The sequence below is a fragment of the Nonomuraea sp. NPDC049028 genome, from assembly GCF_043197735.1.
GTDB lineage: Bacteria > Actinomycetota > Actinomycetes > Streptosporangiales > Streptosporangiaceae > Nonomuraea.
The window spans coordinates 1-56,103 of record NZ_JBICTR010000024.1 but is presented as its reverse complement, the minus strand read 5'-3'; the positions used below and the strand labels follow the sequence as shown (position 1 = coordinate 56,103).

Genomic DNA, 56,103 nt, shown 5'->3' with positions numbered 1-56,103 from the left:
CCTCCCGGTAGAACTGCTCACGGAACTCCTCCTTGCGCAGCAGGTCGGCCTCTGACACCATGCCGATGACGTGGCCGTCGTCGTCGATGACCGGGACGGCGCTGATGCCGCCGGCGATCAGGGTCTCGGCGATGTCCTTGAACGGGGTTCTCGCGGTGACCGTGACGACCTTGTCGGTCATCACGTCGGCGACGGTCCTGCGCTTCACGGCTCAGCCTTCTCGTCGGCTGTTCTTGTACTTTCATCACAGCTCCGACTGTGGTGCGCCTGGTAGGGCCGTAAGTCCCGACGGCGATGGTCGTTGGTCAGTGCGGGCGGCGCGGCGGGCCGACATGCCGGCATGAGGACCGGGGTTCATCCCGGTGGGAACAGCGGTCTCAGATTGGCGGTGGGGGTCACCGCGACCGGGCACCAGGCTTCGAGCAGCGCGGTCTGGGTGACCGGTCCCAGCAGAAGGCAGGCGGGTGACTCGTTTCCCCGGTTGCCGAGCACGAGGAGCGTGGCGTCCTTGGCCGCGTCGATCAGCGCGCGCTGGGGCCGCTCGATCACGAAGTCCGCCGTGACCGGTACATCGGGGTGCCTGCGCGCCAGCTGGGACGTGACCTCATAGAAGCGGGCTTCCGCTCCCTGGCGCAGCGCGTGCGAATCCACGAAGGGAAGCGGCTCCTGCCACGACGATGATCGGCATTCTCTCCAGCAGCACAGGGCCGTCAGGGAGCCGCCGCGCAGCGCGGCCTCGTCCAGAGCGAGATCGAAGGCCGCCAGGCTCGCGGGTGAGCCGTCGATGCCGACAACGATCCGGACGTCCTGGCCGCTCGGTCGCGGGAGGGGCCGTACGACGACGACCGGCCTGACACTGTGCGCGGGCACCTGCACGGCGGCCGACCCCACCTGAAGGCCGTCGAACCCGCCCCGCCCGCGAGCCCCGAGCACGGTCATCTCCGCCTCGCGCGTGGCCTCCAGGAGCACGGCCGAGGGGGTACCTCTCCCCAGCAGCGGCTGGGCCTCCACCTCCGGAGCCAGGGCTCGGGCACGGTGGACGCCCTCGTCCACGACGGCGAGGGCGACTTGCTCGATCTGCGTCAGGACCTCCTGTGCGACAGGCCTGAGCACATAGGGCCAGTGCAAAGCATGACAGACCAGTACGGGTAGCCCACGCAGCCGCGCCTCTTCGACCGCCCAGCGCAGCGCCTCATGGCTCCCAGGCGAATCGTCGTAGCCGACCAGAATGGGCCGACCAGCGTATCGATCGCTCATCGCCGCCTCCTGGAAGTCCGTCCATGCCGCATGAGCTTCCCCGCCGCCGATGAGATGAGACCCATAGACGATGAAACTCTTGGCCCTGTCTCGCTCGCCTTGGACGAGGCGGTCGGTCGCACGGCGGTGACCTTGAATTCGGGGCGCGCCCCCAGACGCCGCCGACGGGAGGGGTGGAGGATCCGATCAAGCCGGACGGCGGCGTAGCCGAGGGTGGACAGCGTGGTGACGATCAGCAGGTCGCCCAGGGCCAGTGGTTCGGTGCTGAGCAGCTCGCGCAGCGGCGGCACGTACAGTCCGGCGAGCTGCAGGGCGAACGCGCCGGCGACGGCGAGTAGCGGATCGCGAAGCTGGGCGAGCACCCGCCGCCACAACGGAACGGGCGGCTTCTGCGGGAGCAGGTTGGCCCCATCCCGCTCCAGACGCACGGCCGCCTCCGCCGCCGACGGCCGTCGACGTAGCGCGGGTAGTCGGCCCGGATGTCGAACGGGGTGGAACGGCCGTGCAAGAAGGCATCGAACACGTGCTTCCACGCGGCCGCGTGCACGCGGGCGGTGTTCGGTGACCACACCGTCGGTGTCGAAGACGACGGCACGGAGCCCGGTCAGGTCGATGGTGGCCATGCCATCGACGCTACGCACCCGTCACCTGGGCAAACAGGGTCCTTCGGTCCTGTCCGGCGGACTTCCGGCCCTATGACAACGCTCCGCGAATGGGTCGGATGGAGAGGTGACGAAGGAGGACAGATCATGATCATCGTAGGTGTGGATGGCTCGATGACCGCGCGGGCCGCAGTGGAATGGGCGGTCAACGACGCTCTGCGGATGAGAGAGCCGCTGCGGATCGTGCACGCCGTGGACCGCTCGCCGTATCAGATCGGCAGGTTCCCCAACGCCGCGCTGCCCGACACGCTGCTGCGCGAGGGACATCGGATCCTGCGCGAAGCCCTGGCCCTGGCCCACGAGCGCCAGCCCGACGTCGAGGTCACGACGCGGGACATCGAGGGCGCGCCCGCCGAGGTGCTGCGCGAACAGGCCAAGGAGGCGACCGAGATCGTGCTCGGCAGCCGCGGTCTCGGCGGGTTCGCCGGCGCGCTGCTGGGTTCGGTCAACACGCATGTGGCGGGCCACGTGGACTGCCCCGTCGTGGTCGTACGCGGCGATCACCAGCCGGTTCATGGGGAGATCGTGGTCGGCGTGGACGACTCGCCCGCGTGCGAGCCCGCGCTGGCCTACGCCTTCCGGCAGGCCGAGCTGCGGGGGGCCGCACTGAGGGTGGTGCACGCCTGGCAGTTGCCGGTGCATGCGTACGCGCCCGGAGTGCCGTACGAAATGGACGAAATCCGCACCGCGCAGCACCAGATCGTCCGCGACCGGGTGGGAACCTTCAAGAAGGGCTACCCGCGGGTGACGGTCGTTGAGGACGTCCAGCCGGCGCAGCCGGTGGAAGCGCTCACCGACGCCTCCGCCGGAGCCGACCTGCTGGTGGTGGGCTCGCACGGTCACGGCACGGTGGGCGCGATGCTGCTCGGCTCGGTCAGCCGCGGCGTCCTGCACCACACCCGTTGCCCGGTAGCGGTGGTACGCGCGTAGGGGGTTCGAGGGGACCAAGGTCCTCAAGCTGTGGGTCGTACGGCACTGCCCCGGAAAGAGGGCACGCGGTGTGCTTTGGAGGTGACGAGAACGCGCTGAAAGGGGATCATCATGGCCACCACCGTCAACAGACCCGTCTTAGAGACCGGCCCTCCCACCGCACACCGCCCCGTCGACTACGTTTGGGCGATCACCCGAATCTCGATCGGGTGGATCTTCCTGTGGGCGTTCCTGGACAAGACCTTCGGCTGGGGCTTCGCCACTCCGGCCGGCAAGGCCTGGATCTCCGGTGGCAGCCCGACGACCGGCTTCCTCAAAGGCACCGGAGAGAACGCGCTCGGCGGGTTCTTCAGCTCGCTGGCCGGCCAGCCATGGGTGGACTGGCTGTTCATGCTCGGCCTGCTCGGCATCGGCGCCGCGCTCATCCTGGGCGCGGGCACCCGGATCGCCGCGGTCACCGGCACGCTCATGCTGGTCCTGATGTGGGCCGCCGAACTGCCGCTGGCCAACAACCCGTTCCTGGACGAGCACCTCATCTACTCCATCGTCCTGGTCGGCCTGGCCTTGGCCAACGCCGGCGCCACACTCGGGCTGGGCACCCTGCCCATCGTCCGGCGTACCGCATGGCTGAAGTAGCCGCCCACGGCCAAGCGCCCGCCTTCGGTAACGGAGGCGGGCGCTTGGCCGTCATCCACGATGGGCGGCTCGGTCCGCGCCACGATCCGGTGCTGCCGGTCAACACGCTGTCCGCCTCCGGCACGACTTGGGGCCGGCGGCCATGACGGCTCTGAGCGGGGTTGGCCTCACCAGTCGTGGATCGTGCCGTCCTGGAGTCGGTTGAGCGGCAGGTAGGACGGCTCGTACGGGTGCGCGGACGCGTTGTGGATCGACAGGCCGAGGTGGATGGCGGCGGCCATGCCGACGGGGGAGATGTCCTCGGGTCCGTGGATGGCGCTCTTGATCTGGTATTGGGCGGCGAAGTCGAACAGTTTCCTCAGCGGGGACACCGGAGACATTGGCCATGATCCGCTCGGCCGCCGACGTCGTCCGTCTCCGCCTAGGAGACCGGCGCCGTCCGTCTCCTCGCGCTCCCGGGTTGGGCCGCCCCGCCCTCGGCCTCGGGTTTCGGTCCCCGGCCGGAGACGAAACGCACCGCGAATATCGCGACCAGCAGGAGGGCGCAGGTCCAGGCGAACCAGTCGCCGAGCCAGGTGTACAGGGTCGGCACCGCATGATCCGGCAGGTCCGCGGTCACCGACACGAAGGACGTGCCGGTGGTGCGCGCCTCGGCCAGGAGGCGGCCGTGCGGGTCGCTCACGGTCAAGGCGCCCTGCCGGGCCGCCCGTGCCACCGCGAGGCCGTTCTCGATGCCGCGCGTGATCGCCATCCGGCTGTGCAGCCACGCGTCGTCGCCGAAGTCCCAGGCGGGTACGAACAGCGCGCTCGCCCCGTCGCGCCGATAGTCGCGGACCAGGTCGGGGAAGTCGAGATCGAAGCAGATCGCGATCGCCCATCGCCGGCCGGAGCCGGGCACGAACGCCTCCGCCTGACCGGCCGTGAAATCGCTCTCCAGGCCGGGGACGAGGTGGCGTTTGACGTACTCGACGGGCCGTCCGCCATCGGCGGGGAAGTCGATGGCCGCGTTGTACTCGCGCCCGTCCCTCGTGAGGATCAGCCCCGCGACGATGTCGATGTGGTGGCCGGCGGCGAGCCGGGACAGCGGTCCGGCCAGCGACGGCAGGTCCGCCTCATCCACCCGGAACGTCTTCTCGGGCAGGACGACGACGTCGGCCCCGCGCTCGGCCAGGGCCGGGATGCGGCTCACATAGCCGGCCAGCAGGTCGCGTCCCTCGGGATCGGTCACCGCCACCGGGTCGATCGACCGGTCGGTGGCCAGCAGCGCCACCTTGACCGCCACCCCGGCCTCGGCCGGTTGCAGCTGCCACCACCCGTAGCCCGCCACCAGGCCCGCGACCGTCGCGGCGGTCACGGCGACCCGCACCCGGCCGGCCGCGCCGGGCCGCAGCAGGGCGGCCGCCGCGGCCGCGACGCCCGTCAGCACGAACGTCACGCCCCAGGGTCCGGTGGCCGAGGCGATCTGGATGACGGGAAGGACGTCGGCCTGGGTATAGGCCAGGCTCCACCAGGCGCCGTTCGGTGTGATCAGCGACAGCGCGTACTCGATGACGACCCACGCGGCCGGGACGACGCCGACGGCCATCAGCGGGTGCCCGCGCAGCGTCAGGCCCCGGTAGGCGATCACCACCAGACCGAACAGCAGCGCCGAGCCGACGAGCAGGAGCACGGCCATCGTCGGCGGGATCTGCACCGTGTTCAGGAAATATCCCCACATGGGGGTCTGGCCGCCGAGCCATGCGAGGGACGCGGCGGCCAACGCCGTACGCGCCGAGCAGCGCGGCGCCAGGACAAGGACCGGGATCGGCGCGATCCACGTACACCAGGGCACCGGCCGCAAGCCGGTACCGAACAGGAACAGCGTGGCCGACAGCACCGCCGCGCCGATCAACCACCATCGTTGCGATCTCATCGAGCAGACTCCTCCGCCAGGGAAACTGCCTCGATACTCCGCATTGGCGCCCCGCGCCCACATCGGCGGCGAGAGTGAACTCCGCACTCCCTCTCAGGGACCGCTCAGGCGTCGCCGGCGACGACGAGTCCCGACTCGTAGGCGAACACGACCGCCTGCACCCGATCGCGCAGCCCCAGCTTCGTCAGGATCCTGCTGACATGGCTCTTGACGGTGTGCTCGCTGACGACCATCTCGCCGGCGATCTCCGCGTTGGACAGCCCCCGGGCCACCAGCCGCAGCGTCTCGGCCTCACGGCCGGTCAGCTCGGCGAGGCGGGCGGCCAGCCGGGGAGCCACCCCATGGCCCGGCCGGAGGATCAGATCCTCGATCAGGCGTTTGGTCACCGTGGGCGCCAGCAGTGATTCTCCCGCCGCCACCACGCGCACCGCCGCGGCCAGTTCGTCGCGACGGATGTCCTTCAGCAGGAAACCGCTGGCCCCCGCGCGTAGCGCGTCGTAGACGTACTCGTCCAGATCGAACATGGTCAGCACCAGCACCTTGGCGGACGTCGTCGCGCAGATCCGCTCGGTCGCCTCGATCCCGCCCATGCCGGGCATCCGGACGTCCATCAGCACGACGTCCGGGCGCAGCTCGGTGGCCGCCCGAACGGCCTGCGCGCCGTCGGCCGCCTCGCCGATGACGGTGATGTCGGCCTGGGCGTCGAGGATCATGGCGAAGCCGCCGCGGAACAGATCCTGATCGTCGGCCACGAGTACGCGGAGCATGGGCCTATCCAACCGGGAGCGAGGCCGCCACGACGAAGCCTTTCTCTCCCCGGCCGGCGCGCAGCGTCCCGCCGCAGGCGGCGGCCCGTTCGCGCATCCCGATCAGGCCATGCCCCTCGGCGCCGCCGTCCGCGCCCTTGCCGTCGTCGGCCACGTCGACCGCCAGAACGCCCGGCGTCCAGCGCAGTCGCACCTGCGCGGTGCGCGCGTCCGCGTGGCGCAGCACGTTCGTCAGCGCCTCCTGCACGATCCGGTACGCCGCGACGTCGACCTCGACGGGGATCGGCCGCGGCACGCCGTCGCTGGCCAAGGTCACCCGCAGCCCGGACCGGCCGGTCCGCTCGATGAGTTCCGGCAGGGCCGCGAGCCCCGGTTGCGGCTCCCGGTGATCGGTCTGGCCCGAACGCATCGTGCCGAGCAGGGTCCGCAGCTGGGCGATCGCGCCCCGGCCGGTGTCGGCGATCGTGTCGAAGGCGGCCTGCGCGCGTGCCGGATCGGCCTGGAGCATCAGCGGCCCGGCCTCGGCCTGGACGACGATGAGGCCGACCGAATGAGTGAGGATGTCATGCATGTCCCGGGCGATGCGCGCCCGCTCGTCAGCCGCGGCGATGGCTCGCTCCCGCTCCAGCCGCAGAGCCCGTTCGGCCAGCTCGGCGGCCCGGGCGCGGCGGGCGCGGGCGCTGGTGCCCAGCGCGTACGCGGCGACGAACGCCGTACCGACCACGCGATAGGAGTCCAGTCCTTCCTGCGGCAGGGCGAGCGAGACGTACACCCCCGCGCCGATGACCGGAACGGCCGCCAGCCGCAGCAGCGGCGGGCTGAGCGCGGCGATGGTGTAGGTGCCCACCAGCGGCCCGTACGGCAGCATCGGCTTCTCCCACATCACCAGCGCCGTCATCGCCAGCCCGACCACGCAGGTCACCACGAGCGGTGCCCCGCGCCGCCACAGCACGGGCACCGAGGCCAGCACGGCCAGCGCCACCACCCACCACGGCTGTGCGGAGGGGACGAGCGCGGGACCGACGGTGGCCGCCGACACGGCGACCGTGATCGCGACGTCGACCACTCGTGGCGGCACGTCCGTCAACCGGGTGCGCAGCCGCTCAGTAAGTCCGGGCATCTCGCCCAGTATCGGGATCCAGGCCGCCCGGCGCATCCCTCCCACGACGGATAGCGCCGTTCACTCTCAGGAGCGACCGGCTGTCGGGGTGTCTCCCTAAGATCACGCGTACCCCGTCTCCTTGGCAGGCGAACCGGCCGGGCTCAGCACGCCGGGCAGCCGGTGGGCGCCCCGGTGGGCCGCGCTGCCGCCCCTACTGGCGGTGTTCGTCCGGACACTGCCCGCCGAGACGTACGCGATCGGCAGGAAGGTGGGGGTCACCGTGTTCGGCGGAAGTCGCTCCGTGCTCGGAGAAAGTGGCCTCCATGGCGAAGCTGGGAAAACACGTCCACGGCCCGGAGAACGCCCACACGGTGCTGTTCGGCTTGGGATTCTGAAGCGGCTCGGCGGGACCCGATACTGACCGCGTCTCTCACGCGCTGCCGATGCGGAGCGCTTCTTTCAGGAACACGCGGTAGACGCTGGGCGTCCCCTCGGTGGTGATGACCTCGACGATGGAGCGGACGTCGCGGTCGTCGACGGCCGCGCGGATGAGCGCGTCCGCGAGGTCACGACGTGAGGTGAACCGGCCGACCATCTGCGGTGGGCCGACGGTGTATCCGGTGATCGCGCTGCCGTCGAACAGTCCCGACGGGCGGATGACGGTCCAGTCGAGATCGGTCTGGGCCACGATCTGTTCCATGCGGGCGGCGTCCTCGTACAACGGGCGCCCCATCTTGATGAGCGTCGGCACGATCACCTTGCGGTAGATGAGGGTCTCGCCGGGCGGGGGTTTCATCGGCACGCCGGTAGAGGTCACGCAGACCAGGCGCCGGATGCCGTGCGCGGTCATGGCCGCGATGATGTGCCTGGCGGACTCGGAGAACGTGGTGGTGGCCTCGGAGCCGTAGGGGACGCCGAGCGTCGAGAGCGCCGCGTCATGCCCGGCCACCACCCGGCGCACCGCCTCGGGGTCCAGGGCGTCCGCCTTCGCGACCTTCAGCGCGGGGGCGTCGAGGGGGAAGGTTTCCGGATGCCGGGTGACAGCGGTGACGGTGTGGCCCTCGGCGAGGGCTTGGGCGGTGGTGAGCCGTCCTGTCGGGCCGTTGGCCCCGAAGATCACGAGCTTCACGTACGTGGCCTCTCATGCGCTTTACGTGGATGGTGCCGATGGTTTGACGCCATCCATATTCATTATAAGTAGCGTAAAGCACGCCATCACCGTTCGGGACGTGGGGCGGGAGGTCGGACGTGCGGGACATCCAAATTCCCCGAAATCGGGGTGAAACTATCTGGCGGGTCCGGACAGGTACGGGGTGTCGGACCTATCGGATGAGAGAAGGCAGCGTGACCCACCAAGACCGCAAGCAGCGCTTCGAGGTGATCTACGTTGCCAACTATCCCGACATCCTTGCCTATGTTCGGCGGCGTACGGACTCCCACGAGGACGCCGCCGATGCACTCGCCGAGACGTTCGCCACGGCCTGGCGCCGCCTGGACGACATCCCCGAGGGGCGGGACGCGCGCCTGTGGCTGTTCGGCGTGGCCCGCCGCATGCTGGCCAACGGCCGTCGCGCCGAGTCGCGCCGCAGCGAGCTGGTGGAGCGGCTCGGTCACCAGCTCGCCGTGTGGGCGGAGCACACCGAGGACGGTGAGAGCCTGGCGGGCGTCCAGGAGGCGTTCGCGCGGTTGAGCCCCGACGACCGGGAGATCCTCGCGCTGGCCGGCTGGGAGGGCCTGGGCTCCGACGAGATCGCCACCGTCCTGGGCTGCTCGCGCGCCAACTCCCGGCTGCGGCTGCACCGGGCCCGCAAACGCCTGGCCAAGCACCTGGACACGGCCGGCGTCGACATGGCCCGCATCGGCTTGCGCGCCGTCGCGATGACGAAGGGGGTTATGTGATGCACGAGATCGACCGCCTGGTGGCCGGCATCGCGCCCGATCCCGGTCCCGGCACGACGCCGATCGCCAGGGAGCTGCTGGAGGAGATCACCTCCGTCCCTGTCCCCGAGCGGCGCCGCCGCCGCAGTTGGCTCGCCCTTCCCCGGCCGCGCAGGTGGGTGGCCGGGCCGGTCCTGGCCGCGCTGGCGGCTCTGCTGTCCTTCGGCGTCGCTCCGGCGCCCGCCTCCGCCGCGCTCGACATCGAGCTGGTGGACGACCACTACGTGATCACGGTGAAGGACCTGCTGGCCGAGCCCGAGGTGTACCAGCGCGAGCTCAAGGCCAGAGGCCTGGACATCACGCTCGACCTGGTGCCGACCTCCGCGAGCCTGACGGGCCAGATAATCGTGATCAACGACGTGGACCGGTTGGAATCCGGCGAACCGCTGCCCGGCGACGGCCCGATCACCACGATCGACGCTTTGGGGCCGTGCGAGCGGTTCGCCGGCTGCCCTGTCGGCCTGAAGGTGCCGGTCGACTTCGACAAGAAGGCCGAGATCAGTCTCGGCAGGCGGGCCCTGCCCGGCGAGAGGTATCGGATGCCGCCCGGCATCGCACTGCCCGGCGAGCCGCTGCACTGCGTGGACTACGTCAACAAGAGCGTCGCCGAGATCTCGGCCCTGCTGCGCGAGCGGGGCGTCACGCCGTCGTACATCCAGTACGGCAAGCGCGCGGCCGCCGCCGCCCCCGGTGGCTGGTACGTGCACGACGGCGTCATGAGCGCCGACGGCCAGGCCCTCCTGCTGGTCGGCGCCGACCCCAGCACCCAACCTGGCCCCATGCCGCGGTCCCGCTGCTGATCCCGGCTCGGTACTGAGAGCTTCCACCCGGGTCGCGCACGGCTGAGCGCGCGGCCCCCATCACCGCCATGCGTTGTCCTCGGCATGCGCGGACCCCCGTCATGCCACCACGATCGGATTTCGCGTGCTTACCGACACCCGTGTCGCGCTGCCCTCGCAGCGCCGCCTGGCCGCCCTCGCCGACCACCGCGTCTTCGCCGCGTTGCTGCTCCTGGCCGCCGCGTTGCGGGTGGTGACGATGCTCGGCTACCGGCCGGTCACGCTCTACTGGTACGACTCCTTCACCTACCTCGACACCGCCGTGCACCCGGCTCCGTCGGCGACGTTTCACCCGATCGGCTACCCGCTGCTGCTGCGGGCGCTGCTGCCGTTCCACAGTGTGGAGCTGGTCGCGGCCGTCCAGCACGCCATCGGCCTGAGCACCGGGATACTGCTGTACGCGGTGCTGCGCCGCAGGTCGGCGCCCGGCTGGGTGGCGGCGTCGGCGACGGTGCCACTGCTGTTCGACGCCTCCTTCCTGCGGCTGGAGCATGCCGTCCTTTCCGACACACAGTTCATCTTCCTTGTCGTGGCCGGACTGGCCGCGCTGATGTGGTCGCCGCGGTTGTCCGTGCGTGCCGCCGCCGGAGCGGGCCTGCTGTTCGCCACGGCCGCGCTGACCAGGACGATCGCGCTTCCGCTGCTGCTGCTCATCGTGCTCGTGCTGGCCGCGCGGCGCGTGGGATGGCGGCCACTGGCCGTGCTGGTCCTGGCCGGTTCCCTACCTCTGGCCGGCTACGCCGCCTGGTACGCCCAGCACCACGGCCGTTTCGCCATCAGCGGCGCCGACGGCGTCGCCCTGTGGGCCCGTACGATGACCTTCGCCGACTGCGCCCGCATCCAGCCGCCCTCCGATGTGGCCCGCCTGTGCCCCAACGGGACGAAGGTGGACGCGGCCTCCGAGTACGTGTGGGCCCCCGGGGCCTCGCTCAACTTGCTGCCCGGCGACCGGTTCACGCACAACGACCTCGCCCGCTCGTTCGCGATCGACGCGATCCTCGCCCAGCCGCTGGACTACCTGGTCGACGTCGTACGCGACACCGCCATCGCCTTCTCCTGGACCCCGATCCCGCACCCCGACCGCACCACCCCGGCGTTCGGCTTCAGCAGCGGGCACTGGGAACTGCCCGACCAGCCGCTGATCGACAAGGTCAAACGGGAGTACGACCCGAACATTCGCGGCCTGTCGTCGGTGTCGCCGTACGCGGACTTCCTCATCGCCTACCAGTACGCCGCCTACCTGCGCGGCCCGTTCCTGGGCCTGATCCTCCTGCTCGGCGCGGTCGCCGCGGTGCGGCGGCCCCGCGTGGCGCTGCTGCCGTGGGCCGTGGCGATGGGCCTGCTGATCGGCCCGGTCGCGGTCCTGGACTTCGATCACCGGTACGTGCTGCCCGTCATACCCGTCGCCTGCCTGGCCGCCGCCTTGGCTTTCCACCGTCGCCCCTGGCCCGCGCGACACACTCGGAGCTGAGGTCAGGTCAACACGGCAGGGGGTGGCATGGGTTTTCCGTCGGATGCCCGTCATGCCCCGAGTACGTCTTCTGATTTTTTCCGCGGTGGGTGTCGGATGGCGTCGAGCCCGTTCGTAGCCAAGATGAGAGACCGGCGACGGGCCGGTACTCGCCGAGATGAGAAGGCAAGGAGCGTGCACACCATGGACCAGGAGAACGTGAGCGCCACACTGACCGTCGCCGCGCCCGCCGCGAGGGTGTTCGCGGTGCTGGCGGACCCGGCGGCCCATGCCGCGATCGATGGCACCGGCTGGGTTCAGGAGCCTGCCGACCGGGCGCCGCTGACCGAGGTGGGGCAGGTTTTCCGGATGGCCATGTATCACGCGAAGCATCCAGACGGTGACTACCGGGTGGCCAACAAGGTCGCGGTGCTCGACCCGCCGCGCGCCATCGGCTGGCTGACGGGGACGGAGGAGGAGGACGGTCGCCTGGAGCTCGGCGGCTGGATCTGGCGTTACGACCTTACGCCGCTCGGTCCGTCCGAGGCCGAGGTCACGCTCACCTACGACTGGTCGGCGGTGCCGCGGTTCAGGCGGGAGTACATCCAGTTCCCGCCCTTCGGCCCCGAGCATCTCATCAACTCGCTGCGCCACCTGGCCGAGCTCGCCGCACCGGCGTCACCCGACCGGACCACGTGACCCGCTCCACACACCCGATCCCGCGTTCGAGGAGAGCACCATGACCGCTACCTACACCTTCGACGTCTTTATGAGCCTCGACGGCTTCGGCGCCGCCGGCGGCAACTGGGGCGGCTACTGGGGCAAGCAAGGCCCCGAGTTGCTGGAGCACCGCCTCGCCCTGCACAGCGAGGAACAGCGGATGGTCTTCGGGGCCAACACGTATCGGGCGTTCGCGCGGATGCTGGCCTCGAGCACCGAGGACTCCGACGTACGTGACCCATGGGTCACCCGGATGAGGAACCTGCCCGCAACCGTGGTGTCGACCACACTGAGAGGACCCCTCGACTGGCCGGACGCGACCGTCGTGAGCGGCGACGCCGTGGACGTCGTCGCCCGGCTCAAGGAGGAGTCCGAGGTGCCGTTGCGCTCACACGGCAGCCTGTCGATGAACCGGGCGCTGATGGCCGCCGGTCTGGTCGACCGCGTCCAGGTGACGCTCTTCCCGGTGATCACCGGCCAGACCGGAGCGGACCCGATCTTCCAGAATGCGGCCGACTTCGACCTCGAGCTGATCGAGAGCCGGACGCTCGACGGCCGTACCCAAGAGCTCATCTACCGGCCCACCCTCCATATCTGCGTCCGCCCATGTCGTAGCGGGGCGTGACGAACATCGGAACGAAAAGTCCCGTCAGCAGATCTGAGCCGATCGGCTTACCGTGATTTTCCTTCGAAGGCGTCTCGCAAGAGCGTTTCCGCAGGTGCCGGACTGTAGGCGTGGCTGTAACTGAACGCGCCGGTCACGCTGCGGTGGGGTTCGCCGCGAGGAAGGTGCTTTCTATAGCTCCGGAATGGCGGGCTCTTTCCGCTGAGGTTCTGGGCTGGCGGCCCCGGCCGATCGAGGAGACGATCCTGGACACCGCGGCCGGCTTGGCCGGCCTGGGCCTGTCCGCAACACAACGCGAATGGCCGACGCTTAGCCGACCCCATCTCGCCGCATCGCGATCAACGTCCTGCCGGATTCTGGTCGAGATCGGCCAGGAACCTCTCGGCGCGGCGGGCGAAGAGGTGGGCCCCGCGTTCGCCGGATCGGGCGCGGGCTTCGTCGGCGGCGGCTCGCACGACGTCGACGGGTTCGCCGCGGGCGTGCAGCAGGCGGGCGCGCAGCAACAGGAGAAGTCCTTCGGCATAGCGTTGGCCGTGGGCCTGGACGGCCTGGTCGGCCCGGTCGAGGGCGGTCGCGGCCTTGTCGGGCATCTCGGCTGCCAGCCACATCTCGGCGATCAGTCCGTACCAGTAGGCGAGGCCCCATCTCGGCGGGTCGAGCAGGGTCGCGGCCAGGAGATGTTCGGCCTTGGCCGCGGTGCCGGCAGGGTCGTCGCCGGTGAGGGCACGGGCCCAGTACCAGTCCAGCCATATGTAGGCTTCCTGCGCGACGCCGGGACGGTCGGCGCTGGCCGCGACCCATCGCTCGGTCGCGTGCATCGTCCAGGTCGTGTCACCGGCCATCGTGGCGGCCATGGTTTGGTAGCGGGTCCAGCCCGACATCTCAAAGGGGTCTCCCTCGGCCTGGTACACCGTGCCGAGCAGGGACCGCCCCGTCTCGACATCCCCATGCAACGTGGTGATCACGGCCAGATAACCGACCCACTCATCCTGGATCCGCCAACGTCCGAGGTCGTCGCGGCGTCGAGCCGGGACGCCCCCGACCCGGCTGGCAAGGTGGTACATGCTTTCCTGAGCCGGCGCCGGGTGCGGGTCGGCCGAGTTCGCGAGCAGCGAGGCAATGCCGTCCGCAGTGGTACGGCCTACCCAGCTGAAACACTGATACGCCGCGCCGATGTCGCCGATGTCCCATTGGTACAGGCCCCAGGCCTGTCGGCCGTACGCCTGGATGATCGGGTCCGCGGACGCCTGGCCTTGCTCATGCAGCCGGCGAGCCCACACCCCACGGTCTTTCTCGGTGGAGACGTAGGCCCCGGTCATCCGAACGAAGAGAAACTCGGCCTCGGCCGTCTCGCGGCCGAGTCTGCGGGCAAGATATGCGCCCCGTTCCAGCAGATCGAACGTCGAGCCGCCCATTCCCGGGGGCTCGACGGCCAGGAGGTTGAGCAGCGACAGGACGGACAGTTCCAGCTCCAGCAGCCCTGCCGTCCGGGCGATCTGGACGGCCGATTCCAGGTTCCGATAGGCGGCCGCGAACGCGAGCTTGGTCGCCGCGCGGCGACCGGCGCGCGCCAGTGCCTCCGCGGTGCGAACCGGGTCGGCCAGGGGGCCGGCACCCCGCAGGTGGTAGGCGAGGCGTTCGGCGACGGACTCGTCGTCCGCATGGATGTGTTCGAGGGCGTCGGCGACGCGCAGATGCAGCTGGACGGCCTGCCGCCGCGCAATGGTCTCGGTGACCGACTCGCGGACCAGGTCGTGCGCGAAGCGCCACGAGAACGGGTCTTCCGGCTTGGTCTCCAGGAGACCGAGTGCTTGCAGCGGTTCGAGGCGTTCGAGGCAGTCCGCGACATCGACGCCGATCGCGCGGGCGAGCAGGTCGAGGTCCACGTCGCGGCCGATGACCGCGGCGATGCGCAGCAGGCCGTGAGCGCTGTCGTCGAGACCGGACATCCGATCGCGGACGACGTCTCGCACGGTGGCCGGCACCCCGGCCCGTACTGACGCGCCGCCGTCGCCGAGCGAGCCGCCGTCGCTGAGCAGCCGGGACAGCTCCTGGACGAAGAACGGATTGCCGGCGGTGCGGGCATGGATGCCGCGGGCGACTTCGGCACCGGGATCGTGGCCGGTCTCGCGGCGGATGAGCTCGGTCACGTCGGTCAAGCCGAGCGGGCCGAGCCGGATCCTGCGGTGGCCGGGCAGCCGGCTGGCCGCGGCCAGGACCCGCGACAGATCAGAGCCGGGTGTGGGTGCGCGATCGCGTAGCGCACCGATGATCACCGTGCCGGCGGGTAGCCGGGCGGTCAGGTGGCCGAACAGCTGGAGCGAGGCGGCGTCGGCCCATTGGAGGTCATCGACGATCAGCAGCGTGGGCTGTTGCGCCGAGGCCTGCCCAACGGCGGTGACAACCTGCTCGAACAGGCGAAACTGGGCACCGCTGTTGGGAATGGCCGGCGCGGCGGCGTAGTCGTCTCGCGATTCCAGGAGACTGCCGAGCTCACTGGCGAGCCACTTCTCCCGCAGCGGCGCGGGCAGGCTGTCGAGAATCGGGCGGAGCGTCTGTTCCCAGGGCCACATCGACGGTGTTCCGTCGCCTTCCAGGCATGAACCCCAGACGACCAGCGCGCCACGACGGCTCGCTTCGGTGGCGATCTCTCGTACCAGGCGGGTCTTGCCTACGCCCGGCTCGCCTTCGACGATACGGAGCGCTGGGCGGCCGGTGAACGCCATCTCGACGGATTGCCGCAGTAGGGCGAGTTCCTCGGCCCGGCCGACCAGCCCGGCTGTCGTTCGCGCCGACGCGCCGTCATCCCCGCCGTCCGTACGCGCCACGAGCGGCGACGCCGAGGGCTGCGACAGCACTCGCAGGTGTGCGGCTCGCAGCTCCGGGCCAGGATCGATACCGAGCTCGTCGGCAAGGCGGGCGCGGACCTCGCGGAACACCGACAGTGCCTCCGCCTGGCGTCCCGCCGCCCCGAGGATGGAGATGAGGCCGGCCTGTACGGGTTCGTGGAACGGCGCCATCGATGCGGCCAGCTGCAACGCCGGCAGCACCCCCGCCGGTCGGCCCAGCGACACCGCCAGTTCGGCCGCTTCGGTGCACGCGGCGTGAAACTCGTCGTCGAGGGCGGCGAAGGTCGGCAGCGCGGTCGATCGGTGCGTGAACCCGTCGCCCGCACGGCCCCGCCAGAGGCCAAGCGCTTCGACATAGCGATCGAGCGCCGTTTCCAGGCGTTGCCGTGCCAGGGCCGCCTTGGCGGTCTCGACGAGTTCCCGGAAGGTGTGGAGGTCCAGGGTGCCGGGGGCGGCGGTGAACTGGTAGGAGCCGCCGCGGTGGTGCAGGTATGAGCCGGATTTACGGGCGGGGGTCGCGGGTTCGAGCAGCCGCCGCAATGCGCCGACGTGTTTGTGGATGATGTTGAGCGCGCTGCTGGGGACCTCGTGGTCCCAGACCAGGTCGATCAGCTCGCTCGTGCTGACCGGCCTGCCTACCCGGGCCAGAAGCAGGGCCAGCAGATAAGCCTGTTGCCGGGGGCCGGCATCCAGTTCGACACCATCGCGCCACACCCGCAACGGGCCCAGGACCTGAAGGCGTAAGAGAGCGCCGCCGGCCGGCTGATCGTCGACGCCTGGCCGGACGGGATGAACGGGCAGAGCCACCTCGGCTCCCGGGTGAGTCGAGAGATTGCCAACTAGCAAACCGTCCAAATCATACCGCAGCAGTGCGAAACCTACCGGAGCCCGAGAAGGTCAGGGCGGTCACCGACAATCGACGTGTTCTTGCTCGGCGGCCGCGGCGTAGGCGGCGTCGAGGCGCTCGAACCCTGTCACCAGCGCGGGGTCGACGTCGGGTGGCGGCACCATCTCGGTCACCGCCGCAACCGCCTCGGCGAGCTGACGGGAGGGCCCGTGGCGGCGCAGGGTGCTCGCCGTGGCCTGCATGCCGTAGCGGGCCAGATCCACCATCCTCCGGTGCGGCACCTCAGGTGGCAGCGGCATGGCCCCCAGTCCCACCCCGAGGATCTCCGCCGCGCGCTCCAGCGCCTTCTCCAGGTTCTTGCCCGATGTCGCAGCCGGACTCTTGCGCCAGCGCTCCAGGTCTGAGGCGCGCCTGCCGACGGGCACCTCCAGCAGCATCTGCGGGATCACCCGCTGGCGCGGCGACGGAATCCCGTACAGGGTGTTGTAGAGCCGGTCGGTGGCCTCATCGCGTACCCGGGCGACCAGCCGGCCCGGCGTGGTCACGCCGGGCAGCAGGACCTTGTTGGTGCGCAGCCAGGTCACCATCGGACCAGCGTCTTGCGGATCTCGACGGGCAGCGGGTCGCCCTTCCAGGTGGTCTCCTGGGCGTCGGCGTAGGTCTCCGCCACGAAGGTGCCTTGGGGGAGGAACGACAGCGGGACCTGGAGGGTCCGGTCGTTCTCGTCGGTGATCGCGCCGAGGTGCCAGGTGCCGCCGCCGCGACGGGCCGTCACGGTGTAGTCCCCGATGACGCTGTCCAGGACACGGGTCTCGTCCCACGTGGCAGGCATGTTCTTGAGGAAGGCGAATTCGGGGTGGGCGGCGTAGTTCTCGGGGGTGTCGGCGAGCATCTGCATCGGGCTGAAGAACGTCGGGTACAGCGCGAGCTGCGCGGCCGAGGTGGTCTGGACGCGGGTGCCGAGCCGGGCCGGATCCCAGGTGACGTTCAGGACGCCGGGCGTGTAGTCGGCGGGTCCTCCGATGAATCGGGTGAAGGGGAGGATCGTGGCCTGCGCCGGCGGGTTGCCGTTGACGCCCATGTAGTTCTGCTGCTCCATGCCCGCGACGCCCTCGCCCGTCATCATGTTCGGGTAGGTGCGCGCCAGGCCGGTGGGTTTGATCGCCTCATGCGCGTCGATCGTGATGCGGTGCCGGGCCGCCGCGTCGATCACCCGCTGGTAGTGGCGGACGGCCTCCTGGTCGTAGTGGCTGCGGTTGACGCCGCCGAGCAGGAATTTCGTGGCGTAGCCCGTCTTGACCGCGTGGATGCCGAGTTCCTCGTACCGGGAGAAGATCTTCTCCAGATTCTGGTCGTAGTAGTCGATATCGCCGCGGGTCTCGTTGTGGGCGATGTACCCGATGCCGTTGTCGGCGGCGTACCGGAGCACCTCGGGCAGGTCGAAGTCGGCCTGCGGGGTCAGGAAGTCCTGGCCCGACCAGGAGCCGCCGGAGTTGGCGTTCCAGCCCTCGGCCAGCACGAACTTCGCGCCCGCCTGCTTGGCCAGGTCGATGTACTGCTTGACCCGTGCGGTGGTCGCGCCGTGCTTGGGCCCGGCGGTCCAGGTGGTCTGCCTGCGCTGGAGCTCCCACCAGACGCCCACGTACGTCGCGGGCTTGATCCAGGAGGTGTCGCCGCAGATCGCGCACGCGTCGTTGAGGTTCTCGATCAGATGGGACTCGCCCAGGTCGCCGGGCCGCTCACCCACGGTCAGGGTGCGCCAGGGCGTGGCGAACTCGCCGTTCAGCCTGGCCTTGGCCCCGTCGGGCAGGGCGATCAGGTCGCTGGAGAACACGCCGGGCCGGCCGGGCACCGCCTTCAGCGTCATGCTGGGGTAGTCGGTCAGGTCGGCCTCGTGCACCACCACGTACGAGTCGGCGGCGGGCGCGGCGGTGATGGGGGTCTGGGCGGTGGAGACGCCAGACAGGGGGAGGTCGCGGTAGTGCTGCTCGTCGGCGGACCAGGTCTTGCCCGCGGCGATCGACCAGCTCCGCGCGGCGGGGTCGAGGGCGAACTCGGTCTGCTCGGCGGTGACGGTGTAGGCGTCCAGACCGCTCTGGCCGGGGAAGTGGTAGCGGAAGCCGACCCCGTCGTCGAAGACCCGGAACACCAGATCGAGCCTGAACCCCGTGCCGGCCTGGACCGCGTGGACAGTGAGCTCGCTCGCGTGGTTCCTGACCTTGCTCGATGTCCCCCAGAGCGGCTTCCACGTCTCGTTGATCGTGCGCCGTTCGACGGACGCGATGCTCATGCCCCGCGTGAGGCTGGGGCGTCCGGCGAGATCCAGGCCGAGCCCTGACGCGCCGACGAGAGTCTTGCCGTGGCTGTTCACGCTGTACATGAGCCGCCCGTCCACGGTGGCGACCGCGACCCGCAGATCGCCGTCCGGCGACGACACCACCTGAGCATCCGCCTCGCCGACCTCGGCCAGGGCGCCGGGCGCGGGCTCCGCGGCCTGGGCGACCTCGGCCAGGGCGCCGGGCGTGAGCTCCGCGGCCTGGGCGGGGACCGCCGCGGTGCCTCCAAAGAGGACGACGGCCGCCGTCATCGCGAGGAGCGTTCTCCGCGCCGCGTCCGCTCGCCTCATGCACACCTCATTTGCTGGGAAGGCACTTAGCTGGGCCGGACGACTCGCGGAGCACCAGCTCGGTAGGCAGGCGGATCGCCTCGCCCTCGCGTTGTGATCGTGCGGCGAGCCGCTCGATCAGGAGCTCTACCGCGAGCCGACCGGCATGCGAGCCGGGCCCGGCCAGGGTGGTCAACGAGGGATGGACGAAGTCGGCGGCGAAGATGTCGTCGAACCCGATCACGCTGATGTCGGCCGGGACTCGGACCCCGCGCTGGGCGAGACGTCGGATGATTCCGATCGCCAGGAGGTCGTTGTGAGCCACGACCGCCGTCACACCGGTGCGCAGTGCTCCGTCGGCGGCGGCTCCGCCGTTGGCGACGTTGGGGGCGTACGGACCGATCCGGTGTGCCGTCAGACCGTGCGCTTCGGCCCCGGCGCTCAGCGCGGCCCAGCGCGCCGCACCTATCCAGGAGCTGGGCGGCCCGGCGCAGTAGGTGATGCCCTGATGCCCGAGCGAGGCCAGGTGTTCCAGGATCTGCTGACAGCCGGCGCCGGTGTCGAACGTCACGCTGGTCAACCCGGGCAGCTCCCGGTTGAACAGCACGATCCGGTGCATTTTGGCGAGGTCGCGCAGGACCTCGTCGTCGAGTCGGCTGGAGGCCAGCACGAACCCGTCCACGCTGGCCGCCAGGCCGCGAATCTGGTTCTCCTCGATGCGCCGGGATTCCTCGGCGTTGACGATCACCAGCGTGACGTCGGACGCCTTCGCGCGCTGCTCCGCGCCTCGGATGAGCTCGAAGAAGTGGGGATTGGTGATGTCGGAGAGCACCATGGCGACGGTGCGGTGGCGGACACCCGCCAGAGCGCGGTTCTGCGGTCTGTGCTGGTAGCCGAGCTGCGCGGCGGTAGCGATGATCCGCTGTCGCGTCGCCTCGTTGACCCGGCCGGGTTTGTTGAACGCCCGGGACACCGTCGACGCGGCCACGCCGGCGGCTCGCGCGACGTCAAAGATCGTGGGCTCCACGGACGCATCTAGTCACGAGAATGAAATTCTGGCAACACCTTGCAGAAATTGTCGTGGGGTACCTACGTTCCGATCATGCCGGCCACATCGTGCCGTGTCGGGCGAGAGGAGCGAGGGATGTCGCAGCCCGGACAGAGACTGCAGCACATCGCGGGTCGGGCCAGGCGATGGTCCGTGGCTGTGACGATCGGCGCTCTGCTGGCCGCGTCGCTGACGTGGGTGGGGGTGACGCCGGCGCAGGCGTCATCGACCGATTTCACCATCTTCGATGGGCGTACGACCGCTCCGATCCTGATCGACCCGTCCTATGGCGGCGAGCACGCCGATCGGGACTACACGCAGGTGCGCCGCGCGGTCCAAGACCTGCGCCAGGATGTCGCCATGGTGACCGGGGCGATCGATCCCGGTGAGGTGCAGAGCCTGTTCGTCGACGACACGCCCGCCAGGGAAGCGCGGCTGGCGAAGGCCGACCAGCGCAAGCTCCCGGCCCTGCTGACCAAGGCCGCGGGCCAGAAGACCGCGATCATCGTCGGCCAGCTCGGTCAGAGCCGGCTGATCGACGCGATCGTCGCAGCCGGCAAGTTCGACGAGGCCGCCGGGATCAAGGGCAAGTGGGAGGCGTACGCGACCAAGACCATCAAGAACCCGCTCCCCGGGGTCGGCAACGCACTGGTGATCGCGGGCAGCGACGCCCGCGGGACGATCTACGGGATCTACTCGATCTCCGAGGAGATCGGCGTCTCGCCGTGGTACTGGTACAGCGACATGCCGGTCAAGCGGCGCGACGACATCGAGGTCAAAGGCAAGGTCCGGGTCGACGACGGGCCGGACGTCAAGTACCGCGGAATCTTCATCAACGACGAAGAACGCACCGTCGCGTGGGCGAAGAAGAAGTTCCCCACCGGCAACGGCACACCTGATGTCAACTACTACCGGCACGTCTATGAGCTGATGCTGCGGCTCAAGCTGAACACCTTATGGCCGGCGATGCACCTGGCCTCCAGGGCGTTCAACGCGGTCACCGACACCGGGACGTACGACAACGGGACACCCATCAACGCTCGCGAGGCGTCGGCGTACGGCGTGGTCGCCTCCTCCTCTCACGCGGAGCTGATGCTGCGCAACAACGAGGGGGAGTGGCGGCAGTGGTACGACCGCAACAAGGACGCGCTCGACATCAAGGGCGCGGACGCCGTGGCGGCCTACGACTATTCGATCAACAAGCCCGCGATCCTGGAGTACTGGCGCCAGCGGGTGGTCGCCAACTCCGGCTTCGAGAACATCCTCGCCCTGGGCATCCGCGGTGTGCACGACAGCGATCCGGTGTTCACGCCCGGCAACCCGTACGGGTTCAAGGACAAGATCGAGATGCTGGCCGACGTCATCAGCGAGCAGCGCAAGCTGATCGCGGCGGTCTACGGCAGCGCCGACGCCGTGCCGCAGGTGTTCATCCCCTACAAGGAGATGAACGATCTCTACAACGCCGGGCTGAAGAACTACATCCCCGGCGACGTGACCCTGATGTGGGCCGAGGACAACCAGGGCTATCTGCGCCAGGTGCCCACCCGTACCGAAGCCGCCCGGTCCGGCGGGAACGGCGTCTACTACCACATCTCCTACTGGGGCGAGCCGAAGAGCTACCTGTGGCTTAACTCCACGCCGATGTCCTTGATGGTGCAGCAGCTGCACCGGGCGTGGAACTCCGGCGCGGGGCGCTACTGGATCCTCAACGTCGGAGACATCAAGCCCGGCGAGATCAAGCTCGACCTGTTCGCCAAGCTCGCGTGGGACGTCAAGGGCTATGACGACACGAACATCGGGAGCAAGTTCCTCACCGAGCAGGGGCGGGAAGACTTCCGGCTGAAGGGCGACGACGCCGCCGCGGTCGCCGGCGCGCTGGAAAGGTTCGACGCGCTCGAGAGCACCAAGCGCGCCGAGTTCTGGGGGGAGATCAACTCCTCCAACGCGAGCTCGGGAAGGATCCACAACGGTCAGGTCTTCCCGTTCAGCGCCACCTCGGACGGGGATGAGCTCCAGCGCTACATCAACGAGTCCAACAAACTGGTGGCGATTCTCGAAGGTGTTTCCGCGAAGCTCGACCCGCGCTATCGCTCGGCGTTCTATCAGCAAGTGCTCCACCGGGTCCGGTCCTACCGGAACATGGCGGAGCAGATCGGCTACTACTGGAAGAACCAGCTCGCCGCCGCCCAGGGCCGCTACGCCAGCGCGGGAAGCTATGAGCTGCTCTCGAAGCAGGCCCGTGAGCGCATCTTCACCGACGAGGACTACTGGAACACGATCAGCGGCGGCAAGTGGGACCACGCCATCGGCCACAGCCATCCCGAAGGCTTCCCGAACGAGGGCACGGTCATGCTGACCAACGACCGGTATGCCCGGGTGGCCACACCGGCCGACGCGGTGGGCGCCGCCGCCGAGGGGAGCAAGGACCCTGGCCGTGGCACGCTGACGTTCAACTCGGCCGCGCCCGACGACAAGCGGTTCTTCGACGTGTTCTCCCGCGACGACGTGGCCAGACCGCAGGAGTGGGTCGCCGAGGCGGACGCTCGGTGGATCACCCTTTCGCAGCGTTCGGGCACGACCGCGACAGAGCAACGGGTCACGGTGACGGTCGCCAAGAACCACCCGGCCGCGACGGGGACGATCCGGGTCTTCAACGCCGTCAACAGAGCCAAGGTCGGCGACCCGGTCGCGACGTTCACGGTCGACGCGGCGCGGGCGGCCGTGGACCTGCGCCGTGCCGAGCGCGGGCACCTTGAGGCCAACGGATACGTGGCCTTCGAGGCCGAGCACTTCGCCGAGAACGCGCCCGGCGCCGACGGGAGCCGGTGGGCCCCCCTGGAGGGCGTGGGTCAGCGCGGGGCGTCGATGGGCGGCTTCCCGGAGATCGCGCCCCGGGTCGACTCCGGCTTCGAGACGACCGCCCGCCTGAGATACCGGATCTACTTCACCTCCACCGGGAAGTTCACCGGGACCTTCTACCGCATTCCCACCCTGAACGAAGGCACAGAGGACGACGGCACGCCGCGAACCGCGCGTACGGCGATCGGGCTCGACGACCAGGCGCCCGGCCTGCTGCGCGGCAACTCTGTCGCCGGTACGAGCACCAGCCCCTGGGGCTTCAACATCATGCGTCAAATCGAACCCCTGAACTTCACCATCGACGTGACCACACCGGGCTGGCACGACCTCGTGGTCTACCGCTCGGACGCGGCGATCCTCTTCGACCGGATCATCATCGAGACCCGCGCCGGCGCGGCCGGTGACGGCCTGGTCGGCCCGCCCGAGAGCCCGAACAACATCGCCGCACCCCAGAAGGCCACCGTGGCGCCTCTTCCTGACGCGATGCCGAAGCTCCGGCGGCTGCCCGCGATCCAGGCGTCGGTGGGCGAGACGAGCACGATCACGGGTGTACGGGATGTGGCGGCCGCGGAGTCCGACAACGAGACCGCTGCGTCGGTCGCGGTGAAGGACGGTCAGGTACGGGTCACCGGACACCGCGCCGGGAAGGCCGAGCTGTCCATCACCGCCGCCGGTGGTGAGGCCTGGGTGGCGCCTGTCACGGTGAGCAGAGCCGCGGGCGGGCCGGTCGGCGCCTATCTGGAGCGGAACGGTTCGGTCGTCTTCGACGCGGCCGACGCCCTGGAGAAGAGCGCTGCCGCCAATGCGGGCGACAGCAACAACGGCACGCACGGCTGGGCGCTGGCCCGTAACGGTCTCCAGGTCGTCCCGCCGGCCGACGCCAGTGCGAAGGCGCAGTGGCTGGCGACCTCGGCGGCCCAGGCCGAAGCGTTGTTCAAGGCCGGCCCGACACAGAAGGTCAACGGGAGCTCCGCGGCGGGAGCACCACCGCGGCTCGACTTCACCGTCGATATCCAGACCGGTGGCACGTACTACCTGTTCGTCAACACGAGCAACCCGAACGCCGACGCCGACTCCTACCACGTGCTCGTCGACGGGCAATGGAGATACCAGTCGAACAAGTCCGGGCCGGAGACCGGGTTCGAGACGTGGTACGGCAGCACGAGCGTCGCCGCGGCCGCGCTGGCGCTCGGGCCGGGTGAGCACACGATCTTGCTGGCGCCTCGTGAGGCCGGGCTGGTGCTCAACCAGATCGTCTTGACCACGGACGACACACCCGGCCTGACCGGCTTCCAGACCCCCAGCGGCCGGAAAGCGAGCGCTTCATGACGCCCTAGCGGTGGTGTGACGGCGCCCAGGGCGACCTTGGCCAGTGCTTCGCCCGCGCGTGCCGTGAACGCAGAGGATCTTCTCGCGCAGCAGGCCGGCGTCGCGCAGGGCGATGACCGGCTGCTCGTGACGATCAGTCGGGCCGACGTGGCCGCTTTCATGCACCAGGCCGCGCACACCGGCGAGTGGATCCACCGCAGCCCCGTGATCACCGACTGAGGCCGGCTCGGAGAAGGACATGGTCGACAAACGCAGGCTCGGCAGAACTGAACTCGAGGTAACCCCCATCGGGCTGGGCTGCGCCCAGATGGCCGTGACCGGCATGACCTCCCTATCCCGGCCTGGCCTCGCGAGTGGACCTCCAACCTCGCTGACCCTGGCGGGCGCGACCGCCAGGGTCAGGCCCGGCCGAGGACGCAGAACTCGTTGCCTTCCGGGTCGGCCAGGACCTTCCATGGGACGTCGCCCTGGCCGACATCGGCGGGCGTCGCGCCGAGGGTCCGCAGCCGGGCCACCTCCGCCGCTTGCTCGTCAATGGGGTCGGGCAGCAGGTCGATATGGATGCGGCTCCACACGGTCGGCACGCCGGGCCTGCGGAGGAACTCAAGATAGGGGCCGACACCCTTGGCGGAGCGGAGCCGCGCATGATCGTCGGTGACCTCGTGCACGGTCCAGTCCGTCGCCTCGCCCCAGAACCGGGCCACGGCCCGCGGATCGGCGCACTCGACCACCATCGCGGCGATCGGCCCGGTGTCCCGGTAGATCTCCCGAGGCTCCAGCACGCAGAACACGTTGCCTTCCGGGTCGGCCAGAACCGTCCACGGGACGTCGCCCTGGCCGACGTCGGCGGGTGTCGCGCCGAGCTCCTTCAGGCGCGCGACCAGCTCCGCCTGATGGGCGGCGGAGGTGGTGGCGAGGTCGAGGTGCACGCGGTACTTCACCGTTTCGGGGTCCGGGACGGTGACGAGATCGATGTAGAAGGCGTCGGGGTCCGGCCAGGAGAAGCCCTCGGGTTCGAGGTTGGTCACGCCGGGTCCCTCGCTGGAAAGACCCCAGCCGAGCGCGTCCGCCCAGAACCGGCCGAGCGCCGAGTCATCCCGAGCCTTGAAATTCACCTGAACAAGTCGCAACGCCATGCCGCCGATCCTAAGCCCAACCTACAAACGAGGATGAACCACGCACCTTCGGCTCAACCGGCGGTAACGGGCAGGTCGGGGACTGCGCCGAGCGGCCGATGGCTTTGGGCGGGTGCGGAGGCGGTGAGGGCGTAGCGGCACATCGCGGGCGCGCTTTGGTCAGGAACTGGGCAGCGAATGGCCTGGGAAGTGATCAGGCGAAGAGCCGAGACTCGGCGGGCTGGTTCTACGACGGCGGACACCGTGCTGTCGCCGTGCCGCTGAGGAAAGGCTGAGTGATCTTGACCGAACGCGTACGCGTGGCCGTGCTGGCGGGTGGGCCGTCCGCCGAGCACGAGGTGTCGCTGCAGTCGGCGCAGGCTGTGCTCGATGCTCTGCCGAGGGATCTGTACGAGCCCGTCGCCGTCATCATCGACCGGCAGGGCAGGTGGCCGGTGGAGCTGCGACGCGATCTGGCGGACGTGGTCTTCCCCGTGCTGCACGGGCCGTTCGGCGAGGACGGCGTCGTCCAGGGGCACCTGGAGACCCTGGGCATCCCGTACGTGGGCTGCGGCGTCATGGCCTCCGCCGTGGCCATGAACAAGGTCGCGATGCGGCGCGTGTTCCTGGCGGAGGACATTCCCATCACCCCGCATGTGTGGTTCACCGAGCACGAATGGCGCACCGCCACCGACTACTGGGGTCTGGTGAAGTCGCTCGACTGGCCGATGTACGTCAAACCGGCCAGCTTGGGCTCCTCCATCGGCATCTCACGTGTCACCTCCATGGAGGAGCTGCGCGCGGGCGTGGAGCTGGCGCTGACCTACGACCGGGTGGTCATCGTCGAGCAGGGCGTGACCGCGCGCGAGGTCATCTGCGGCGTGCTCGGCGGCTATGACACGCCGGATGCTTCGGTGTGCGGTGAGCTCATCGTGCCCGGCGACTGGCTCGACTATGAGGCCAAATACCTCAGCCAGGCCGAGATCGCCACCATTCCCGCCGTGCTGCCGGAGCGGGTGGCCGAGGAGGCGCGCGAGCTGTCCCTGCGCGCCTTCCGGGCGATCGGTGGCTACGGCCTGTCCCGGGTCGACTTCCTCTATGAGGAGGACACGGGACGCCTGTACGTACTGGAGATCAACACCATGCCCGGCTTCACCTCCCGTTCCGTGTACGCCCGGTCCTGGGCCGCGAGCGGTGTCCCGTACCCTGACCTGCTGCGCCGCCTGATCGACCTCGCGTTCGCCAGGAGCGGCTCATGATCCCCATGACGCTGAACGAGATCGCGCAGGTCGTCGGCGCGAGCCCGCATGACGTGCCCGACCCGCGGGCGCTGGTCACGGCGCCCGCGGCGGTCGACTCCCGCGAGGTGGTGCCCGGCGGCCTGTTCGCCGCGACGGCCGGCGCCCGCGTCGACGGTCACGACTACGCGGCCGGTGCCATCGCGGCCGGCGCCGTCGCCGTGCTGGCCGCACGGCCCGTCGGCGTGCCCGCCCTGGTGGTCGAGGACGTCCAGCTCGCGATCGGCCTGCTGGCCAGGCACCTGCTCGAACGCGTCAGCCCGATCGTGATCGGCCTGACCGGCTCGGTGGGCAAGACCACGACCAAGGACCTGCTGGCCCAGGTGCTCGAACGGCGCGCCGCGACGGTCGCCACCGACAGGTCGTTCAACAACGAGCTCGGGCTGCCGCTCACCGTGCTGCGTGCCGACGCCACCACCCGATACCTGGTGCTGGAGATGGGCGCGGGCCGGAAGGGCGACCTGACGTACCTGACCGGGCTCGCGCCTCCGCAGGTCGGGCTGGTGCTCAATGTCGGCACCGCGCATCTGGAGCGTATGGGAGCCGGGCTGGCCGACGTGGCCGAGGCCAAGGGCGAGCTGGTCGAGGCGCTTCCGGCGGACGGGTTCGCGCTGCTCAACGCCGACGACCCGTACGTCATGGGCATGGCCGGCCGCACCAAGGCGCAGATCCTGTTGTACGGCAGGTCGGCGCGGGCGCGGGTGCGAGCCGAAGGCGTACGGATGGCCGACCGGGCGCGAACCGCGTTCGAGTTGGTGACGCCCGCCGGCCGTGCCCCGGTCGAGCTCGACCTCATAGGCGAGCACCAGGTGAGCAACGCCCTGGGCGCCGCCGCCGTCGCCACCGCACTCGGCCTGGGCGTCGCCGAGATCGCCGATGGGCTGACCGCCGCACGGCGGCGCTCCGGGGGCCGGCTGGAGATCATCGAACGACCTGACGGCATCACCATCGTCAACGACGCCTACAACGCCAACCCCGAGTCCATGCGGGCCGGGCTACGGGCGGTCAAGGCCCTGGCCGGCACCCGTCGTACCGTCGCCATACTCGGCGCGATGGGCCAGCAGGCCGACGCCTCCCGCGCCCGCCACGCGGAGATGGGCCGGCTCGTCGCCGACCTCCGCTTCGACGTGCTGATCACGGTCGGAGCCGGGGATCCGCTCGCGATGGCGTGGGCAGCGGAGACCTCGAACCAGGGCGTGGCCGTCCACACCGTCGAGGACGTGGCCGAGGCCATCAAGCTGGCCACCTCGCTCCTCGAACCGGGAGACGTGGTGCTCGTCAAGGCCTCCAGCGAGATCGGCCTCAGCGCCTGCGCCCGTGCGCTGGCCCAGTGACTGTTCAGATGAAACGGAGTTCCATGCGCACTATCGGGCTTATCGGCGGGTTGAGCTGGGAATCGACGGTGATCTACTACCAGATCATCAACCAGCGGGTACGCGAGCGACTCGGCGGCAGCCATTCCGCCGACAGCCTCATCTGGTCGGTCGACTACACGCGGGTCGAGGACCTCATCTTCGCCGACCGCTGGGACGAGGTGAGTACGCTGCTGACCGGGGCGGGCGGGAAACTGGCGGATCTGGGCGCCGAGGTCCTGCTCATCTGCAGCAACACCTTCAGCCGGGTGAGCGACGACGTGGAGCGGGCAGTGAGCGTTCCGGTGCTGCACATCGCCGACACCGTGGGCACCGAGATCCGCGCCAGGGGGATGCGCAAGGTCGGCCTGCTGGGCACGCGATTCACCATGGAGGAGCCCTTCTACCGGGATCGGCTGGCCGCCCATGGCTTCGACGTGGTCGTCCCGCGGCGTGAGCAGCGGGAACTGGTCCATCACGTGATATTCGACGAACTGGTGCGCGGGGTGCTCCGGGAATCGTCCAGGGACGCCTACGCCCGGATCATCGATGATCTCGCGGCCGACGGCGCTGAAGGCGTCGTCCTCGGCTGCACGGAGATCGAGTTGCTGATCAGCGAGAAGGACAGCGCCATCCCGGTGCTGCCGAGCGCTCGGCTGCACGCGGAGGCGGCGGCGGGCTTCGCTCTTGCCGACTCTTAGGCGGATCGGTACGCCGGTGCCCCGTACAGCTCCCGGTGCCACAGGTCGGCGCGGAGGCGTTCGATGCCGGCCGCCAGATGGCGGCGGTAGGTGCTGAACGGCAGACCGAGCCGTTCCGCGGCCAGCTCCCGGGTGGGCGTGCCGCGCAGGAACGTGACCGACAGCGCCTGATGGAACTTGACCGAGCGCGGATCCGCACGCAGGTCGTCGATCGCCTGGCGCAGCAGGTCACCCAGCGCCGCGGCCGGATCCCGCCCGGCCCGCTCGGCGATCAGCCTGGTGCGCGTCAGTGGGGAAGCGGCCAGCGCGTCCGGCCGCGACAACTGACGTAACGCCTCGCGGACCGCCTCGGCGAACTCCGCCCGCGACAGCACCGCCAGCTCCGCCGTCGCGGCATCCGGGCCGTCGGCGGGCCCCGCGACGAGCAGCCGGTTCATCCGCTCCAGCCACGCCCGCGCCGGCACCGCGCGCCAGTCATGGACGAACAGGGTGTACGCGCCATCCCCCAGCCGCGGCCGCTCGGCGATGTCACGCATCCCGAAATGCCGCAACCGCTCCGCCCACGCTTGGTCCGGATGCCGTGCCGCGATGTACGACCAGGCCATCCGCTCGGCCCGCAGACAATCGCCGATCACTCGCCACCGGATCACCTCCATCAGGGACGAGTTTCCGCGATACGTCGGCAGCGTCCACAGCCGGCCGACCGCCACATGTTCACCGGCGCGCAACGGCGTGGTGGCACGGGCGTGCGCCCACGCCATGGCCACGACGGGATCGGCCGTCAGCTCCTCCTCATCGAGTTGCGCCAGCCGCAACCACGCGGAGAAGGCCACGGGCTCGCCGGTTTCGGTCCGCCGATACAGCCGGAACGCCTCCGGCTGACGTTCCGCCCAGAAGGCGGCGCAGCGCGCGGCCGCCGCGCCCTCCGCCGCCGTCGCCACCCGGAGCAACGTGCCGACGTCCTCCTGGCGCAGCACCTCTTCCTGAAACTCGCCCTCGTCGTGGCGGCCGTGGAAATCGGCCGGCGCCCCGTTGCCGCGATGCGGGTAGAGCAGTGCCGCCACCGCGCCGGGCACGTCCGCGTCGCTCGCCGTACGCACCTTGTCCGCCAGATGCGCATGAACGCGCTCGCGCATCACCGCGTACCCCTCCGGATCCCGCCATCGCAGGTCCGCCTCCACCACCTCCCGCACCACGTCATGCGGAAACAACCCGAGACCGCTCGACTCCACGAACGGCAACCGCCGCAACCACCGGAACAACGTCCCGGCGTCCTGCGGCAGGGCCGCCCGCAGCAGGTCCTCCGTGGTCGTGTACGCGTGCGCGCAGATCTCCAGAGCATGCCGATGGGCCGCCGAAGGCACCTCGCCCACCAGCTGATCCAGCAACGTGGCCACCACGTCCTGACTCGGCGTCCACCGCCGGCCGGCCCCGCCGTCCTTCACCGCCACGGCCGCCCCCAGCAGCAGCGCCAGCGGATGACCACCGGCGAAGGCCGACAGCGGCGCACGCGACTCGGCCGGCACCCCGCAGGAGTCCATCAGGGCCTGCGCGTCTCCGGCCCGCAGGTCGCGCAGCGGCAGCACCTCCAGCGCGCCCGCCCATCCCGGGTCCGCCTGCCAGCGCAGATCCGGCGGGTAGCGCCCCGCGATCACCATCAGCGCCCCCACGGGCATCCGCGGCAGGAACCGCTCACGCAGCCATCCCTCCAAGCCCTGAACGCATTCGAAGGAGTCGACCAGCAACACCGCCCCCGCATCACGGAAGACCGGTTCCGCCTCAGCCTCGAACGCCCCCACCGACGGCTCCGACATGCGCCCGTCCACCATGGACACCGGCCGCCCCGTCACCGCGGCCTCGTGAGCGAACCGCCGCAACAAGGCCGACTTCCCGATGCCACCGGGACCGTGCACGAACAGCACGCTGCAACCGCCGCCGTACAACGCCGCCTGGAAAACCGCGAGCTCTTCCTCCCGCCCTGCGAACGCCCTCTCACGCGCCGCTCGCAGGTGCCATCCCAGCAATCCAGATCCGTCGTCCATGACGAACCACGATCGGTGCCGAATGTGCGCGAGTTGTCCGCCGCATGTCACCGTTTCTCGACGGCGCGACCGTAGGCGCGACCGTGACACGGCCGAGGCCACCTGATCGCGGCGACCGCGCGGGCTACGGCAGCATGCCCACCAGCGCGGCCAGCTCGGGGTCGCCTTCGTACCGCTGCCGGTGCAGGTCGGCGATCTTCGCTCCCATCTGCGGGTCGTCGTCGGTGATGTCGTACGAGTCATACTTCTCGACCAGCGGCATACCGAGCTGGTCGGTGCGCGCGTGCGCCGGATGCGTCAGGTACTCCCAGTAGCCGTCGAGGTCCTCGATGACGAACACTCCACCCCAGTCGAAATCGCCTCCGTAGTCCCGGCCGACGACGAACGACTTCACCGCCGAGATGACCCGGCCCTGGTCGCGCATGCTCTCCAGGGCCTGCTCAATCTGCTCCGTCTTCTCGCCGTGCCGGCGACCGGCATCACGGCCTACTTCGTGCCGCCGTATCTGGTCGGCGGCACGACCGTTCCGGGTCTCGACGTGAGCATCCCGGGGTACTACGTGAGTCTCGTGTTCCACGCGGTGCCCGCCGGCACGGCACTTCTCGTCGGGCCGTGGCAGTTCGTGCCGCGGTTGCGGGGCGTATCGGACGATCCGCCGCCGCGAGGTGCAGTTGCACCGCATCTGGATGGTCCGCAACTACGCGTTCACGTTCGCCGCCGTGACTCTGCGGCTCTACCAGCTGGCCGGGCTGCAGCTGATGGGCGTCATGCCGTCGCTGGAGTACCGCGATGTCTACGCGTCGAGCGCGTGGCGATCCGGCGGGCGAGGAAGACCATCGCCCTCGCGGACGCGTTGTCGACCCACTGCGCGTCATCGATCAGGGCCGCTCCCGGGCCGCCGCTGTCACCAGTCCGAGGGCCGCCAGACCGATGAGGAACGGGTCGGGTGTGCCCTCGGCCAGCCCGAAGGCCACCCGCAGAGCGTCGCGATGCCGGTCCGGCAGCTCGTCGAGGTGCTTCAGCATCGGCACGCACAGCTGGTGCAGCGCGGAGTACGGCAGTTCCTGCTCGAACTCCGACCCGGACGTCCGGACCACCCGGAACCCGGGCGCCGCGTTGCGGGCGTACTCCAGCAGAGCACTCTTGCCGATGCCCGCCTCGCCTTCCAGCACCAGCGCGCGGCCCTGTCCCGTGCGCGCGGCGCCGGTCAGCTCGTCGACGCGTTGCTTTAAGCCGTGCCGGCCAACGAGCGGATCGGTGGTGAGCGCAGGAGCCGGCATAACGGGAGCGGTAGAGGATCGCGGACCTGGCCGGGTCAGGTTTCGTAGGCGCTCGTCAGGCGTGACCGCGACGCCTCCAGGTGGGCGGTCATGGCGCTCGCCGCCGCCTCCGGATCGTTGCGGCAGATGGCGTCGAACACCGCACGGTGCTCATCGGCGGCGTGAGTGGCGATCCCGTGGCGGAAGTAGAGGCGGTAACCATGGGTGTGCGCGCGGAACCTGCGCAGCGTGTCGGCGATGAGCGGGCTGCGACTGGCCTCGGCGATCGCGTTGTGAAACAGGGCGTCCAGTTCCGCGAAGCCGCGATACGCCTCGTAGGTGTCGCCGACCAGCGGTGACATCATCTGCTCCAGCGACCCCCGCATGGCGCTCACCTCGGCGGCCGTGGCGTACCGTGCGGCACGCGCGGCGGCGGACGGTTCGAGGAGCAGGCGAACGTCGTACAAGTCGTCAAGGGCGGCCCGGTCGAGCAGGGGAGCCACCAGATAGCCCGTGTTCGGCCGGCGGACGACGAGCCCCTCCGACTCGCAACGCGCGAGCGCTTCGCGGACCGGCGTCTGCGACACGTCGAGTTCGCGGGCGAGCCCGTCGATCGACAGCTTCGCCCCAGGCTCCAGATCGTGATCCATGAGCCGGGCCTTCAGCGCCTGGAAGACCGATTCACGGACGCTGACCTTGGCCGGCTCGTCGGAACCCGAGCCGCCGGACGCGCCCGTCACCGGCGTCGAGTCGCTCATCTCCCCTCCAAATGAACTTCCCTATTCGTGGTTGACACATGCCCGAAACGCCCTGCATCCTCATGCAAATCGTATCGTATCCGATCTGGGCAAGCCTGCCCAACGCAGAAGGATGAGCTCGTGACCATTCCCGACTGGTTCGGCGAGGCGGGTTTCGGCCTGTTCGTGCACTGGGACCATGCGAGTCAGCAAGGCGTGGAGATCGGCTGGCCCCTGGTCGGCCACTCGATCCTGCCGGGCCGGACAGAACCCGAAACCGACATGACCATCACGCAGTACCAGTCGAGCGCGGCCACGTTCGACCCGCGGCGCTGGGATCCGCGCGGCGTCGCGCGGCTGGCCCGCGACGCGGGTGCCCGCTACGTGGTCTTCACCGTCCGCCATCACGCCGGGTACTCGATGTACCACACGAGGCAGTCGGAGTTCTCCATCGCGGCCTCGCCGTACGGGCGTGACATCACCCGGGAGTTCTTCGACGCGTTGCGCGCCGAGGGCCTGCGGGTCGGCGTCTACTACTCGCTGCTCGACTGGAACCATCCCGACTACCCGGCGTTCACCGACGCCGATCGTCCCTACCCGCACGACCGTTACCGGCGGCCCGCACCGGAGCAGTGGGCGCGATACCTCGGCTATGTCAAGGGACAGCTCACCGAACTGCTCACCGAGTACGGGCCGATCGACCTGCTGTGGTTCGACGGGGAGTGGGAACGCACCGCGGAGGAGTGGCACGCCGCCGAGCTCCGCGAGCTGATCAAATCCCTGCAGCCGGACGTGATCATCAATGACCGGCTGCCGGGCCAGGGCGACTACGCGACACCCGAGCAGGGCATGCCGCGCCGGCCACCGGGCGGACCGTGGGAGCTGTGCCTCACCATGAGCGAGAGCTGGGCCTACCGGCCCGACGACCTCGACTACAAGAGCCCGCGACTGCTCGCCTCCTACCTGAGCGAGGTCGTCTCCCGGGGCGGCAATCTCCTGCTCAACATCGGGCCGCGGGGTGACGGGTCGCTGGTGCCGACCGAGGTCGCCACGCTCAAGCAGCTCGGCGGCTGGCTCGCCGGCCACGGCGAGAGCATCGTCGGGGCCGCGCCCGCGCCGCAACGCCTCGACTTCCACGGCCCGGCCACGCAACGCGACAACACCCTCTACCTCCACCTGCTGCTGCGGCCACAGGACGTGCTCGTCGTCAGGAACGTTCCCATCGGCTCGGTCGTCGGCGTTCGCCTGCTCGGCACCGAGCAACCGCTCGAGTACAGCCTCAACGAGGAGGTGCACAAGGCGAACGGCGCGGACGACGAGCCGCTCGGCGAACTGTTCATCACCGTGCCACCACCCACCGGCGCGCTCATCGACGTCATCGCCATAGAGCTGTCGGCTCCCTGGAAGGACGGCTCCCATGCCACTGTCTAGAACTCGCAAGGTAGCCAGGCCCGTCCTCGCGGGCGTCCTGCTCGCGGCCGCCGTCGTCGCGTGCGGCACCGGCACCGGACCAGGCGGCGGCGACGGCAAGTCGCTCCGGATCCAGATCCCCACCGGACCGCTGGCCAGCGCCATGCAGCAGGTCGGCAAGGACTTCGAGAAGGCCAACCCGGGCACGGTGGTCACCTTCGAGGGCGTCGACTCCGGCAGCTCCCGCGGCCCCAACGTGGCACTGCTCAGCTCGACCGGCACCCCGGACATCGGCTACCTCCAGCGCAGCACGGGCGTCTGGTCGGCGCTGTTGAAGAACAAGCAGCTGACCCCGCTGGACGACGTCTGGAAGGCCGCGGGCCTGGCGGACAAGTACTCCAAGAGCCAGGCCGACTACTACACGACCGACGGGCACCACTACGGCGTCCTCTACGAGCAACTGCTGATCAACCCCGTCTACTACAACAAGGCGGCCTTCGCGAAGGCCGGCCTATCCGACCCGCCCGACCATCAGGTGGCCTCCGTCGCCGACTTCGAGTCCATGGTGGGCAAGGTCAAGGCCGCCGGTTACGAGGGGTTCGGGGTGGGCGGTTCGAGCCCGTACGACCTGGGGCACACGCTGGACGCGCTGCTGCCCACCGCGGTGCCGGCCGAGGACTACGACGCCATGCTCACCAACTTCAAGCCCGGATCACCCACGGACGTCAAGTACACCGACCCCGGCTTCGTGAAGGTGCTCCAGACGATCCAGGACTGGCAGAAGAAGGGCATCTACCAGAACGGGATGCTCGGCATGGACACCGACCAGGCGCAAGGGCTGTTCACCAGCGGAAAACTCGCGATGCTGCAGGGCGGCAACTACACCTACTCGAGTCTGAAGGAGGCCAAGCCGTCGTTCGAGATGGGCTGGTTCCTGCTGCCCCCGCTCACCCCGGGCCGCAAGACGCCCTTCGACGCCTTCAACGGTGACACCCTGGTGGTCCCGGCCAAGGCGGCGAACCCGGATCTGGCCAAGAAGTTCCTTCAGTTCTTCATGACCGACAAGTACCAGGTCAGCGTCATCGCGGCCACCGGTTCGCTCCCGGTGTTCACCTCGATTCCCGCGTCGAGCCTGTCGAACCTCGGCGACCTGGTGCAGCAGCAGTTCGAGCTGTCGCGGTCCGTCGGATTGGTCAACATCTGGGATTCCACCGTTCCGTCCACCCTCGGGCAGGCGTTCTCCGTGCCGGTGCTGCAGAAGCTCGTGGCCGGCAAGCTGACCCCGCAACAGGCGGCCCAGCAGTATCAGTCGGCGCTGGAGGACCTGCAGTCCGGCAAGGTGTCGGGAGCGTCGGACTGATGATCGCCGACAAAGTCGTCCTGGCGACGACCGCCACGGCGCGGCCGCCTCGCCGGAGGGCACGGATCTTCCCGATCGCGATGATGATCCCGGCCTTGGTACTGCTGCTCGTGCTCGTCGCCTACCCGATCACCGGATCCGTGCGCATCAGCCTCGGTTCCTGGGACGGCATCGGCGCGGTCGCCTACCACGGCCTGGACAACTACCGGCGGCTGCTGCGCGATTCGCTGGTCCGGGAGTCCATCGGGACCAGCCTGCAGTTCTTCGTCGGGACCGTGGTGTTCACGGTGACCCTCGGCTGCCTCCTGGCCAACGCGATCAGCCGGAAGGTCCCCGGCGCCCGGATCTTCAAGGTCGTCTGGTTCCTGCCGGTGATCATCCCGGTCAGCATCGCGGGCATAATCTGGTCGAACGCCTTCCAGCCCACGACCGGCGTGGTGAACTCACTGCTCGGCCTGATCGGGCTCGGAGACGGTCACGCCTGGCTGGCGTCGTCCTCGACGGCACTGTACGCGGCGATCTTCGTCGCGGTGTGGACGCAGACCGGGTACGCGATGCTGATCCTGCTGGGCGCGATGGAGGCCATCCCCGAGGAGGTGCACGAGGCGGCCACGCTCGACGGCGTCGGAGCGGCCGGCCGGCTGTTCCGGATCACCCTGCCGAACATCGTGCCGATGCTGGGCACGATCACGACGCTGACCTCGGTGTTCTCGTTCAACGCCTTCGGCATCATCTACGCGATGACCCGAGGCGGCCCGGGTAACTCCACGAGCATCCTGCCGGTGCTGGTCTACAAGCAGTCCTTCGTCGACCAGGACTACGGCTACGGCTCGGCCACCGCGGTCATCACGACGCTCATCGTCGCCGCCATCGGGATCATGGTCATGCGGATCTTCCGCCAGCAGACCCTGGACGCGCGATGACCGCGCCGCGGACCCCGAGCCGGACGCGGCCGGCCGTACGGCGTCGATCGGTGTGGCGACACGGCCCGCTCTGGTACGTCGGCTACACGCTCCTGCTGCTCTGGACGGCGATCACGGTCGTGCCGTTCGTCTCGATGCTGCTGCTGTCGCTGCACCCGACCAGCGACATCTACGCCCACCCGCTGGGGCTGGGCGGCCAGTGGGTGCTGTCGAACTACGCCGACGCCTGGCGGGGCGTGGTCGGTGGCGCGCCGCTGTCGACGTACATCATCAACAGCGTGCTGGTGGCACTGTGCAGCCTGGCCATCGGCGTGACCTGCGGCAGCCTGGCCGGCTACGGCCTGGCCCGCGCGACCAGGGGTCTGTCGAACGCGGTCAGCCGCGTCATGGTCCTCGCCCTGAGCGTCCCGCTGGTCGTCGCGCTGATCCCGACGTTCGAGCTGCTGGGCAGGTATCGGCTGCTCAACAGCGTGGCGGGCATCTCGCTGGTCTACGCGGCGTTCATGACGCCCACCATCGCCCTCATCATGCGGTCGGTGTTCGCCGCCGTGCCGCGGGAACTGCTCGAAGCGGCCAAGATCGACGGTTACGGAGAGCTGGCCGCGCTGCTCCGCGTGGTCCTGCCCATCAGCAAGGGCGGTTTCGTCTCCGTCACGCTGCTCGGGCTCATCTTCGTGTGGAGCGAGGTCCAGTTCGGCGTCGTCCTGCTGACCCGCCCGCAGGACCGCACGCTGTCGGTCGGTCTGCTCTCCTTCCAAGGCCAGTTCGTCAGCGACCAGGGGGCCTTCTTCGCCGGCCTCGTCATCGCGACTTTCCCGATCGTCATCCTCTTCCTGATCTTCCAGCGCTACGTCACGAGCGGCATCACCCTGGGTGCGCTCAAGTGAAGAAAGCACATGACATGCCCCGAATCGAACGAATCGACGTCCAGCTGGTCGACCTGCAACCGGCGGCCGTCCGCGTCGACGCGATGCAGTCCTTCGTCAAGCAGGAGACGGTGCTGGTCACCGTGCACACCTCCGACGGGCTGTCCGGCACCGGGTACTCCTACACGATCGGGACCGGCGGGCGGGCCGTGACGTCACTCATCACCGAGCACCTGGTCCCGGCGCTTCTGGGCCGGGACGCCCGGCCGGTCGAGGCGCTGTGGCGGCACATGCTCGACCAGACCCGCGCGACCACCGTCGGAGCCATCACCTCACTGGCGTTCGCCGCCGTCGACACCGCGCTCTGGGACCTGCGCGGCCGCCGTACCGGTGAGTCGCTGTGGCGGATGGCAGGAGGCGCGCACGAGCGGCTGCCCGTCTACGACACCGAGGGCGGCTGGCTGCACCTGCCCGTCGAGGAACTGGTGGACGGCGCGAAGCGGGCGGCCACAGCCGGGCTGCGCGGGGTGAAGATCAAGGTGGGCAGGCCGTCGCTCGCCGAAGACGCCGACCGCCTCGCGGCCGTCCGCGAGGCGGTGGGACCGGGCTTCGAGGTCATGGTCGACGCCAACCAGGCGTTCACCTCCGCGGAGGCGATCCGGCGCGCCCGGACCTACGAGCCGCTCGGCATCGCCTGGTTCGAGGAGCCGCTGCCGGCCGACGACCTGCACGGACACCGGAGACTGGCGGCCTCCACCTCGGTGCCGGTGGCGGTCGGCGAATCCCTCTACTCCGTCCAGCGGTTCGGCGACTACCTGGCCGCGGGCGCGGTCGGCATCGTGCAGGTCGACGTGGCCCGCATCGGCGGGATCACCCCATGGCTGAAGGTCGCCCACGCCGCCGAGGCGTTCAACGTCGCGGTGAGCCCGCACTTCCTCATGGAACTGCACGTCAGCCTGGCCGCCGCGGTGCCGAACGGGATGTACGTCGAGTACATCCCGCAGTTGCGGGCGATCACCCGGGGCTCTCCGGTGATCGAGGACGGCCAGATGACACCGCCCGACGTCCCCGGCATCGGGATCGACTGGGATCCCGATGCCCTCGACGACCATCGTGTCGCCTGAGCCCCGTCAGCGAGCTCGCCGACGACATAGGCTGGCGATCGATGCCGGAAACCCGCCAGCCTTTCCCGCCTTTCCCGCCGCCCTCGACGTCACCGGTGACGTCACCGCCCAGTGGTGGGGGCTGGCTGCCGCACGGCTACCACCTCGGCACCCACTCTCATACCGAGGGCCAGCTGGTGTACGCGGCCGCCGGCGCCCTGGCCACCACGACGGCGCGCGGGACCTGGGTCGCCCCGGCCAACCGGGCGACCTGGACGCCGCCCGGCTTCGATCACTCCCATCGCTTCTACGGCAGGACCGACATCCGGCTCGTCACCATCCCGGCCGGCCTGTGCGACGCGCTCGTGGCACACCCCAGCGTGTTCGCGGTAAGCCCCCTGCCGCGAGAGGCCCTCCTGGCGCTGACCGAACGGCGGGCGCCGCGCCCCGGCGCCTACGAACGGCTGCGCGCGGTGGTGATCGACGAGCTCGCCGAGACCCCGGAGCAGTCCCTGCACCTGCCCGAACCGCGCGACGACCGGCTGCGTGCCGTCACCGATCTCCTGCACGCCGATCCCGGCCGCACCGCGACCCTGACCGAGCTGGGCCGGACCGTGGGAGCGAGCGAGCCCACCTTGAGCCGCCTGTTCCATACCGAGCTGGGCATGAGCTTCCACCGCTGGCGCACCATCCTGCGTATCCACCACGCCTTGGTCCATCTCACCGACGGCCGGTCTGTCACCGAGACCGCGACGGAGTGCGGGTGGTCCAACCCCTCGAGCTTCATCGAGGCGTTCACCGAGGTCGTCGGCCAGACCCCGGGCCGCTACCAAGCAGATCTGCGCGGCGGCGCGAAGTAACCACGCTGGCCCCGCGTGCACTAAATTGGCGGGTTTCCGGTATTCGGTGGCCATTTATCGGTGGTCGGCGACCACTGTCGGGTCCCAGAGTGGTGGTCGGCACGCCGCACTCTTCACGGAGGTCCGGAAATACATGGTGGAAACAGGCGAGGACACCGCCGTAGTCATCGTAGGGGCCGGGGTCGCCGGACTTACGCTCGGCAATTTCCTGCTGCGCAACGGCATCGGCTGCGTCGTTCTGGAGAAGCACAGCCGTGAATACGTCGAGCGGCGGCAACGAGCGGGGACCATCGACAGCCGCGGGGTTCGAATGTTCCGTGAATGGGGGCTCGACGAGGTGCTGGAGGGTGACCCCATCTCGCAGGCTGAGGGCGGCTTCTGGATCGACGGTGAAGAACTGCCGATCGAGTTCGAGGAGAACGACGACAACGCCAGTCTCTTCTGCCCTCAGCAGGTACTCGTACGGAACCTCACGGATGTTTTCCGCCGCGACGGCGGAGACCTCCGCTTCGAGGCCGCCGACGTTCGCCTGGAAGACGTCGGCGGCGAGCGTCCCCTTGTGCGTTATCGAGACGCCGCCGGTTCGACGAAGGTCGTCAGCTGCGACTTCGTCGCCGGCTGCGACGGCGACCGTGGCGTCAGCAGGGCGGCCATTCCCGCCGGCGCCCTCACTCGCCACTCCCATGAGTACGGGTATGCCTGGCTGAGCGTCCTGGCCGAGGTACCGGCACATCCCCATATCTGGAACTATCAAGCATTCGCCACATGGATTACCGAGACCATGCACAACGCCGGTGACGCCTCCTACGAGGGAGAGTTCCGCAAGCAGATCGCCCGAGCGGAACTGGAACGCCAGTTCACCTCTCCCTCTGCGAACCGCCTCTTCGGCGAACTCGCCGCCGGAGAGAATTAGGCGATGGCCGTGATCGCGGCTTCGAAGGTGGGTGCCCTTCACACCGACGCGGTGAGGAATTGCGTCTGGATCTGGACAGACCGGCCGGCCATGGGGAGTTCGAAGTGGTGGACCGCCGTCACCTCGTCGCCGTCCTCGTAACGGCGTTCGAGAAGGTCTCGTGCTTGGAGCCCGCGCAGGACACTCCAGACGTTGCCGAAAAACGCAATATGCGTGACAAAAAATGACATTCGCTCTTTTAGGCAACAATAAGCATTTCTCGGAGGCAGATGCCCAGTAATGATGAGCCGTGATGTCCCCCCAACATCGATTCGACAGGAGCGCCGATGAGAAGACTGCTGACCGCCATCGTCGTCGCGGCGGCCGCCGTCATGTGTCTTTCTCCCTCTCCGGCAGAAGGATCGGCGCGGATGCTCGGCCCCAGCTCGAACGTCTGCGCGAACGCCCCCATCCCCACCGGCTCGATGCCGACGGCCTACTTCGACTGGTACCAGTGTGGCCAGCCCGGCACCATCTACTACAACGCGAAAACCCTCCAGGTCATCAGCGACACCGCCGCCGGTGGCACGGTGACCACCTGCATCACGCCTCCGCCCCCGGCCGGGTTCTATGCCACGGCGCTGTCCTACTCCTTCAACTGCGAAATCAGCAAGACTCCCAACGGCGTCCTCAATAACCAGCAGACCCTCACCAACATCAACGGTCTGCCCTCCGGCCGCACCCTCATCATCTGCGGCGTCCAATCGGCGCCGCCCGGCTGGACCGTCGTCGCCGTCGTACAGACCTACCTGTGCGTGTACCCCCGAGGCGGCGGGATCGGCGACAACGCCGTATCGATCCGCAAGCTCTGAGCCCCCACGCGGTCACCGAGCCTGACACCCCAGCCCAGGAGGTGTCAGGCTCGGACCATCCAGCAGTTCAATGCCAGCGCCTACCTCCACTCGTGGAACTGTGCGTGCTGCTCGCGTCGCGCTCGAGAGATGCGCCGAGGCTCTCTACAGCAGTCTCAACGCGCTGCGGACATCGCTGAGGAGGGTCGTCATCGCCCGCTCGGCGGCGTCCGGGTCTCCGGCGCAGATGGCTTCCATGACGGCCTCGTGATAGCCGATGGTCTCGGGGACGGGGTAGTCGGAGCGGCCGTGAGTCGGTGACTCCCTGAGGACTTCCGCGATCGGATCGGCGAGGGCGGTGTACATCCCGTTGCCGGAGGCGCCGAGGATGATCCGGTGGAACTCGATGTCCGCGGCGAGGTAGCGCATCGGCCGGTGCGTCGTGCCGTAGCGGCGCATGTCCTGCGCGGCGGCACGGAGTGCGGCGCGCTCGTCGGCGGAGGCCCGCAGGGTGGCCAGGTGCGCCGCGATCGGCTCGATGCCAAGGCGCAGCTCCGTGAGAGAGCGAAGCTGGGCGGCGCGGTGCTTGCTGTCCAGGCGCCAGCGGATCACCCGGGTGTCGTAGACGTTCCACTGCTGCTCAGGCGAGATGCAGATGCCGGTGCGGCGCTGTGAGGTGACCATGCGCAGCGATTCCAGGATGCGCATGCACTCACGCGCCACCCCTCTGGAGACGGAGTATCGCTGTTGCAGGCTCTCCAGGGTGAGGACGGATCCGGCGGGCAGTTCTCCGCTGACGATGTCCGAACCCAGTGCGTCGAGAACCGCCGAATGGAGAGTCGCAGCCGACATACGATCACCCTACTCGTCACCGGGACGGCCATTCGCCGTCCCGCCTTGGGGCCGGGTCGTTCGGACGACGTCGCGCCAGGGACGCGTGCCGGGCGGAGCGGTACGGTCACTGGTCAGTTCTCCGCTTCGAGGGTCCTGCGGCGCTGACGGACCAAGGGCAGCGCCGTACTGATGAGGACAAGTATCGTCAGGGCGAGCAGTACGACGGCCGTCGGCGAGGAGGCGAAGATGCCGAAGCCGCCGTCGGAGAGCACCAGCGACCGGCGGAAGTTGGTCTCGAAGATCGGGCCCAGGATGAAGGCCAGCACGATCGGCGCGGGCGGGACGCCGATGCTCCGCAGGAGATAGCCGGCCAGGCCGGCGGCCACCATGACGGCGACGTCGAAGGTGTTGCCGTTGATGGTGTACGCGCCGACGATGAGGATCGCCACGGTGAGCGTGGACATCACGGCGGGCGGGATCTTCGCGATCCGTACGAAGACCGGCAGCAGCGGGATGTTCATGACGAGCAGGATCAGGTTGCCGACCACCATGGAACCCACCACGCCCCAGAAGATGTCCGGGTGGCCGAACCGCTCCGGCGTGCGGGAGATCTTGCGTTCCACGCCGTACGAGACCAGCGACGCCAGCACCCCGCCGCCGCCGGGCACCAGCCCGAGCCCGGTGCCGATCAGCGAGCCCCGGCCGATGGCCCCGGTGTTCTCCTTGAGGTCGCGGCCCGTGGGGAGCACCCGGCCGACGGCGTTGGTCGTGGACACGCCGCGCCGGTTCTCGACGATGTTGACGAGGATCTCGGTCAGCCCGAACAGGCCCATGATCACGGCCACGATGTCGATGCCGCCCATGAGGTCGGGCACGCCGAACGCCCACCGGCTCGCGCCCGACATCGGGTCCTGCCCGATGGAGGCCAGCAGCAGGCCGATGCCCACCGCCAACCAGCGACTTGACCATGGTTCCCGCGGAGGTGTAGGCGACCAGGATCAGGCCCAGGAGCGCCAGGACGGTGTATTCGGGCGAGCCGAAGTTCAGCGCGAAGTCGGCCAGTGCCGAGGCGAACAGCACCAGGCAACAGGTGGCGACCAGCCCGCCGACGAAGGAGCCGATGGCCGCAAGCCCCAGCGCGCGACCCGCGTGGCCCTGCCGGGCCATTTCGTGCCCGTCGACGGTGCTGACGACCGAGGCCGCCTCGCCGGGGATGCGCAGCAGCACCGAGGTGATGGTGCCGCCGTACATGGCGCCGTAGTAGACGCCGGCCAGCATGATCACCGCCCGAGCAGGACGAACAGCAGGTTCTGCGGGGCGAGGGCCACCTGCAGCCCGTCGGTCAGATTCTGGAGGATGTCCATGACTACCGGATCCCGGTCAGGGTGCCCAGCGGGGTGGGCACGTGGAGCAGTTCGATGAAGACGACGACGATTCCCGTCGTGATCGCGGCCGCTCCGATCAGGCTGCGGACAGGGGCGGTCCTGGTGATCACGATGAACCAGTAGAGGCAGGTCAGCGCCGTGGTGACGGTGAGCCCGAGCAGGGTGAGCATCGGCGGCGCCAGCGCCAGCAGGGGAAGGGCCGCCGCGACGGCGAGCCCGTCGGCGGGCCGCCAGCGCGTCCAATCGCGGCGTTCGCACCGTGGGTGATCCCATGCACGACAGGTCGCCATAGCCGTGGTCGTCTCCGACGAAGATCACCACGTTCGGCCGGTCAGGTCCCGGGCTCACAGCCATCGATCCGTACTCCCCATCCCTCGCGATTAGTCGGGAAAGGTAGCATCTTCTTTGAAAGGTACAATCTTTGGCGCTCGAAGGGTGGAGGCCAGGGCCTTGTCCAAGTGGTTGTCGCGGACGGTGCCGAGGAACAGATGCTGCTCCTGGGTGACCAGCGCGACGACTGAACCGATCGGAGCAGCTCGACGACCGGCGGCGTGCGAAAACCCGGACCAGGATCAGGCTCGCCGCCACGACCCCAGGCATCCTTTTCGCCGAGCTGGATGTCCAGCTCGGCGTTTCAGGTCTCCGGCTTCGCATCCCTGAGACGGACGAACCCGACAGTGCGCTGACTGTCGAGTGGACAAGCTTTCCAGCGTGCAATCCGGGCAGCCAACCTCGTCGCGAGCTAGGTAATCGCACCAGGGCCGTTCAGGATGTCCCGCGATTCGGTCTCGGCCCAGCTGAAGATGCCGATCGACATGGTGCTGCGCTCCTGGGCGGCGCGGAGCGCGTAGACCTCGGCGCGGGCGGTGTGGACGGCCTTGTCCTCCGGGGCGGCGTCGCCGGCGAGCTGGGCGAGGTGGCAGGCCAGCCGGTGCTCGCCGGCGCGGGACAGTTCCAGTGCGCGGTCGGCGAGGACCTGGGCGCCGCCGGCGAGCGCGGCGAGTTCGGTGGCGAGGGCGGCGTCGGTGGCGGGCTTGAGGTGAGCGGGGTTGCCGTCGTACCAGCCGGCGAACTGGCGCCATACGTTGCGGACGATGAATTCCGGCTCGTCGTAGAGCGGCTGGAGGTAATGCAGCGCGGCCAGATCGTCCGGCACCCGCACCCGGTGCAGGGTCTCGACCAGTGTCGCGCCGTCGTTGAGGCAAGCGAGCGTCTGGTCGACGAGGGTCTCCAGGTAGCGGGCGGTGTTCTCCAGGGCCTCGCGTACGTGATCGGCGCCAACGATAGGGATGCCGTGGCTGCCGAGCATCAGCTCGGCGTCGAGCGAGGCCATCCAGCGCAGGGCGGCGGCCCAGTCGACGGGGTAGCGCTGCACCTTCTGCGGGTTGCCGGCGTTCGGGGCGACGCCGAGGAACAGGTCGCCGGGGAAGAGGATCCGCTGCCGGGGGAGCCAGCCGACCACGTGGTCGTCTGTCTCGCCCCGGTGGTGGGTGAGTTCGAGGCGGAGGCCACCGGCCTCGACCACATAGGTGTCGGAGAAGGTGACGTCCGGTTCCCGGTATTCGGCCGGCCAGACGAGGTCTGGGATGCGGAACTGGCGGCGGTTGATGATCGTGTTGTAGCCCTGCGTGTCGGCGTAGCGCCGGAAGCGCGCGAGTACGTTGTCATGCGCGATCACCTGCGGGCGAGGCACGCCGCGGGCATCGGCGGCGGCGTCGAAGGGGCCGAGTCCGCCGACGTGGTCGACGTGACCGTGGGAGTAGACGGCGTGGGTGACCGGCCCGGAGTCCCACGCGGTCACCCGCTCGTGCAGCTTGTCGGCGAGCAGCTTGACGCCGGTGTCGAAGAGTACGACTCCGTGCTCGTGCCGGAGGGCGAAGGCGTGCCCGAAGCCGGGCACCATCAGCACCCCGTCGGCGACCTCCTCGGCGGCACTCAAGGTGGATGCCACTATGGAGGTCGGCTCGCGCCGGCCCCACATCTCATCGGCCAGCTTGAGAATCGAGGAGGTCATGACGGGTCCTTTCTACAGCGGCTTTCGGGCGTGACAGTCACCACTTGATGATCGCGGTGCGGCGCCAGCGGCGTACAGGCCCGGCGTCCGACCACGACGGTTAAGGCGGTCATCGCCAGCAGCGACGGCCTGCTGAACAGCGCGCTGACCAGCGTGAGCCCGGCGAGTGAGTTCGCCGCGTAGAGGTAGCCGAGCGGCACGAGGTGGCTCACCCACAGCACGAACCTGCCCACGGTCAGGCGGACGTGGCGGCGCCGGACGGCCGGATCGCCGGCCGTCCGGGACGGCTCTATCCCGGCCTTGCGGCAGACGGCTTCGGTATGACGACGGCCCGGAGTCGCCGCGGTGCCTGCGGATCGCGCCCGCCCTTCCCGAGCCCGATCGCGCCCGCCCTTCCCGAGCCCGGATCGCGCCGGACCCGGCGTGCTGGTGAGCCACAGCGACGACGCCGCCCACGTCACACCGCCGTTCATCGACCCGGGCCTGTGCGCCGGGCTCCGCGCCGCGCACTATCTCGCCTGGAAGCTGGCCGCACGGCCGTCCCCGACGCCCTGCCATCGGCCTGGCTGACCGTCGATCCGGAGGGCGGCGAGGGCGAACGGTTCCTCGCACGCTGGCTGCGGAACGCCGGCGTCGCCTGGGTCAGCGTCGACCCCGACCGCGTGATCAAGGCCGCGGGACCGTCCGGGGCACTGCGGTGAGTAACGGGCTCGCCCCGGCTACAAGGCGGAACTACTCGACGCGGCGATCGCCGAGGCGCTCGAGACCCACGCCGCATGGCTGGAGAGGCTGTTCGCCGACGTCGACGACCCCGCTGAGGTCTTCGCGACGTCGATGCGACTCACCGGCCGGCTCGTCCGCACCGCCCCCGGCTGGCGCAGGTGATGATGCCGCGGGCTGCCTGATCGCCGCGATGCACCCCTGCGCCACCGACCCGAAGGCCTCGGTCGACGACGTCGCCGACCAGACCGTGCTCAACGTCCTGCGGATGTTCGGCATGGACGAATCGGAGGCCCGCCGCATCGTGGCACTGCGGCTCCCGGCCGACGAGCCTCCGTCCGGGTCGATCTGAGCGTGACCGGGCCAGCCGGGCCGCCACACCGGATTCGCCCCGCAGCCGCACGGGCCCGTCTGGAGCCGTGATCACGTGGCTGGAAAAGGATTGGACGGGATGATGCTCGGGCTTGTAGCTTGCAGTCGACCGTGACACCGCCCCAGGAGGTGAGACCCATGAACGCTGTATCGATGTGGGTGCTCCCCCTTCCGGTCACGGCCGGCGATTGATGTAGGTGTCGCCGGGAGCGCCTCGACAACAAGGCACTCCCGAAAGGCAACACCTATGCACTCTCCGCAGTTCCCCGCCGAGCCGTCGTCGAACGATACGGTCGAGCGCGACATCCCCGGCCTCCGGTCGCCGGCCTCCGATCGCGCGCCCATGTTCGACGTGATCATTGCCGGGTGCGGCCCAACTGGCGCGATGCTGGCCGCCGAACTGCGCCTGCACGATGTGCGGGTACTCGTTCTGGAGAAGGAAACCGAGCCCAAGTCGTTCGTCCGCATAGTCGGTCTGCATATTCGCAGTCTCGAGCTGATGGCAATGCGCGGACTGCTGGATCGCATGCTCGAACACGGAAGACAGCGTCCGGCCGCCGGCTTCTTCGCCGCCATCCCCAAACCCGCGCCCAAGGGCCTGGATTCCGCGTACGCCTATCTGCTGGGTATCCCGCAGCCGGTCATAGAGCGTCTGCTTGAAGAACACGCGATCGAACTGGGTGCGCAGGTTCGGCGCGGTTGCGCGGTGGCCGATCTCGAGCAGGAGGACGAGGGGGTGACCGTCGAGCTGGCGGACGGCGAACGCCTGCGTTCGCGCTATCTCATCGGCTGTGACGGCGGGCGCAGTACGGTGCGCAAACTGCTCGGCGTCGGCTTCCCCGGCGAGCCCTCACGGACCGAGACGCTGATGGGCGAGATGGAAGTAGGCGTGCCGCAGGAGGAGATCACCGCCAAGGTGGCGCAACTCCAAGACACCCATAAGCCATTCTGGCTCAGGCCCTTCGGCCAGGGCGTCTACAGCGTCGTCGTCCCCGCCGCGGGAGTCAGCGACCGCGCGGAACCGCCCACCCTCGACGATTTCCAACAACAGCTGCGCGCCATCGCCGGAACCGATTTCGGCGTGCACTCCCCGCGCTGGCTGTCCCGCTTCGGGGATGCCACCCGGCTGGCCGAACGGTATCGGGTCGGACGGGTGCTCCTGGCCGGCGATGCGGCACACATCCATCCACCCACCGGCGGACAAGGCCTCAACCTGGGCGTCCAGGACGCAGTCAACCTCGGCTGGAAACTGGCCGCCCAGATCCGCGGCTGGGCACCGGAAACACTGCTGGACACCTACCAGACCGAACGTCATCCGGTCGCCGAGGACGTGCTGGACAACACCCGCGCCCAGATGGAACTGCATTCCACCGAACCGGGCCCGCAGGCCGTGCGCAGGCTGCTCACCGAACTCATGGACTTCGACGAGGTGAACCGCCATCTGATCGAGAAGATCACCGCGATCGGCATCCGCTACGACTTCGGCGCGGGCCCCGACCTGCTCGGCCGCCGCCTGCGCGACATCGACGTGAAACAGGGCCACCTGTACGGTCTGCTGCACCGCGGCCGCGGCCTGCTGCTGGACCGCACCGAACGCCTGACCGTCGGCGGCTGGTCGGACCGGGTCGACTACCTCGCGGATCCCACTGCGGCACTGGATGTCCCGTGCGTCCTGCTACGCCCCGACGGCCACGTCGCCTGGATCGGCGACGATCAGCAGGACCTGGACGACCACCTCTCCCGCTGGTTCGGCAAGCCCGCCGACTGATTCCGCCTGAGCAACCGAAAAGGGCCCCGTAGGGAGGATCGGAACGGCCAGTAGCGACTGACCATCGGGCAGCATCAGCCGTGGTGCTCTGACGCCAGGGTCGGCCTGCGAGGAGGGTTGGCCTCCGAGTGACGACCGGAAGACGCCGGACTGGCCGCGCTGCTCGAGCGGGGCTGGCGGACGCGGTTCGTAGCCACCCGGGTCGTCGCGGCAGCCTGCCCCCGCTCTTGTTCCACTTGTCCCAAAAATCTACTTTGTAAAGGCGCCGGAGCGACGCAAAAACCCAAACACATAATCGAATAAATACCCAACTTAAATCGGCGAGGTCACGCTGCGCCTCACACTGGTCGTCGGGGCAGGCAACACGCTGGCCATGCCGTACGTCCCGGTGCCCACCTACCTGATGATCGTTGCGGTGGCGGCGGCCCTCGCTCTGCTCGCCACCGCGCTTCCTGCCTGTCTCGCCCATGGCCCCGCGTCCGGCCGAGGCCATTAGCGCGAGGGGGTTCCAGGCGTTCATCAGCGGGACCAGCTCTTTCGCGTTGTTCGGAATCCGTAGTAGCGGGAGAAGCAGACATTCTGTAGACATTTTGTAGATGCCGAATAGACGGGCCTGTCACCATTCATGTGGCCCCTGAGGTGGTAAAACAGCACAGTTGCGGCGAGTGCGGATTTTTACGCAGAACAGCGGCAGGAAACCTCCTACGTTCATGTCCGTCCGGAACGACTACTGGACATCACAACTAATCAGGAGGACGGAATGCGAAAGATTCGCAGCATTCTCGCCGGGGGCGCCGTCGTCGGCTCTCTGGCAGCGGGTCTGGCCCTCGCGCCGGCCGCGAACGCCGCGACCACCGGGGTGGCGGCGACCACGGCGACCGCGACAGTTGCCACTTCGAACGGCTTCCGGTGGTACTCGGGCTTCGGCCGGGGCGAGGACCGGGGCGACCGCAGCTACATCAAGGGGGAATGGCACCGCGATCGGTCCGGTGACGTCGTCTTCGTCTTCGCCATTGTGATCGTGGACGGGGACGACGACTACAACTGGGTCCGCTTCAAGTGGCAGGACGACGACGGCGACTGGCACTACCGCTGGGTCAAGGCCTTCGAGGGGCGCCGCTACTCCTACCGGTTCGACCGGGACGACTACCGCAATCTCCGCATCGGGCTCTACGGGAGCGAGAGCCGGGGCGGCGACTTCGGAGGCTGGCACAAGTTCTAGCCACCGCTGCACCCGAGGCCGTCCGTCTCCCCTGCGGGGGAACGGACGGCCTTTCCCTTGGTGTAGGGGCCTGTTCCGTCAAGACGGGTTGGCCGCTGTGAAGACCTTGCCCGCCACACCGATGCCCTGAGTCAACGGCATCGCAGCCCTACCAAGGGACGATCTCGCCATGGCGATCCAGGAAACGCAGGCCAGGGCTGCCGGCCTGCGCCTCGAGGACGTCGACGACGGCTGGGATGCACCGCACGGCTGACGGCATCGTGTCTCGCATGCCCGGCGCGAACTCTCAGCCCCGCAGGGCGCACTGGCCCCGTGTGCGACGAGGCCGCACGTCCAGGGGAGTGGTCTCGCCGACCGCGATCTCCAGGCCGGGCTCGACGCCTGAGGGCGAGGCCGGCGGTTGCGTACAGCCGACGACCCCACGGAGCGCGTCGGAGATGGGCTGCTCACCCTAACCACCGGGTTGGGTGGCCGACCGGTATGGGGCAGAACCACGGCGGACCAGCTGAACTGACCTCAGAGAGCCCTGAGCAGTGACGCACCCTACTCGGTCAGGTCGTGGCGGTGGCCGTTGAGGAGGGCGGTGCCCAGATGGGTGGCGGAGTGGAGCACCGTCTGACCGTGACGCTGGCTCGTCGCCAGCCCGGCTTCGCGCAGGGTCGTGACCTGGCGGCTGGCGGTGGAGGGAGGGACGCGCAGCTGCCGCGCCAGCTCGGACGTCGTGCACGCGCCGGCAGCGACGGCCTCCAGTACCCGGGCGCGGGTGAGTCCGAGCAGGTCGGCCAAGGTCTGCGGCGGATCGCCGCCCACGCCGTGCGCCCACGCCGGGTCATGCTCGATGGGATAGACCAGAACCGGCGGAAGCTCCGGATCGCGCAAGGTGACGGGGGCCTGGCGGCAGAAGAAGGACGGCTGCAGGATCAGCCCGCGTCCCTCCAAATGGATGTCGTGCTCGGCCGGGTAGGCCAATTCCAGCACCGGGTACGACCAGCGCGCCGACGGGTGCAACGTGGCGAACACCGCCTCCCAGCCGCCCTCCGACAGCAGGCGGGAGCGGCGTGTCCGGTCCTTGCCGACCTCCACCCGGATCTGGGACCAGTACGGCGACAGGCACGCTTGGAAGTAGGCGCCGGCCGCCGTCGCGACGGCTTCCACCTCCTGCGTACCGCCGGCCGCCAGGCCGTGGGTCCAGGAGGGCAGCCGGGTGGTGGAGTGCCTGTGCGACAGTTCCGCCAAGTCGGCGCGCAGCCGGTGGCGCGGCGTGCGGCGCAGGCCCTCGATACCGGCCTCCAGCGAGCCGGACTCCGTTCGCGGGGTGAGGAAGTCGACGGTGTAGCCGCGGGGCGGCGCGAGCGTGGTCAGCCGCCCGGTGAGCGACGGCACGCGGCGGAGGGCGCGTCGCTTCCACTCGCCGTAGACCACGCTGTGCTCGCGGCGACGTAGCCGGTTCAGGCTGAGCATCAGCTCCCACATCGTGTCGGGTTCCCGGGCGATCCGGGTCCGCGCCAGATCGGCGCCGGTGAAGTGGATGCGCAGCACGCTCGTCAATCCTTCCGGGAGAGACCAAGTACGCCTGAATGAGCTGGTCGGTCAGGCCTGAAACCGGGTCCGAGGTCCAGCGTGTAGCTTCGGGGACGGAATCTCCAGGAGATTCAGGCTGGCCTGAATAATGACGTCCGGGAAGAATCACCTCAGGGGATGCCAAATACGGGGGGCGTCGATGGTTTATCGCGTTCACTTCACCAGTCAGGATCTTGCTCGTACGCGGGTGGCCGAGGCGCCAATGCCCTTGGCGGAGCTGCAGCTGGCGATACGGATGTTGCAAGACCGTGAAGCGGCGTGGTTGGACGGCTGGCGCCGACGGGTCATGCCCCGGCTGCCGCAGCACGCGCGCATGGTGTTATCCCTGGTTCCCGCGGTCGGGTGGGCACCGACCTTTCTCGGCCCGGGTAAGGCCGGCACCCTGCCAGAACTGGTCGAGGAAGTCAGAGCGACCCCGCCCGACGTGATGAACAACGAACTCGCCGCGATGGCGGAGCTGCAGAGCGTCCCCACATGGGCTCGCCGTCTCGGCGACGACGAAACGCTGCGCGGACAGCTGTGGGAGGCGCTCGAGCAGCTGTACGAGCAGCTACTGGGCCCCTATTGGCAGCGGCTCACCGGCTGTTTCGCGGCTGATCGCGCTGTCCGGACCCAGCATCTGCTCACCGGAGGCGTCGAGCGGTTGCTCACTCTGGCCAACCCGCTCTGGATGCGTTGGAACCCACCGGTGCTGGAAGTGCGGATGGCGAATGGGCTCGACCACGATCTGTATCTTCAAGGGCAGGGCATCGTGCTGGTGCCGTCGGCCTTCGCATCGCGCTCCATCGTCGACGACGACGAGAGCCAACCGCAGGTCACCTATCCCCTCCCCGGCGATCTGTCTCTCGACCGGTTGACCGCCCTGGTCCCTGAGCAGGAGGTCCCGGGCTCCACAGCCGCTTTGGCCGCGCTGCTCGGGAACACCCGCGCCGCCGTACTGAGCGTCATCGCCGAACACCCCGGCTGCACCACCACGGAACTGGCCGGGTTGAGCGGCACCACGCCTCCAGGCGCGAGCCAGCACGCCACCGTTTTGCGGGAGGCCGGGCTCATCCATACGACCCGCTACCGCAACACCGCACACCACACCGCCACCACGCTGGGCATCGCCCTGTTGAACGGTCCGGACGGCACACGGCGGAACTGACACGCCGATCGGCGTCCTGGGGCGAGTGCGCGGGACACCGGCCCACAACGACCCGAATCCCGAGCCGTTGCGCCGGGATCGTGTGCCGCGGCGAGGAGGCCGATGTGATCGTACGGTGGCTCTTGTCCTTTGCCCTCGCCTTATCCGGTCTGGCAGGCCCGGCGGCCGCCGCGGTGCAGGTGGCCACCGCCGAGCCGCTGCAGCCGGGCCCCGGCCAGTACTACGAGGCAAGGGTCCGCGTGCTGAGCAACGCGTCGATCGCGGGCGGGCCCCGGTGTGTACGCCGATGTGGCGGGCTACTTCGTGACGCCCGCCGCCGCGGTGTCCCCGTCGGCGCTGGTGCCCGTGGCTCCGGCGAGGATCGCCGGCAACGTCACGGTCGCGGCCGGCGCCACCGCCACCGTCGCCCCGCTCGGCAAGGGAGGAGTGCCCGCGAGCGGTGTGTCCGCCGTCGGGGTGAACATCACCGCGAAAGGCACGGCCAACGGCATGATCCGGGTCTATCCCGGCGGGCAGCAGAGCGTCCCGAGCGGCGGATCGATCGCCTACCAGCCGAACGACTTCTGGTCCAGCCTTGTGCCGGTCAAGCTGGGGCCCGGCGGCACGTTCGTGATCCTCAACACCGGAAGCGCGAACATCAGCGTCGCCGTGGACACCTTCGACTACTACAGGGCCGCTACCGTACCCGCCCCGCCGAGCGGGGTCACGGCGACGGCGGGCCAGGGGAGGGCCACCGTGAAGTGGCGCGGGCCGGCGGACGGCGGCGCGCCGATCACCGGGTACACGGTGACCTCCACCCCTGGTGGCAAGACCGCGAGCGTGCCCGCCGGCACGCTGGAGGCGACGCTCACCGGTCTCACCGACGGCACCGGCTACACCTTCACCGTGAGCGCGGTCAACGCCGCCGGCCCGGGCGAGGCCTCCGCGCCGTCCAACCCGGTGCGCCCACAGCCCGCCGACGTCCCGATGTCCCCGCCCGGACTGCTGGTCACCCCGCTCGACCAGCGGGTGGACGTGCAGTGGGCGCCCGCCGTCGACGGCGGCTCGGCGATCACCGGGTACACCGTGACGGTGCAGCCCGGCGGCCGGTCCGTCGACACCGCGCCCGACACCACGGTGACCTCGGTGACCGGCCTGGCCGACGGCACCGCGTACACCGTGTCGGTGGTGGCCAGGAACGCGGCCGGAGCGAGCGCCGCCTCCACCGCCAAGCCCGTCACACCGTCGGCGAGCCTGCCGCCGGGCCCGCCCGACCACCTGCGCGCGGGGCTGCCCGCCTCCGGCAGCGTGCAGCTGACCTGGGACCCGCCGGCCGTCACCGGCACCAGCCCGGTGACCTCCTACACGGTGACGGCCAGTCCGGGCGGCAAGACCGCCACGGTCACCGGCACCACCGCCACGCTGTCCGGGCTGGATCCCGCCACCGCCTACACCTTCACCGCCCGCGCCGCCAACGCCTCGGGCACCGGCGTGGCCGACGCGCCCACCCAGGCGATCACGCCCAAGCTCACGGTGAAGAGCGCTCCGGTGGTGCTCTCCCCGGAGGCGGCGGCCACCCTGCGCACCGTGCACGAGGGCCAGGCGCTGGAGTTCGACAATCCTCCGGCGGAGGTCACCGGGCTCACCGCGGGCACCCTGCTCGTCATCGGGCAGAGCACGCTCACGCCCGAAGGCTTCTTCGGCAAGGTGGTCCAGACCATCAGGCAGAACGGGCTGTTCATCGTCCAAACCGTCCCCGCGACACTGGCCGAGGCCTTCACCGACGCCAACTTCGCGGTGGACGGCCAGGTCGACAGCGGTGACCAGGTGACGTTCGTGCCGTCTCTGCCGGGGGCGCGCCTGGTGCGGCCGGTGAAGCAGGGGGTCTGGGCGCTCGGCGGCGGGGGAGTGGTCCTGCGCGACGGCGCCCTCGTCATCGAGGTGGAGCACAGCTTCCAGGAGAAGGGCCGGTTGGTCACGAAGGTCGAGGGCCAGGTCACCCTCCAGCAGCAGACCAAGATGAGCGCCGGAACCGACTCCAGCGCCCGCGGCGTCGACATCACCAACTCCACGAGCGTCAGCTCCGAGCTGCGCGTGAAGCAGAACCTCAGCCAGGAGTTCGAGAAGCGGGTGCACATCGGGCACGTCAACGGGCCCTGCTTCACCTTCAACCTGGGCCGGGTCCCCGTCGTGGTCTGCCTGCGCTTCTCGGTCGCGCTGGGCATCGAGGGCGGGGCCTCGGTCGGGGCGACCTTCTCGGTGCACTGGGACAAGACGCTCGGCACCCGCTGCCACGTCGTCAAGGGCGGCACGACCTGCACCCCGGTCGACGACGGGCCCGGCTTCTACCTCGACGGCGGGGTGGGCCTCTTCGGCGACTCCAGTCTCACCGCCACGGTCTCCACCGACATCCAACTCCTCGTGTACGGCGTGGTCGGCCCGGCCCTGGTGGTCGACCTGCCGGGCGTACGTGAGCGGCCCCGGAACCGTGACCCCGGGCGGGCTGTACATGTCGCCGCAGGAAGGGATCGCCGAGGTCGCCGTGGTCAGCCCGGCCACCGGCGGGCATCCCCAGCTGGAGGGCCGGGGCGGAGTGATCGTCGGCACCCAGTACGGCACCCCCGGCCCGCCCCAGCTCGACGCCTACACCAAGCCCACCCTGCGCGGCGCCTCGGTGAGCTGGACGCCGCCGGCCGACCACGGGGCAAGCCCCATCAGCGGGTACGTCGTCACCGCCACAGCCGACGACGGCAGCGGCATCAAATCGGTGTACGCCTACGACGGCGACGCCACGCACCAGCTCATCCAGGGGCTCAAGCCCGGCGTGAGCTACACCGTGTCGGTGATCGCGCAGAACAACAACGGCACGGGCGAGCCGTCCGGCACCACCGTCCTGAAGCCGCTGGACATCGTCTTCCCCGGCCCGCCCAGCACACTGGGCGCGGACCTCGCCAGCAGCACCGAGTATCCGGGGCGGCCCGACTCGACAGGCACCGCCGGCGGCATGGGCGGCGACCGGGTCCAGCTACGCCCGGCCCGGCGTCTTCAGAGGCGTGGTCCACGACATCACGGCCGGGACCTCATGGACGACCGAGGACAACGCTCAGATCTACGGCGTCAGCGACAACGGACAGGTGGTCCTCTACTGGAAGTCCGCATCCGGCCAGGCCGCCAACCTCTACCGCCAGGTCAAGGGCGCCGCGGCACAGAAGCTGACCAACTGCACCGGGCTGAGCGGCCCGGAGTGCGCTCTGACGCCGCCGGGCAGGGGGATGCTGTCCGGCGACGGCAACCGGGTGGTGTGGTCCACGGCCGACTCCGCCGGCAAGCGGCACAGCTGGCTCTACAACGCGCCCAGCGGCACCACCACCGAGATCTTCCCCGGCGCCGACGTCGCCGCCCCGCTCATCTCCGGCGATGGGCAGGTCGTCGTCCTGTCCTACACTTCGCCGGACCGCCTCACGTCGTGTTTCGTGATCAAGGCGCTGAGCAACCCGCCCCCGACCGCGGCCGACTGCCGGGTCAGCGACACCAGCGCCGGGCGGGCCGAACCGATCTTCCTCAGTAAGGACGGCCGGGCGCTCGCCTACCGCTGGATCGCCTTCGCCAGCGGCTCGCCCAACCGGACGAGCCTTCGCGTGTACTACGACACGACCACCACCCACATCGCGGGCGGCTCACCGGACACCTGGCCGAGCACGGCGTTCATCACCGACGACAACCAGCGGCTCGTCTACAGAATGTGGGCCAGTGCTCCGGCGTTTACGCCGGGGGTGAAGGCCCACGCGGGAGTGCCCGCTAGGGCGCGAGCGTGCCCTGACCTTTCAGGTTTTGTCGGCAGCTTCGCTCACACAGGTCGTTTCTGCTGCTCGATGTACTGCTTGAGCACGGTGAGTGGCGCCCCGCCGACCGACCCGGCGAAGTAGGAACCAGACCA

Annotated in this window: 53 protein-coding genes and 3 pseudogenes (1 of these 56 only partly in view); 29 read left to right on the top strand and 27 right to left on the bottom strand. The window is 69.5% G+C overall.

The genetic code is table 11. From position 1 onward, the window contains the following. The 3 genes from ACGFJ2_RS57015 to ACGFJ2_RS57005 form a co-directional block, all read right to left on the bottom strand. Nucleotides 1–208 carry the start of a CBS domain-containing protein gene (locus tag ACGFJ2_RS57015; protein WP_357956510.1) on the bottom strand. Its footprint begins 476 nt before the window's first position, so 208 of the gene's 684 nt are visible here — the first part of the coding sequence; the start codon lies at nucleotides 206–208; its stop codon lies beyond the left edge, outside the window. A gap of 146 nt (nucleotides 209–354) precedes the next feature. Further along, nucleotides 355–1,257 (bottom strand): universal stress protein, encoded by a 903-nt coding sequence (locus tag ACGFJ2_RS57010; protein WP_393483407.1) that lies wholly within the window; start codon nucleotides 1,255–1,257, stop codon nucleotides 355–357. Next, the gene (locus ACGFJ2_RS57005) at nucleotides 1,254–1,880 is read right to left on the bottom strand and encodes a cation-transporting P-type ATPase (RefSeq protein WP_393483404.1); all 627 of its coding nucleotides are present in this window, start codon (nucleotides 1,878–1,880) and stop codon (nucleotides 1,254–1,256) included. The genes ACGFJ2_RS57010 and ACGFJ2_RS57005 overlap by 4 nt, the downstream gene beginning before the upstream one ends. Nucleotides 1,881–2,006: 126 nt before the next feature. On the opposite strand from ACGFJ2_RS57005, the gene ACGFJ2_RS57000 reads away from it, so the two are divergent. The 3 genes from ACGFJ2_RS57000 to ACGFJ2_RS56990 all read left to right on the top strand — a co-directional run bounded on the left by ACGFJ2_RS57000 (nucleotide 2,007) and on the right by ACGFJ2_RS56990 (nucleotide 3,631). Continuing rightward, entirely contained in the window at nucleotides 2,007–2,849 is an 843-nt protein-coding gene (locus ACGFJ2_RS57000) for a universal stress protein (RefSeq protein ID WP_393483401.1), read from the top strand. Nucleotides 2,850–2,960: 111 nt separating this feature from the next. Beyond that, the gene (locus ACGFJ2_RS56995; protein ID WP_393483398.1) at nucleotides 2,961–3,485 is read left to right on the top strand and encodes a hypothetical protein; all 525 of its coding nucleotides are present in this window, start codon (nucleotides 2,961–2,963) and stop codon (nucleotides 3,483–3,485) included. After that, entirely contained in the window at nucleotides 3,473–3,631 is a 159-nt protein-coding gene (locus ACGFJ2_RS56990; RefSeq protein WP_393483395.1) for a hypothetical protein, read from the top strand. Before ACGFJ2_RS56995 ends, ACGFJ2_RS56990 begins: the two co-directional genes overlap by 13 nt. A gap of 21 nt (nucleotides 3,632–3,652) precedes the next feature. Here the strand turns inward: ACGFJ2_RS56990 and ACGFJ2_RS56985 are convergent, their stop codons facing one another. From ACGFJ2_RS56985 to ACGFJ2_RS56960, 6 genes are all read right to left on the bottom strand, one after another. Further along, a complete protein-coding gene (locus ACGFJ2_RS56985) occupies nucleotides 3,653–3,856 on the bottom strand; it encodes a hypothetical protein (RefSeq protein ID WP_393483392.1) in 204 nt (67 codons plus the stop codon). A gap of 50 nt (nucleotides 3,857–3,906) precedes the next feature. Further along, entirely contained in the window at nucleotides 3,907–5,397 is a 1,491-nt protein-coding gene (locus ACGFJ2_RS56980; RefSeq protein WP_393483389.1) for a nitrilase-related carbon-nitrogen hydrolase, read from the bottom strand. Nucleotides 5,398–5,501: 104 nt separating this feature from the next. After that, the gene (locus tag ACGFJ2_RS56975) at nucleotides 5,502–6,164 is read right to left on the bottom strand and encodes a response regulator (protein WP_393483386.1); all 663 of its coding nucleotides are present in this window, start codon (nucleotides 6,162–6,164) and stop codon (nucleotides 5,502–5,504) included. A gap of 4 nt (nucleotides 6,165–6,168) precedes the next feature. Continuing rightward, nucleotides 6,169–7,284: a sensor histidine kinase gene (locus ACGFJ2_RS56970; protein WP_393483383.1), complete on the bottom strand. Its 1,116-nt coding sequence runs from the start codon at nucleotides 7,282–7,284 to the stop codon at nucleotides 6,169–6,171. 102 nt (nucleotides 7,285–7,386) lie between these two features. Continuing rightward, a complete protein-coding gene (locus tag ACGFJ2_RS56965; RefSeq protein WP_393483380.1) occupies nucleotides 7,387–7,545 on the bottom strand; it encodes a hypothetical protein in 159 nt (52 codons plus the stop codon). Nucleotides 7,546–7,696: 151 nt separating this feature from the next. Next, the gene (locus tag ACGFJ2_RS56960; protein WP_393483377.1) at nucleotides 7,697–8,395 is read right to left on the bottom strand and encodes an NAD(P)-dependent oxidoreductase; all 699 of its coding nucleotides are present in this window, start codon (nucleotides 8,393–8,395) and stop codon (nucleotides 7,697–7,699) included. A 215-nt stretch (nucleotides 8,396–8,610) separates the two neighbouring features. Between ACGFJ2_RS56960 and ACGFJ2_RS56955 the strand changes: the two genes are divergently transcribed. From ACGFJ2_RS56955 to ACGFJ2_RS56935, 5 genes are all read left to right on the top strand, one after another. Beyond that, nucleotides 8,611–9,165, top strand: coding sequence for a sigma-70 family RNA polymerase sigma factor (locus ACGFJ2_RS56955; protein WP_357956484.1), 555 nt, complete (start codon nucleotides 8,611–8,613; stop codon nucleotides 9,163–9,165). Continuing rightward, nucleotides 9,165–10,004 (top strand): hypothetical protein, encoded by an 840-nt coding sequence (locus ACGFJ2_RS56950; protein ID WP_393483374.1) that lies wholly within the window; start codon nucleotides 9,165–9,167, stop codon nucleotides 10,002–10,004. Before ACGFJ2_RS56955 ends, ACGFJ2_RS56950 begins: the two co-directional genes overlap by 1 nt. A gap of 124 nt (nucleotides 10,005–10,128) precedes the next feature. Beyond that, on the top strand, nucleotides 10,129–11,514 hold the full coding sequence (locus tag ACGFJ2_RS56945; RefSeq protein ID WP_393483371.1) for a hypothetical protein: 1,386 nt from the start codon (nucleotides 10,129–10,131) through the stop codon (nucleotides 11,512–11,514). 183 nt (nucleotides 11,515–11,697) lie between these two features. Continuing rightward, nucleotides 11,698–12,192: a hypothetical protein gene (locus ACGFJ2_RS56940; protein ID WP_357956480.1), complete on the top strand. Its 495-nt coding sequence runs from the start codon at nucleotides 11,698–11,700 to the stop codon at nucleotides 12,190–12,192. A 40-nt stretch (nucleotides 12,193–12,232) separates the two neighbouring features. Next, on the top strand, nucleotides 12,233–12,838 hold the full coding sequence (locus tag ACGFJ2_RS56935) for a dihydrofolate reductase family protein (RefSeq protein WP_393483368.1): 606 nt from the start codon (nucleotides 12,233–12,235) through the stop codon (nucleotides 12,836–12,838). A 338-nt stretch (nucleotides 12,839–13,176) separates the two neighbouring features. Here the strand turns inward: ACGFJ2_RS56935 and ACGFJ2_RS56930 are convergent, their stop codons facing one another. From ACGFJ2_RS56930 to ACGFJ2_RS56915, 4 genes are all read right to left on the bottom strand, one after another. Beyond that, nucleotides 13,177–16,494 carry a BTAD domain-containing putative transcriptional regulator gene (locus tag ACGFJ2_RS56930; protein ID WP_393483365.1) on the bottom strand — a complete coding sequence of 1,106 codons (3,318 nt, stop codon included), beginning with the start codon at nucleotides 16,492–16,494 and terminating at the stop codon, nucleotides 13,177–13,179. A 99-nt stretch (nucleotides 16,495–16,593) separates the two neighbouring features. After that, a complete protein-coding gene (locus ACGFJ2_RS56925; RefSeq protein ID WP_357956474.1) occupies nucleotides 16,594–17,121 on the bottom strand; it encodes a hypothetical protein in 528 nt (175 codons plus the stop codon). Then, a complete protein-coding gene (locus ACGFJ2_RS56920; RefSeq protein WP_393483362.1) occupies nucleotides 17,115–19,160 on the bottom strand; it encodes a glycoside hydrolase family 97 protein in 2,046 nt (681 codons plus the stop codon). Before ACGFJ2_RS56920 ends, ACGFJ2_RS56925 begins: the two co-directional genes overlap by 7 nt. Nucleotides 19,161–19,167: 7 nt before the next feature. After that, a complete protein-coding gene (locus tag ACGFJ2_RS56915) occupies nucleotides 19,168–20,166 on the bottom strand; it encodes a LacI family DNA-binding transcriptional regulator (RefSeq protein ID WP_393483359.1) in 999 nt (332 codons plus the stop codon). Between the two features lie 180 nt (nucleotides 20,167–20,346). On the opposite strand from ACGFJ2_RS56915, the gene ACGFJ2_RS56910 reads away from it, so the two are divergent. Both ACGFJ2_RS56910 and ACGFJ2_RS56905 read left to right on the top strand, forming a co-directional pair. Then, complete coding sequence (locus tag ACGFJ2_RS56910; protein WP_393483356.1) at nucleotides 20,347–24,375, top strand: glycosyl hydrolase 115 family protein; 4,029 nt, start codon at nucleotides 20,347–20,349, stop codon at nucleotides 24,373–24,375. Nucleotides 24,376–24,438: 63 nt separating this feature from the next. Next, nucleotides 24,439–24,594: a hypothetical protein gene (locus ACGFJ2_RS56905; protein WP_357956465.1), complete on the top strand. Its 156-nt coding sequence runs from the start codon at nucleotides 24,439–24,441 to the stop codon at nucleotides 24,592–24,594. 179 nt (nucleotides 24,595–24,773) lie between these two features. Here the strand turns inward: ACGFJ2_RS56905 and ACGFJ2_RS56900 are convergent, their stop codons facing one another. Then, entirely contained in the window at nucleotides 24,774–25,511 is a 738-nt protein-coding gene (locus tag ACGFJ2_RS56900; RefSeq protein WP_393483353.1) for a VOC family protein, read from the bottom strand. Between the two features lie 275 nt (nucleotides 25,512–25,786). On the opposite strand from ACGFJ2_RS56900, the gene ACGFJ2_RS56895 reads away from it, so the two are divergent. The 3 genes from ACGFJ2_RS56895 to ACGFJ2_RS56885 are packed head-to-tail and all read left to right on the top strand — an operon-like array spanning nucleotide 25,787 to nucleotide 28,841. Further along, nucleotides 25,787–26,749: a D-alanine--D-alanine ligase family protein gene (locus ACGFJ2_RS56895; protein ID WP_358183678.1), complete on the top strand. Its 963-nt coding sequence runs from the start codon at nucleotides 25,787–25,789 to the stop codon at nucleotides 26,747–26,749. Beyond that, complete coding sequence (gene murF, locus ACGFJ2_RS56890) at nucleotides 26,746–28,122, top strand: UDP-N-acetylmuramoyl-tripeptide--D-alanyl-D-alanine ligase (protein ID WP_393483350.1); 1,377 nt, start codon at nucleotides 26,746–26,748, stop codon at nucleotides 28,120–28,122. Before ACGFJ2_RS56895 ends, murF begins: the two co-directional genes overlap by 4 nt. A gap of 23 nt (nucleotides 28,123–28,145) precedes the next feature. Then, the gene (locus ACGFJ2_RS56885; protein ID WP_358183672.1) at nucleotides 28,146–28,841 is read left to right on the top strand and encodes an aspartate/glutamate racemase family protein; all 696 of its coding nucleotides are present in this window, start codon (nucleotides 28,146–28,148) and stop codon (nucleotides 28,839–28,841) included. On the opposite strand, the gene ACGFJ2_RS56880 is transcribed toward ACGFJ2_RS56885, so the two are convergent. Together ACGFJ2_RS56880 and ACGFJ2_RS56875 are read right to left on the bottom strand one after the other, a co-directional pair. After that, nucleotides 28,838–30,883, bottom strand: coding sequence for an AAA family ATPase (locus ACGFJ2_RS56880; protein ID WP_393483347.1), 2,046 nt, complete (start codon nucleotides 30,881–30,883; stop codon nucleotides 28,838–28,840). The genes ACGFJ2_RS56885 and ACGFJ2_RS56880 overlap by 4 nt on opposite strands. 124 nt (nucleotides 30,884–31,007) lie before the next feature. Further along, a complete protein-coding gene (locus tag ACGFJ2_RS56875; protein WP_393483502.1) occupies nucleotides 31,008–31,565 on the bottom strand; it encodes a Dabb family protein in 558 nt (185 codons plus the stop codon). A 4-nt stretch (nucleotides 31,566–31,569) separates the two neighbouring features. On the opposite strand from ACGFJ2_RS56875, the pseudogene ACGFJ2_RS56870 reads away from it, so the two are divergent. Next, nucleotides 31,570–31,635, top strand: a pseudogene (locus ACGFJ2_RS56870) (hypothetical protein); the annotation flags it as partial. 126 nt (nucleotides 31,636–31,761) lie between these two features. Here the strand turns inward: ACGFJ2_RS56870 and ACGFJ2_RS56865 are convergent. Further along, nucleotides 31,762–32,163 (bottom strand): AAA family ATPase, encoded by a 402-nt coding sequence (locus ACGFJ2_RS56865; protein ID WP_393483344.1) that lies wholly within the window; start codon nucleotides 32,161–32,163, stop codon nucleotides 31,762–31,764. Between the two features lie 35 nt (nucleotides 32,164–32,198). Next, nucleotides 32,199–32,900, bottom strand: coding sequence for a GntR family transcriptional regulator (locus tag ACGFJ2_RS56860; RefSeq protein WP_358183658.1), 702 nt, complete (start codon nucleotides 32,898–32,900; stop codon nucleotides 32,199–32,201). Nucleotides 32,901–33,020: 120 nt separating this feature from the next. On the opposite strand from ACGFJ2_RS56860, the gene ACGFJ2_RS56855 reads away from it, so the two are divergent. The 7 genes from ACGFJ2_RS56855 (at nucleotide 33,021) to ACGFJ2_RS56825 (ending at nucleotide 40,314) form a co-directional block, all read left to right on the top strand. Further along, entirely contained in the window at nucleotides 33,021–34,310 is a 1,290-nt protein-coding gene (locus ACGFJ2_RS56855) for an alpha-L-fucosidase (RefSeq protein ID WP_393483341.1), read from the top strand. After that, nucleotides 34,297–35,649 (top strand): extracellular solute-binding protein, encoded by a 1,353-nt coding sequence (locus ACGFJ2_RS56850; RefSeq protein ID WP_357956446.1) that lies wholly within the window; start codon nucleotides 34,297–34,299, stop codon nucleotides 35,647–35,649. The genes ACGFJ2_RS56855 and ACGFJ2_RS56850 overlap by 14 nt, the downstream gene beginning before the upstream one ends. Next, nucleotides 35,649–36,572 carry a carbohydrate ABC transporter permease gene (locus ACGFJ2_RS56845; protein ID WP_393483337.1) on the top strand — a complete coding sequence of 308 codons (924 nt, stop codon included), beginning with the start codon at nucleotides 35,649–35,651 and terminating at the stop codon, nucleotides 36,570–36,572. The genes ACGFJ2_RS56850 and ACGFJ2_RS56845 overlap by 1 nt, the downstream gene beginning before the upstream one ends. Beyond that, nucleotides 36,569–37,459, top strand: a complete 891-nt coding sequence (locus ACGFJ2_RS56840; RefSeq protein ID WP_393483334.1) for a carbohydrate ABC transporter permease — start codon at nucleotides 36,569–36,571, stop codon at nucleotides 37,457–37,459. The genes ACGFJ2_RS56845 and ACGFJ2_RS56840 overlap by 4 nt, the downstream gene beginning before the upstream one ends. 14 nt (nucleotides 37,460–37,473) lie before the next feature. After that, entirely contained in the window at nucleotides 37,474–38,562 is a 1,089-nt protein-coding gene (locus ACGFJ2_RS56835) for a mandelate racemase/muconate lactonizing enzyme family protein (RefSeq protein ID WP_393483331.1), read from the top strand. A gap of 41 nt (nucleotides 38,563–38,603) precedes the next feature. Further along, the gene (locus ACGFJ2_RS56830; protein WP_393483328.1) at nucleotides 38,604–39,401 is read left to right on the top strand and encodes a helix-turn-helix domain-containing protein; all 798 of its coding nucleotides are present in this window, start codon (nucleotides 38,604–38,606) and stop codon (nucleotides 39,399–39,401) included. Between the two features lie 133 nt (nucleotides 39,402–39,534). After that, nucleotides 39,535–40,314, top strand: a complete 780-nt coding sequence (locus ACGFJ2_RS56825; RefSeq protein ID WP_393483325.1) for an FAD-dependent monooxygenase — start codon at nucleotides 39,535–39,537, stop codon at nucleotides 40,312–40,314. A gap of 38 nt (nucleotides 40,315–40,352) precedes the next feature. On the opposite strand, the gene ACGFJ2_RS56820 is transcribed toward ACGFJ2_RS56825, so the two are convergent. After that, nucleotides 40,353–40,544 carry a hypothetical protein gene (locus tag ACGFJ2_RS56820; RefSeq protein WP_357956433.1) on the bottom strand — a complete coding sequence of 64 codons (192 nt, stop codon included), beginning with the start codon at nucleotides 40,542–40,544 and terminating at the stop codon, nucleotides 40,353–40,355. Between the two features lie 96 nt (nucleotides 40,545–40,640). Here ACGFJ2_RS56820 and ACGFJ2_RS56815 point away from each other — a divergent pair, with 96 nt between their 5' ends. Next, nucleotides 40,641–41,165 (top strand): hypothetical protein, encoded by a 525-nt coding sequence (locus ACGFJ2_RS56815; protein ID WP_357956431.1) that lies wholly within the window; start codon nucleotides 40,641–40,643, stop codon nucleotides 41,163–41,165. A gap of 144 nt (nucleotides 41,166–41,309) precedes the next feature. Here the strand turns inward: ACGFJ2_RS56815 and ACGFJ2_RS56810 are convergent, their stop codons facing one another. From ACGFJ2_RS56810 to ACGFJ2_RS56785, 6 genes and pseudogenes are all read right to left on the bottom strand, one after another. After that, nucleotides 41,310–41,996, bottom strand: coding sequence for an FCD domain-containing protein (locus tag ACGFJ2_RS56810; RefSeq protein WP_357956429.1), 687 nt, complete (start codon nucleotides 41,994–41,996; stop codon nucleotides 41,310–41,312). A gap of 113 nt (nucleotides 41,997–42,109) precedes the next feature. Further along, nucleotides 42,110–42,925, bottom strand: a complete 816-nt coding sequence (locus tag ACGFJ2_RS56805) for a tripartite tricarboxylate transporter permease (protein ID WP_393483499.1) — start codon at nucleotides 42,923–42,925, stop codon at nucleotides 42,110–42,112. A 70-nt stretch (nucleotides 42,926–42,995) separates the two neighbouring features. Beyond that, nucleotides 42,996–43,229 (bottom strand): annotated as a pseudogene (locus tag ACGFJ2_RS56800) (tripartite tricarboxylate transporter permease); the annotation flags it as partial. Between the two features lie 115 nt (nucleotides 43,230–43,344). Then, nucleotides 43,345–43,653, bottom strand: a complete 309-nt coding sequence (locus ACGFJ2_RS56795) for a tripartite tricarboxylate transporter TctB family protein (RefSeq protein ID WP_357956425.1) — start codon at nucleotides 43,651–43,653, stop codon at nucleotides 43,345–43,347. Nucleotides 43,654–44,105: 452 nt separating this feature from the next. Beyond that, nucleotides 44,106–45,377, bottom strand: a complete 1,272-nt coding sequence (locus tag ACGFJ2_RS56790) for an alkyl sulfatase dimerization domain-containing protein (protein ID WP_393483321.1) — start codon at nucleotides 45,375–45,377, stop codon at nucleotides 44,106–44,108. Next, complete coding sequence (locus ACGFJ2_RS56785) at nucleotides 45,374–45,850, bottom strand: hypothetical protein (RefSeq protein WP_393483318.1); 477 nt, start codon at nucleotides 45,848–45,850, stop codon at nucleotides 45,374–45,376. Before ACGFJ2_RS56785 ends, ACGFJ2_RS56790 begins: the two co-directional genes overlap by 4 nt. Nucleotides 45,851–45,862: 12 nt before the next feature. Here ACGFJ2_RS56785 and ACGFJ2_RS56780 point away from each other — a divergent pair, with 12 nt between their 5' ends. From ACGFJ2_RS56780 to ACGFJ2_RS56765, 4 genes are all read left to right on the top strand, one after another. Continuing rightward, a complete protein-coding gene (locus ACGFJ2_RS56780; RefSeq protein WP_393483315.1) occupies nucleotides 45,863–46,078 on the top strand; it encodes a hypothetical protein in 216 nt (71 codons plus the stop codon). A gap of 212 nt (nucleotides 46,079–46,290) precedes the next feature. Beyond that, the gene (locus ACGFJ2_RS56775) at nucleotides 46,291–46,449 is read left to right on the top strand and encodes a hypothetical protein (protein WP_357956419.1); all 159 of its coding nucleotides are present in this window, start codon (nucleotides 46,291–46,293) and stop codon (nucleotides 46,447–46,449) included. 363 nt (nucleotides 46,450–46,812) lie between these two features. After that, nucleotides 46,813–48,237 (top strand): rifampin monooxygenase, encoded by a 1,425-nt coding sequence (rox, locus tag ACGFJ2_RS56770; protein WP_393483497.1) that lies wholly within the window; start codon nucleotides 46,813–46,815, stop codon nucleotides 48,235–48,237. A gap of 760 nt (nucleotides 48,238–48,997) precedes the next feature. After that, nucleotides 48,998–49,459 (top strand): hypothetical protein, encoded by a 462-nt coding sequence (locus ACGFJ2_RS56765; RefSeq protein WP_358183616.1) that lies wholly within the window; start codon nucleotides 48,998–49,000, stop codon nucleotides 49,457–49,459. Nucleotides 49,460–50,002: 543 nt separating this feature from the next. On the opposite strand, the gene ACGFJ2_RS56760 is transcribed toward ACGFJ2_RS56765, so the two are convergent. Further along, complete coding sequence (locus tag ACGFJ2_RS56760; protein WP_393483310.1) at nucleotides 50,003–50,998, bottom strand: ArsR/SmtB family transcription factor; 996 nt, start codon at nucleotides 50,996–50,998, stop codon at nucleotides 50,003–50,005. Between the two features lie 250 nt (nucleotides 50,999–51,248). Here ACGFJ2_RS56760 and ACGFJ2_RS56755 point away from each other — a divergent pair, with 250 nt between their 5' ends. The 3 genes and pseudogenes from ACGFJ2_RS56755 (at nucleotide 51,249) to ACGFJ2_RS56745 (ending at nucleotide 55,734) form a co-directional block, all read left to right on the top strand. After that, nucleotides 51,249–52,187, top strand: coding sequence for an ArsR/SmtB family transcription factor (locus ACGFJ2_RS56755; RefSeq protein ID WP_393483307.1), 939 nt, complete (start codon nucleotides 51,249–51,251; stop codon nucleotides 52,185–52,187). Between the two features lie 489 nt (nucleotides 52,188–52,676). Next, nucleotides 52,677–53,666: pseudogene (locus ACGFJ2_RS56750) on the top strand (fibronectin type III domain-containing protein); the annotation flags it as partial. Between the two features lie 1,009 nt (nucleotides 53,667–54,675). Continuing rightward, nucleotides 54,676–55,734, top strand: coding sequence for a fibronectin type III domain-containing protein (locus tag ACGFJ2_RS56745; protein WP_393483494.1), 1,059 nt, complete (start codon nucleotides 54,676–54,678; stop codon nucleotides 55,732–55,734). A gap of 279 nt (nucleotides 55,735–56,013) precedes the next feature. On the opposite strand, the gene ACGFJ2_RS56740 is transcribed toward ACGFJ2_RS56745, so the two are convergent. Continuing rightward, nucleotides 56,014–56,103, bottom strand: a 90-nt coding sequence (locus ACGFJ2_RS56740; RefSeq protein ID WP_393483491.1) for a transposase, incomplete at its 5' end; no start/stop codon positions are given.

Coding starts and splice junctions, on each gene's coding strand:
- ACGFJ2_RS57010 (WP_393483407.1), bottom strand. CDS start 1,257: ATGAGCGATCGATACGCTGGTCGGCCCATTCTGGTCGGCTACGACGAT.
- ACGFJ2_RS57005 (WP_393483404.1), bottom strand. CDS start 1,880: ATGGCCACCATCGACCTGACCGGGCTCCGTGCCGTCGTCTTCGACACC.
- ACGFJ2_RS57000 (WP_393483401.1), top strand. CDS start 2,007: ATGATCATCGTAGGTGTGGATGGCTCGATGACCGCGCGGGCCGCAGTG.
- ACGFJ2_RS56995 (WP_393483398.1), top strand. CDS start 2,961: ATGGCCACCACCGTCAACAGACCCGTCTTAGAGACCGGCCCTCCCACC.
- ACGFJ2_RS56990 (WP_393483395.1), top strand. CDS start 3,473: ATGGCTGAAGTAGCCGCCCACGGCCAAGCGCCCGCCTTCGGTAACGGA.
- ACGFJ2_RS56980 (WP_393483389.1), bottom strand. CDS start 5,397: ATGAGATCGCAACGATGGTGGTTGATCGGCGCGGCGGTGCTGTCGGCC.
- ACGFJ2_RS56975 (WP_393483386.1), bottom strand. CDS start 6,164: ATGCTCCGCGTACTCGTGGCCGACGATCAGGATCTGTTCCGCGGCGGC.
- ACGFJ2_RS56970 (WP_393483383.1), bottom strand. CDS start 7,284: ATGCCCGGACTTACTGAGCGGCTGCGCACCCGGTTGACGGACGTGCCG.
- ACGFJ2_RS56950 (WP_393483374.1), top strand. CDS start 9,165: ATGCACGAGATCGACCGCCTGGTGGCCGGCATCGCGCCCGATCCCGGT.
- ACGFJ2_RS56940 (WP_357956480.1), top strand. CDS start 11,698: ATGGACCAGGAGAACGTGAGCGCCACACTGACCGTCGCCGCGCCCGCC.
- ACGFJ2_RS56935 (WP_393483368.1), top strand. CDS start 12,233: ATGACCGCTACCTACACCTTCGACGTCTTTATGAGCCTCGACGGCTTC.
- ACGFJ2_RS56925 (WP_357956474.1), bottom strand. CDS start 17,121: ATGGTGACCTGGCTGCGCACCAACAAGGTCCTGCTGCCCGGCGTGACC.
- ACGFJ2_RS56920 (WP_393483362.1), bottom strand. CDS start 19,160: ATGAGGCGAGCGGACGCGGCGCGGAGAACGCTCCTCGCGATGACGGCG.
- ACGFJ2_RS56900 (WP_393483353.1), bottom strand. CDS start 25,511: ATGGCGTTGCGACTTGTTCAGGTGAATTTCAAGGCTCGGGATGACTCG.
- murF (WP_393483350.1), top strand. CDS start 26,746: ATGATCCCCATGACGCTGAACGAGATCGCGCAGGTCGTCGGCGCGAGC.
- ACGFJ2_RS56885 (WP_358183672.1), top strand. CDS start 28,146: ATGCGCACTATCGGGCTTATCGGCGGGTTGAGCTGGGAATCGACGGTG.
- ACGFJ2_RS56880 (WP_393483347.1), bottom strand. CDS start 30,883: ATGGACGACGGATCTGGATTGCTGGGATGGCACCTGCGAGCGGCGCGT.
- ACGFJ2_RS56875 (WP_393483502.1), bottom strand. CDS start 31,565: ATGCGGTGCAACTGCACCTCGCGGCGGCGGATCGTCCGATACGCCCCG.
- ACGFJ2_RS56865 (WP_393483344.1), bottom strand. CDS start 32,163: ATGCCGGCTCCTGCGCTCACCACCGATCCGCTCGTTGGCCGGCACGGC.
- ACGFJ2_RS56860 (WP_358183658.1), bottom strand. CDS start 32,900: ATGAGCGACTCGACGCCGGTGACGGGCGCGTCCGGCGGCTCGGGTTCC.
- ACGFJ2_RS56850 (WP_357956446.1), top strand. CDS start 34,297: ATGCCACTGTCTAGAACTCGCAAGGTAGCCAGGCCCGTCCTCGCGGGC.
- ACGFJ2_RS56845 (WP_393483337.1), top strand. CDS start 35,649: ATGATCGCCGACAAAGTCGTCCTGGCGACGACCGCCACGGCGCGGCCG.
- ACGFJ2_RS56840 (WP_393483334.1), top strand. CDS start 36,569: ATGACCGCGCCGCGGACCCCGAGCCGGACGCGGCCGGCCGTACGGCGT.
- ACGFJ2_RS56835 (WP_393483331.1), top strand. CDS start 37,474: ATGCCCCGAATCGAACGAATCGACGTCCAGCTGGTCGACCTGCAACCG.
- ACGFJ2_RS56830 (WP_393483328.1), top strand. CDS start 38,604: ATGCCGGAAACCCGCCAGCCTTTCCCGCCTTTCCCGCCGCCCTCGACG.
- ACGFJ2_RS56825 (WP_393483325.1), top strand. CDS start 39,535: ATGGTGGAAACAGGCGAGGACACCGCCGTAGTCATCGTAGGGGCCGGG.
- ACGFJ2_RS56820 (WP_357956433.1), bottom strand. CDS start 40,544: ATGTCATTTTTTGTCACGCATATTGCGTTTTTCGGCAACGTCTGGAGT.
- ACGFJ2_RS56815 (WP_357956431.1), top strand. CDS start 40,641: ATGAGAAGACTGCTGACCGCCATCGTCGTCGCGGCGGCCGCCGTCATG.
- ACGFJ2_RS56810 (WP_357956429.1), bottom strand. CDS start 41,996: ATGTCGGCTGCGACTCTCCATTCGGCGGTTCTCGACGCACTGGGTTCG.
- ACGFJ2_RS56795 (WP_357956425.1), bottom strand. CDS start 43,653: ATGGCGACCTGTCGTGCATGGGATCACCCACGGTGCGAACGCCGCGAT.
- ACGFJ2_RS56790 (WP_393483321.1), bottom strand. CDS start 45,377: ATGACCTCCTCGATTCTCAAGCTGGCCGATGAGATGTGGGGCCGGCGC.
- ACGFJ2_RS56785 (WP_393483318.1), bottom strand. CDS start 45,850: ATGAACGGCGGTGTGACGTGGGCGGCGTCGTCGCTGTGGCTCACCAGC.
- ACGFJ2_RS56775 (WP_357956419.1), top strand. CDS start 46,291: ATGCACCCCTGCGCCACCGACCCGAAGGCCTCGGTCGACGACGTCGCC.
- rox (WP_393483497.1), top strand. CDS start 46,813: ATGTTCGACGTGATCATTGCCGGGTGCGGCCCAACTGGCGCGATGCTG.
- ACGFJ2_RS56765 (WP_358183616.1), top strand. CDS start 48,998: ATGCGAAAGATTCGCAGCATTCTCGCCGGGGGCGCCGTCGTCGGCTCT.
- ACGFJ2_RS56745 (WP_393483494.1), top strand. CDS start 54,676: ATGTCGCCGCAGGAAGGGATCGCCGAGGTCGCCGTGGTCAGCCCGGCC.